This window comes from Duganella sp. CF402, assembly GCF_900109645.1.
Classification (GTDB): Bacteria; Pseudomonadota; Gammaproteobacteria; order Burkholderiales; family Burkholderiaceae_D; genus Rugamonas.
Window position 1 is genome coordinate 1,934,404 of the sequence record NZ_FOBG01000001.1, and the last position, 57,671, is coordinate 1,992,074.

Annotated in this window: 51 protein-coding genes (2 of these 51 only partly in view); 22 read left to right on the forward strand and 29 right to left on the reverse strand. The window is 61.5% G+C overall.

Going from position 1 to position 57,671, the window contains the following annotated elements; genetic code table 11:
* The 4 genes from BMZ70_RS08630 to BMZ70_RS08645 form a co-directional block, all read right to left on the reverse strand.
* Nucleotides 1-865, reverse strand: partial view of an efflux RND transporter permease subunit gene (locus BMZ70_RS08630; protein ID WP_092272441.1) — the 5' end (the start) only. It extends 2,198 nt beyond the left edge of the window; the window shows 865 of its 3,063 coding nt (coding positions 1-865); it begins with the start codon at nt 863-865; the stop codon falls past the left edge of the window.
* A gap of 11 nt (nt 866-876) precedes the next feature.
* Nucleotides 877-2,022, reverse strand: coding sequence for an efflux RND transporter periplasmic adaptor subunit (locus BMZ70_RS08635; RefSeq protein ID WP_092272444.1), 1,146 nt, complete (start codon nt 2,020-2,022; stop codon nt 877-879).
* 23 nt (nt 2,023-2,045) lie between these two features.
* The gene (locus BMZ70_RS08640) at nt 2,046-3,503 is read right to left on the reverse strand and encodes an efflux transporter outer membrane subunit (RefSeq protein ID WP_229205346.1); all 1,458 of its coding nucleotides are present in this window, start codon (nt 3,501-3,503) and stop codon (nt 2,046-2,048) included.
* Nucleotides 3,504-3,655: 152 nt separating this feature from the next.
* A complete protein-coding gene (locus tag BMZ70_RS08645) occupies nt 3,656-4,186 on the reverse strand; it encodes a hypothetical protein (RefSeq protein WP_229205347.1) in 531 nt (176 codons plus the stop codon).
* A gap of 392 nt (nt 4,187-4,578) precedes the next feature.
* On the opposite strand from BMZ70_RS08645, the gene BMZ70_RS08650 reads away from it, so the two are divergent.
* On the forward strand, nt 4,579-6,246 hold the full coding sequence (locus BMZ70_RS08650; RefSeq protein ID WP_092272449.1) for an alkaline phosphatase family protein: 1,668 nt from the start codon (nt 4,579-4,581) through the stop codon (nt 6,244-6,246).
* On the opposite strand, the gene BMZ70_RS08655 is transcribed toward BMZ70_RS08650, so the two are convergent.
* Together BMZ70_RS08655 and fos are read right to left on the reverse strand one after the other, a co-directional pair.
* Nucleotides 6,243-6,563 carry a hypothetical protein gene (locus BMZ70_RS08655; RefSeq protein WP_092272452.1) on the reverse strand — a complete coding sequence of 107 codons (321 nt, stop codon included), beginning with the start codon at nt 6,561-6,563 and terminating at the stop codon, nt 6,243-6,245. The genes BMZ70_RS08650 and BMZ70_RS08655 overlap by 4 nt on opposite strands.
* A gap of 42 nt (nt 6,564-6,605) precedes the next feature.
* Entirely contained in the window at nt 6,606-7,016 is a 411-nt protein-coding gene (fos, locus tag BMZ70_RS08660; RefSeq protein ID WP_092272455.1) for a fosfomycin resistance glutathione transferase, read from the reverse strand.
* Nucleotides 7,017-7,558: 542 nt separating this feature from the next.
* On the opposite strand from fos, the gene BMZ70_RS08665 reads away from it, so the two are divergent.
* From BMZ70_RS08665 to BMZ70_RS27955, 3 genes are all read left to right on the forward strand, one after another.
* On the forward strand, nt 7,559-7,867 hold the full coding sequence (locus BMZ70_RS08665; RefSeq protein ID WP_130300848.1) for a hypothetical protein: 309 nt from the start codon (nt 7,559-7,561) through the stop codon (nt 7,865-7,867).
* Between the two features lie 70 nt (nt 7,868-7,937).
* Nucleotides 7,938-8,378, forward strand: coding sequence for a YcxB family protein (locus BMZ70_RS27950; protein ID WP_130300846.1), 441 nt, complete (start codon nt 7,938-7,940; stop codon nt 8,376-8,378).
* A 42-nt stretch (nt 8,379-8,420) separates the two neighbouring features.
* Complete coding sequence (locus tag BMZ70_RS27955) at nt 8,421-8,804, forward strand: hypothetical protein (protein WP_130300844.1); 384 nt, start codon at nt 8,421-8,423, stop codon at nt 8,802-8,804.
* Nucleotides 8,805-8,906: 102 nt separating this feature from the next.
* On the opposite strand, the gene BMZ70_RS27960 is transcribed toward BMZ70_RS27955, so the two are convergent.
* The 4 genes from BMZ70_RS27960 to BMZ70_RS08680 form a co-directional block, all read right to left on the reverse strand.
* Nucleotides 8,907-9,575: a hypothetical protein gene (locus BMZ70_RS27960; RefSeq protein WP_130300842.1), complete on the reverse strand. Its 669-nt coding sequence runs from the start codon at nt 9,573-9,575 to the stop codon at nt 8,907-8,909.
* Nucleotides 9,572-9,814: a hypothetical protein gene (locus BMZ70_RS27965; RefSeq protein WP_130300840.1), complete on the reverse strand. Its 243-nt coding sequence runs from the start codon at nt 9,812-9,814 to the stop codon at nt 9,572-9,574. Before BMZ70_RS27965 ends, BMZ70_RS27960 begins: the two co-directional genes overlap by 4 nt.
* Before the next feature lie 102 nt (nt 9,815-9,916).
* On the reverse strand, nt 9,917-10,285 hold the full coding sequence (locus BMZ70_RS08675) for a response regulator (protein WP_092272464.1): 369 nt from the start codon (nt 10,283-10,285) through the stop codon (nt 9,917-9,919).
* Nucleotides 10,286-10,361: 76 nt separating this feature from the next.
* Nucleotides 10,362-10,844: a VOC family protein gene (locus BMZ70_RS08680; RefSeq protein ID WP_207231549.1), complete on the reverse strand. Its 483-nt coding sequence runs from the start codon at nt 10,842-10,844 to the stop codon at nt 10,362-10,364.
* Between the two features lie 98 nt (nt 10,845-10,942).
* Here BMZ70_RS08680 and BMZ70_RS08685 point away from each other — a divergent pair, with 98 nt between their 5' ends.
* Entirely contained in the window at nt 10,943-11,821 is an 879-nt protein-coding gene (locus BMZ70_RS08685) for an ABC transporter ATP-binding protein (protein ID WP_092272470.1), read from the forward strand.
* On the forward strand, nt 11,818-13,377 hold the full coding sequence (locus tag BMZ70_RS08690) for an ABC transporter permease (protein WP_092272473.1): 1,560 nt from the start codon (nt 11,818-11,820) through the stop codon (nt 13,375-13,377). The genes BMZ70_RS08685 and BMZ70_RS08690 overlap by 4 nt, the downstream gene beginning before the upstream one ends.
* Before the next feature lie 10 nt (nt 13,378-13,387).
* Here BMZ70_RS08690 and BMZ70_RS08695 read toward each other — a convergent pair whose 3' ends face one another.
* The 9 genes from BMZ70_RS08695 to BMZ70_RS08735 all read right to left on the reverse strand — a co-directional run bounded on the left by BMZ70_RS08695 (nt 13,388) and on the right by BMZ70_RS08735 (nt 25,646).
* Nucleotides 13,388-15,766: a glycoside hydrolase family 3 N-terminal domain-containing protein gene (locus BMZ70_RS08695; protein WP_092272476.1), complete on the reverse strand. Its 2,379-nt coding sequence runs from the start codon at nt 15,764-15,766 to the stop codon at nt 13,388-13,390.
* Between the two features lie 28 nt (nt 15,767-15,794).
* Entirely contained in the window at nt 15,795-16,934 is a 1,140-nt protein-coding gene (locus tag BMZ70_RS08700) for a sugar ABC transporter permease (RefSeq protein ID WP_092272479.1), read from the reverse strand.
* Nucleotides 16,935-16,948: 14 nt separating this feature from the next.
* A complete protein-coding gene (gene xylG / locus BMZ70_RS08705) occupies nt 16,949-18,475 on the reverse strand; it encodes a D-xylose ABC transporter ATP-binding protein (RefSeq protein WP_092272482.1) in 1,527 nt (508 codons plus the stop codon).
* An 8-nt stretch (nt 18,476-18,483) separates the two neighbouring features.
* Nucleotides 18,484-19,485: a D-xylose ABC transporter substrate-binding protein gene (gene xylF / locus BMZ70_RS08710; RefSeq protein WP_092272485.1), complete on the reverse strand. Its 1,002-nt coding sequence runs from the start codon at nt 19,483-19,485 to the stop codon at nt 18,484-18,486.
* A gap of 116 nt (nt 19,486-19,601) precedes the next feature.
* Nucleotides 19,602-21,377 (reverse strand): IlvD/Edd family dehydratase, encoded by a 1,776-nt coding sequence (locus BMZ70_RS08715; RefSeq protein ID WP_092272488.1) that lies wholly within the window; start codon nt 21,375-21,377, stop codon nt 19,602-19,604.
* A 7-nt stretch (nt 21,378-21,384) separates the two neighbouring features.
* Nucleotides 21,385-22,269 (reverse strand): SMP-30/gluconolactonase/LRE family protein, encoded by an 885-nt coding sequence (locus tag BMZ70_RS08720; RefSeq protein WP_092272491.1) that lies wholly within the window; start codon nt 22,267-22,269, stop codon nt 21,385-21,387.
* Complete coding sequence (locus BMZ70_RS08725) at nt 22,266-23,045, reverse strand: D-xylose 1-dehydrogenase (protein WP_304529071.1); 780 nt, start codon at nt 23,043-23,045, stop codon at nt 22,266-22,268. The genes BMZ70_RS08720 and BMZ70_RS08725 overlap by 4 nt, the downstream gene beginning before the upstream one ends.
* Nucleotides 23,046-23,073: 28 nt before the next feature.
* Entirely contained in the window at nt 23,074-24,261 is a 1,188-nt protein-coding gene (locus tag BMZ70_RS08730; RefSeq protein WP_092272493.1) for a fumarylacetoacetate hydrolase family protein, read from the reverse strand.
* Nucleotides 24,262-24,272: 11 nt separating this feature from the next.
* Complete coding sequence (locus BMZ70_RS08735) at nt 24,273-25,646, reverse strand: enolase C-terminal domain-like protein (RefSeq protein ID WP_092272496.1); 1,374 nt, start codon at nt 25,644-25,646, stop codon at nt 24,273-24,275.
* 93 nt (nt 25,647-25,739) lie between these two features.
* Between BMZ70_RS08735 and BMZ70_RS08740 the strand changes: the two genes are divergently transcribed.
* Genes BMZ70_RS08740 through BMZ70_RS08750 form a run of 3 tightly spaced genes read left to right on the forward strand, consistent with a single transcriptional unit; the run spans nt 25,740 to nt 31,444 of the window.
* On the forward strand, nt 25,740-26,939 hold the full coding sequence (locus BMZ70_RS08740) for an SGNH/GDSL hydrolase family protein (protein WP_229205348.1): 1,200 nt from the start codon (nt 25,740-25,742) through the stop codon (nt 26,937-26,939).
* Nucleotides 26,936-28,573: a glycoside hydrolase family 43 protein gene (locus tag BMZ70_RS08745; RefSeq protein WP_207231517.1), complete on the forward strand. Its 1,638-nt coding sequence runs from the start codon at nt 26,936-26,938 to the stop codon at nt 28,571-28,573. Before BMZ70_RS08740 ends, BMZ70_RS08745 begins: the two co-directional genes overlap by 4 nt.
* 6 nt (nt 28,574-28,579) lie before the next feature.
* The gene (locus BMZ70_RS08750) at nt 28,580-31,444 is read left to right on the forward strand and encodes a glycosyl hydrolase 115 family protein (RefSeq protein WP_092272502.1); all 2,865 of its coding nucleotides are present in this window, start codon (nt 28,580-28,582) and stop codon (nt 31,442-31,444) included.
* Here BMZ70_RS08750 and BMZ70_RS08755 read toward each other — a convergent pair whose 3' ends face one another.
* Nucleotides 31,445-32,551 carry an endo-1,4-beta-xylanase gene (locus BMZ70_RS08755; protein ID WP_092272505.1) on the reverse strand — a complete coding sequence of 369 codons (1,107 nt, stop codon included), beginning with the start codon at nt 32,549-32,551 and terminating at the stop codon, nt 31,445-31,447.
* Nucleotides 32,552-32,632: 81 nt separating this feature from the next.
* Here BMZ70_RS08755 and BMZ70_RS08760 point away from each other — a divergent pair, with 81 nt between their 5' ends.
* From BMZ70_RS08760 to BMZ70_RS08795, 8 genes are all read left to right on the forward strand, one after another.
* On the forward strand, nt 32,633-34,777 hold the full coding sequence (locus tag BMZ70_RS08760; protein WP_092272508.1) for an alpha-glucuronidase family glycosyl hydrolase: 2,145 nt from the start codon (nt 32,633-32,635) through the stop codon (nt 34,775-34,777).
* A gap of 114 nt (nt 34,778-34,891) precedes the next feature.
* A complete protein-coding gene (locus tag BMZ70_RS08765) occupies nt 34,892-35,977 on the forward strand; it encodes a LacI family DNA-binding transcriptional regulator (RefSeq protein ID WP_092272511.1) in 1,086 nt (361 codons plus the stop codon).
* 15 nt (nt 35,978-35,992) lie between these two features.
* Nucleotides 35,993-37,522, forward strand: a complete 1,530-nt coding sequence (locus BMZ70_RS08770) for a carboxylesterase/lipase family protein (RefSeq protein ID WP_092272514.1) — start codon at nt 35,993-35,995, stop codon at nt 37,520-37,522.
* An 85-nt stretch (nt 37,523-37,607) separates the two neighbouring features.
* On the forward strand, nt 37,608-39,953 hold the full coding sequence (locus BMZ70_RS08775; RefSeq protein ID WP_092272517.1) for a M1 family metallopeptidase: 2,346 nt from the start codon (nt 37,608-37,610) through the stop codon (nt 39,951-39,953).
* Nucleotides 39,950-40,444 (forward strand): DUF6702 family protein, encoded by a 495-nt coding sequence (locus BMZ70_RS08780; protein WP_092272520.1) that lies wholly within the window; start codon nt 39,950-39,952, stop codon nt 40,442-40,444. Before BMZ70_RS08775 ends, BMZ70_RS08780 begins: the two co-directional genes overlap by 4 nt.
* Complete coding sequence (locus BMZ70_RS08785) at nt 40,386-42,458, forward strand: TonB-dependent receptor (RefSeq protein WP_092272523.1); 2,073 nt, start codon at nt 40,386-40,388, stop codon at nt 42,456-42,458. Before BMZ70_RS08780 ends, BMZ70_RS08785 begins: the two co-directional genes overlap by 59 nt.
* A 63-nt stretch (nt 42,459-42,521) precedes the next feature.
* Nucleotides 42,522-42,845, forward strand: coding sequence for a hypothetical protein (locus BMZ70_RS08790; RefSeq protein WP_092272526.1), 324 nt, complete (start codon nt 42,522-42,524; stop codon nt 42,843-42,845).
* Entirely contained in the window at nt 42,842-43,489 is a 648-nt protein-coding gene (locus tag BMZ70_RS08795; protein ID WP_092272529.1) for a zeta toxin family protein, read from the forward strand. Before BMZ70_RS08790 ends, BMZ70_RS08795 begins: the two co-directional genes overlap by 4 nt.
* Here the strand turns inward: BMZ70_RS08795 and BMZ70_RS08800 are convergent.
* From BMZ70_RS08800 to BMZ70_RS08810, 3 genes are all read right to left on the reverse strand, one after another.
* Nucleotides 43,486-45,192, reverse strand: coding sequence for a methyl-accepting chemotaxis protein (locus BMZ70_RS08800; protein WP_092272532.1), 1,707 nt, complete (start codon nt 45,190-45,192; stop codon nt 43,486-43,488). The two genes, BMZ70_RS08795 and BMZ70_RS08800, sit on opposite strands and share 4 nt — an antisense overlap.
* An 87-nt stretch (nt 45,193-45,279) precedes the next feature.
* Nucleotides 45,280-46,074: a phosphate/phosphite/phosphonate ABC transporter substrate-binding protein gene (locus tag BMZ70_RS08805; protein ID WP_092272535.1), complete on the reverse strand. Its 795-nt coding sequence runs from the start codon at nt 46,072-46,074 to the stop codon at nt 45,280-45,282.
* The gene (locus BMZ70_RS08810; protein WP_092272537.1) at nt 46,071-47,015 is read right to left on the reverse strand and encodes a fatty acid desaturase; all 945 of its coding nucleotides are present in this window, start codon (nt 47,013-47,015) and stop codon (nt 46,071-46,073) included. The genes BMZ70_RS08805 and BMZ70_RS08810 overlap by 4 nt, the downstream gene beginning before the upstream one ends.
* Nucleotides 47,016-47,155: 140 nt before the next feature.
* Between BMZ70_RS08810 and BMZ70_RS08815 the strand changes: the two genes are divergently transcribed.
* Genes BMZ70_RS08815 through BMZ70_RS08835 form a run of 5 tightly spaced genes read left to right on the forward strand, consistent with a single transcriptional unit; the run spans nt 47,156 to nt 53,017 of the window.
* Nucleotides 47,156-48,772, forward strand: coding sequence for a carboxylesterase/lipase family protein (locus BMZ70_RS08815; RefSeq protein ID WP_092272540.1), 1,617 nt, complete (start codon nt 47,156-47,158; stop codon nt 48,770-48,772).
* Nucleotides 48,773-48,797: 25 nt separating this feature from the next.
* Nucleotides 48,798-50,105 carry an MFS transporter gene (locus BMZ70_RS08820; protein ID WP_092272542.1) on the forward strand — a complete coding sequence of 436 codons (1,308 nt, stop codon included), beginning with the start codon at nt 48,798-48,800 and terminating at the stop codon, nt 50,103-50,105.
* Between the two features lies 1 nt (nt 50,106).
* Nucleotides 50,107-50,541 carry a type II 3-dehydroquinate dehydratase gene (aroQ, locus tag BMZ70_RS08825; protein ID WP_092272544.1) on the forward strand — a complete coding sequence of 145 codons (435 nt, stop codon included), beginning with the start codon at nt 50,107-50,109 and terminating at the stop codon, nt 50,539-50,541.
* 50 nt (nt 50,542-50,591) lie between these two features.
* Nucleotides 50,592-52,046: an AAA family ATPase gene (locus BMZ70_RS08830; protein WP_092272546.1), complete on the forward strand. Its 1,455-nt coding sequence runs from the start codon at nt 50,592-50,594 to the stop codon at nt 52,044-52,046.
* Nucleotides 52,043-53,017, forward strand: coding sequence for a hypothetical protein (locus tag BMZ70_RS08835; protein WP_092272548.1), 975 nt, complete (start codon nt 52,043-52,045; stop codon nt 53,015-53,017). Before BMZ70_RS08830 ends, BMZ70_RS08835 begins: the two co-directional genes overlap by 4 nt.
* Here BMZ70_RS08835 and BMZ70_RS08840 read toward each other — a convergent pair whose 3' ends face one another.
* From BMZ70_RS08840 to BMZ70_RS08865, 6 genes are all read right to left on the reverse strand, one after another.
* Nucleotides 53,018-53,887 carry a sugar phosphate isomerase/epimerase family protein gene (locus BMZ70_RS08840; RefSeq protein ID WP_092272551.1) on the reverse strand — a complete coding sequence of 290 codons (870 nt, stop codon included), beginning with the start codon at nt 53,885-53,887 and terminating at the stop codon, nt 53,018-53,020.
* A complete protein-coding gene (locus BMZ70_RS08845) occupies nt 53,884-54,753 on the reverse strand; it encodes a VOC family protein (protein ID WP_092272554.1) in 870 nt (289 codons plus the stop codon). The genes BMZ70_RS08840 and BMZ70_RS08845 overlap by 4 nt, the downstream gene beginning before the upstream one ends.
* A complete protein-coding gene (locus BMZ70_RS08850) occupies nt 54,734-55,612 on the reverse strand; it encodes a shikimate dehydrogenase (protein ID WP_092272557.1) in 879 nt (292 codons plus the stop codon). Before BMZ70_RS08850 ends, BMZ70_RS08845 begins: the two co-directional genes overlap by 20 nt.
* 102 nt (nt 55,613-55,714) lie before the next feature.
* Nucleotides 55,715-56,389 carry a TetR/AcrR family transcriptional regulator gene (locus BMZ70_RS08855; RefSeq protein ID WP_092272561.1) on the reverse strand — a complete coding sequence of 225 codons (675 nt, stop codon included), beginning with the start codon at nt 56,387-56,389 and terminating at the stop codon, nt 55,715-55,717.
* A 47-nt stretch (nt 56,390-56,436) separates the two neighbouring features.
* Nucleotides 56,437-57,495 carry an alpha/beta hydrolase gene (locus BMZ70_RS08860; RefSeq protein ID WP_165403496.1) on the reverse strand — a complete coding sequence of 353 codons (1,059 nt, stop codon included), beginning with the start codon at nt 57,493-57,495 and terminating at the stop codon, nt 56,437-56,439.
* A gap of 14 nt (nt 57,496-57,509) precedes the next feature.
* A protein-coding gene (locus BMZ70_RS08865) for a TonB-dependent receptor domain-containing protein (protein ID WP_092272567.1) crosses the window boundary here: on the reverse strand, nt 57,510-57,671 show its end. Its footprint extends 2,775 nt past the window's final position; 162 of the gene's 2,937 nt are visible here — the last part of the coding sequence; its start codon lies beyond the right edge, outside the window; it ends in the stop codon at nt 57,510-57,512.

Sequence of the window (57,671 nt, forward strand, 5' to 3'; positions counted from 1 at the left end):
CCGGCGCCACCTTGATACCGATGAACACCGAGCGCACGCCGCTGAAGGCCACGTTGAAGTCATAGTTTTCCGATCCCAGCGTGACGGTGGCGATGTCCTCCAGCCGCACGATGGCGCCGCCAGCCTGCTTGACGGCCAGCTGCTTGAATTCGTCCACCGTGTGCAGGTCGGTGCCGGCGGTCAGCGGCACGGTCACCATCTGGCCCTTGGTCGAACCGAGGCCGGCGAGGTAGTTATTGGCCGCCAGCGCGGCGCTCACTTCGGCCGCAGTGACGCCGTGCGCCGCCATCTTGCCCGCATCCAGCCAGGCGCGCAGCGCGAACTGGCGTGCGCCCAGCAGCTCGGCGGTCTGCACGCCCTGGATCGAATCGAGCTTGGGCTTAACCACGCGCGACAGGAAGTCGGTCACGTTATTGGTCGGCAGCGTGTCGCTGTAGAAGCCCATGTACATGGCGTCCGTGGTCTGGCCGGTCTGCACCGTCAGCACCGGTTGCTGCGCCTGTTGCGGCAGCTGGTTCTTGACCGAGTTGACCTGGGTGGTGATCTCGGTCAGCGCGCGGTTGGAGTCATAGTTCAGGCGCAGCGTGGCGGTGATGGTCGACACGCCGCTGTTCGACGACGATGACAGATAGTCGATACCCTGCGCCTGCGCGATGGCCGATTCCAGCGGCTGCGTGATGAAGCCCGCCACCGTGGCAGCATCCGCGCCGTAGTAGGTGGTGGAGATGGTCACCACCGCGTTCTGCGTCTTCGGATACTGGTTGATCGGAAGGCTGAACAGCGAGCGCAGACCCAGCACCACGATCAGCAGGCTGATAACGCTGGCGAGGACCGGCCGCTTGATGAAGATGTCGGTAAAGTTCATGGCGCTGGTCCTCAGTGTTCCTGCGGCGTCGGATTCGGGCTGTTGGCCGGTATGACCTTGTTGTCGATCCGCGCCGGCGTGCCATTCTTCAGTTTCAGCTGGCCGGTGGTGACCACGGTCTGGCCTTCCTTCACACCGGTGAGAATGGCCACCTGATCGCCACGGGTCGCCCCCGTGGTGACAAACACCTGTTGCGCCACCAGGTAAGGCTGGCCCTTGTCATCCTTGAGCGCATCCTTGGCGTCGGCCGCCGGCTGCGCCAGCACGAACACGGTGGAGCCATACGGGTTGTAGGTGATGGCGGTCTGCGGCAAGGTCAGGTACTTCTTCATGTCGCCCTGGTCCAGCGCCACGCTGGCGAACATGCCCGGCAACAGCTGGCGCTTGGCGTTCGGCACGGTGGCCTGCACTTGCACATTGCGGGTGGCGGCATCGACTTTCGGGCTGATGGAAGTGACCTTGGCCGGGAAAGCCACGCCGGGATAGGCGTCGCTGGTCAGGTTCAGCTTCTGGCCAATGGACAGGCCGGCCAGCTGCTTTTGCGGCACGAAGAAATCGACGTACACGGTATCGATGGTTTGCAGCGTCACCAGCTTGTCGCCGGGATTGAGGTACTGGCCCGGATTGACGGCGGTGATCCCCAGCTTGCCAGCGAACGGCGCACGGATGGTCTTCTTGTCGACCGTTGCTTTCTGCTGCGCGACCAGCGCCTGCTTGCTCTTCAGGTCCGCCTCGTCGGCGTCGACCTGCGCCTGGCTGATGGCTTGCGCCGCCAGCTGCAGCTTGTCGCGCTTGAGGGTGGTGGCCGACAGGTCGGCGGACGCCTGCAGCGCGCGCAGTTGCGCCACGTCGGAATCGGCATTCAGCTCGAACAGCACCTGCCCTGCCTTCACCTCGTCGCCCGACTTGAAGCGCACCTCGCGCACCAGGCCCGCGATCTCGGTGGTCACGTCAACGCCGCGCACCGGCGCCAGCGTGCCGACGGCGCTGAGTTGCGGCTGCCATTCGGCCGCCTGCACCTTGACGGCAGTGACCACCTGGGCGCTCGGCTTGGGCGAGCTGGCAATCAGTTTTTTGATCTGCATATACTTCCCGAACGCCAGCACCGCGATCAGTAAAAGCACGCCTCCAACCATGATGAGCATACGCTTGGTCATGAAGTTTTCTCCTGCCGTTTTGATTATTGATTTTGACGATTCCACCAGCCGCCACCGAGCGCCTGGAACAGCGCCGCCGTGTCGGCATAGCGGGTTGCCTGCGCCTGTACCAGGCTGATATGGGTCTGCTGATAACTGCGCTGCGCATCAAGCAGGGCCAGATAGCTGATGCCACCCAGCTTGTACTGCTGCTCGGACAGCGTGAGCGTTTCGCGCGCCAGCGCTTCGGCCTCCGCCTGCGCCTTCAGCGCCGCCGCGTCGGCATCGAGCGCGCGCAGCGTGTCGGCCACGTTCTGGAATGCGGTCAGCACGGTGGCGCGGTACTGCGCGGCAGCGACATCGTAGGCCGCTTCCGCCGCGCGCCGCCGGGCGCTCAGGGCGCCGCCGTTAAAGATAGGCTGCGCGATGCCGGCCGCCAGGTTCCACACGCTGGTATCGGATTCAAACAGCTTGCCGAAGGTGGACGCCGACGAGCCGTAGCTGCCGCTCAGCGTGAACTGCGGATACTGGGCCGCCGTCGCCACGCCGATGGCGGCGCTGGCCTGGTGCAGCGCTTCCTCGCTGGCGCGGATGTCGGGCCGCTGGCGCACCAGCGCCGACGGCAGCGATACCGGCAGCTGCTCCGGCAAGGTCAGCGAATCCAGCACGAACTGCGGCATGCCCGCCTCGCCCGGCAGCTTGCCCGCCAGGACCGACAACTGGTGCTGCGCCGCCGCCAGCGCCTTTTCCAGCGGCGCCACCGTAGCCGCCACCTGCGCCACCTGGTTGCGCTGGCTGAGCACCGTCGCGCGCGGCACGGCGCCGTATTCGAACTGCTTTTCGATCACGCCGAGCTGGCGGTTCAGCGCATCCAGCACTTCGCGCGTGGCCTTCAGTTGCGCGCGCAGCGAGGCTTCCTGGATGGCGCCGGTGACCACGTTGGCGCTCAGCGCCAGATAGGTTGCCTCCAGCTGGAAGCGCTGGTAGTCGACCGCCGCCTGCGCGCCTTCCAGCGTGCGGCGCGTGGCGCCAAACACGTCCGGGGTGTAGGACACGTTGACCGAGGCGTTATACAGATTGAATACGCCAGCCGCGCCGCCGGCGGTGGCGGTGCTGGTCTTCTGGCGCGCCACGCCCAGCTGCGCATTCACCGATGGATAAACCAGGTTGCCCGCCTGGGCGTTGTAGTTCTCCTGCGCCTGCCGCAGCGCCGCTTCGGCCGCCGCCATGTTCGGATTTTGCGCCAGCGCGGCGCGGATCAGCTGGTCCAGCGCTTCTGATCGAAACAGCGCCCACCATTGCGCCGGGATCTCCTGCCCGAACGCGAACTGCTGGGCAGCGCCGCCGGTGCCGGGCGCGGAAACTGTCTTGGAAGGAAGCGGCGTCGGAGTATAACTATCGTTGGCGGCCGCCGGCGCCGCCGGTTGTTTAAAGTCGGGCCCGAGCGCACATCCGCTTAAGCCTGCTGCCAGTAAAGTTGCTGCGAAGATCCGTTTGTCCACTACAGTCTCCCCCACCGTGTTACTGATTAATATACATTATTTAACATGTTCGCATTTTTTCTGGCTCAAGTGTGGCTTTATTGCCGTGCGGCGACAAAAAAAAACGGGCTTTGCCATCGCTGGCAAAGCCCGTTTTCAGGATCAGGGTGTAGTCAGGCTGGTTCCGCAGTGGCCGCCGCGCCGACCGCACCGTAAGCGCGGTTGACTTCGGTCAGCGAGAAGGCGTTAGGACCATTGGTTTGCGCATCGGCGACTTCATCATGCGCCAGGCTGCGGTAGGTCAGCGGCGCTTCGTAGCGGATACGCTCGTCTTCGCTGATCTTGCCGTCGTGGTTAATGTCGGCCGACATTTCACCGTTAGGCGGCGGCACGCCCAGCAGGCCATCCTTGCCCACGCCCGGCAGCGGCTCAGGCGACGGCAGCGAGTCGTTCAGCGGGCTCGCGGCAGCGGCGGTATTGGCCGCCTCGGCATCGGCGCCGAAACGGGCCTGGAAGATTTGGGTCTCCGGACGCTGAGCCAGTTTTTTCAGGCCTTCGTCGAACTGTTGCAGCGCGGTTTTCAGCGACTCGTCTTCCGAGACGGCCTTGACCAGAGCGTTGGCCTGATCGCCAGTGTCGGTGGTAGAGCTGGTATCGATTTGCAGCGCGGTGGTGAAGCCGGGCAACGACAGATAAGCCGCCACCGAAGCACTCAGGTCCGCGTTGGTACTTTTATCCGTTTCTGCAACTTTTACAGGCGCGAGCGCCTTATCTGCAACCAAGGCTGCGGAAAGGGTAGCACCACCAATGTTGTTCACCATAATCATAATCGACTCCTGCAAGAAGATTCCTCACCCCTGCATTCTATCAGCGTTTTAGCAAGAGTTTTCATGTCGTGCGTTCTTCTCCTGCAAAAAAGTGCTCTTTTCCTTAAAAAATGCCTGATTGCAACACCGTCTTCATTATCGAAATTAATTGTCTTTATGTTTTGATAGTTTTACATGCATTTTATTGCCTGAAAGATCATACCGGTCATCGCCACGTCACAAGTATGGGCTACTATCACGTGTTATTTTCCTCACACTGGCGACGACCTATGACGAAAACCATGTCCTTGCGCGCCCTCGTTCTGGCCGCATCCTGCCTCGCCCTGTCCAGCTGCTACGCCGCGCCGGCGGCGAGCACCGCCTCCACCCTGCCCAAGCTCGTCGTCGTGCTGGTGGTGGACGGCCTGCCGAACGAGCAAGTGCAGCGCTACCGCGACCAGTTCGGCGAAGGCGGCTTGCGCCGCATGCTGGACCAGGGAGCGTCCTTCAGCAACGCCCACCAGGCGCACGGCGTGACCGTGACCGCCATCGGCCACAGCGCCGTGCTGACCGGCGCCTATCCTTATGTGCACGGCATCATCGGCAATAACTGGATCGATCCGCTGACCAAAAAATCCGTGTACTGCACCGAGGATAGCAACCACACCTACATCGGCGAAGAGACCAAGCCGTCCGACGGCACCTCGCCGGCCAAGCTGAAAGTCAACACGCTGGGCGATGAACTGCGCTACGCCACCGGCAGCCGCAGCAAAGTGATCACCGTGTCGGGCAAAGACCGGGGCGCCATCCTGCTGGCAGGTAAAACCGGCACGGCCTACATGTACATGGAAAAAACCGGCAACTTCGCCAGCAGCACCTACTACATGAAGCAGCATCCGGCATGGGCCACCAAGTACCTGGCGACCAAGCCGCAGGACCGCTACTACGGCAAGAGCTGGTCGGCGCTGCTGCCGGAAGCCGCCTACTCTGGCGATGCGCCAGAAGAGCTGAACGCGGTGAAAGCCGGCGCCCACAACCGCCTCCCGTACAGCTACTACAGTGAGAGCGGCGAAATCGATGCGGGCTACTACGCCAGCCTGCGCGTCGGCCCGTATCTGGATCAACTGACGCTGGACTTCGCGCGCGCGGCGGTCGAAGGCGAAAACCTCGGCCGCAATCCTGCTGGCGTGCCGGACCTGCTGGGCGTCAGCCTGTCTGCGCACGATTATGTGAACCATGCGTTTGGCCCGGAGAGCAAGCTGTCGCACGACCACCTGCAGCGCGTGGACCGTATGCTGGCGGACTTCTTCAACTATCTCGACAAGCGCATCGGCATGGACAATGTGCTGGTGGTGCTGACCGCCGACCACGGCTTCCCGAACACGCCGGAATTCGCGCAAACCCAGCACTACGACGCGCAGCGGATTGATGGCGACAAGCTGATGGGCGCGCTGGACAAGCACCTCGAAGCGAAGTTCGGCGTTGCGAAGCTGGTGCAGGCATGGTCGCTGCCGAACATCCATCTGGACTACGCGCTGGTGGAGCAGAACAAACTGAAACGCGAAGAAGTGGAAACCGCCGCCGCGCGCTACCTGCTGGCGCAGAACGGTATCGTCGACGCCTTCACGCGCACGCAGTTTGAAAGCGGCGCGGTGCAAGGCACGCACATCAACACCCTGATGCGTCGTGCATGGAACCGCGAATCGTCGGGCGACCTGATGGTCATCACCAAGCCGTTCTGGTACTTCGGCACCACCACCAGCGGCACCTCGCACGGCTCGCCGTACGCCTACGACACCAACGTGCCGCTGATGATCATGGGCAAACGCTGGATCAAGCCCGGTGCTTACGGCCAATACGCCGAAGTAGTCGACATCGCGCCGACCCTGGCCAACCTGCTGCACGTACGTCCACCAGCCGGCTCGGAAGGCCGCGTACTGACGGAAACACTGCGCTAAGGCTGAATGATGATAACCACGGGCGCAACCTGCGCCTGGGTTGTCTCGCCCTGAAGCAAAGCCGCCACGATCAAAGTATTGAGCACGACGCCTGCCAGCGCAGTGTTCACCAGCCACTTGATCAGGCGGCTTTCGAGTCGTGAAAACTTAGCATCAACTTCCTCGCTGAACGACTTAAAGCCAAGCTCCAAATTCTGGCGATGCGCATCCAGCAGGCCAACCACGATACATTCGTGCGCCTTCAACTCGCCAGCCAATCGCGCAAACGTCCCCTCAATTCTGGCGTCAACATAATCTTTGTCGATAGCGGAGTTCATGCCTTATCTTCTGCCTCGCTACAACCTCTGTCAACGCAGTTTTCAATCGAAAAATCTCATGCCCTTATAGGGCTTAGTTCTACACTCGGCCAGCCGCGAAGCGAGCGAGCCGACGTGGGCTTCCAACTGATGTCCGTCCGGATCGAGAAAATAAAACGAATCCCCTTCGCTACGATTTTCCTGCCAAGCGACCACCCTGCCCTCGATAAGCTTCTTCGTGAACCGATTGAAATCGGACTGCGAGATAGAAAACGCGTAGTGGGTGTAGGCCGGCGCCGGCTTGACGCCCGCCTCGCTACCCAAAGACAAACACAGCCACAGATCACCGAGCGCAAGGTACGCGCCGCGCTCCCAGATAGCCACCGGCTGAAACCCAAGAAGACGCGCGTAAAAATCAAAGCTACGCGACAAATCAGAAACGGCCAGCGTCAAGTGATTTAAACCAGTAAGCACAGAATACCTTGAGAAAAAAGGCCAGAAAATGCTATCTTATCAAATCCACAGCACTCTCCATCGGGGACTGCTTTCGGCCACTAGCAGACACTGGTGTTATCGACCTGATTTGAATATGCCGACTTACGTTAAAAGACACTGGAACGAGCTTCGAGATGATGAACATGACGCTTGGGGAACCTCTTGGTGGTACTTCGAAGTTGATAATGAAGGCGGGGTACTTCGTCAGATTGAGCAGTACGATTCCGGCGTTCGTTTATGTTATGGTGAACAGCATATAGAGGATGAGTTCGGCGGGCTTAGCCAAGTCCCACTGGATTTATCTGAGTCGGGGTACACCGCAATCTCATGACAAGATTTCGAGGCAGCCTGGAACTCCCCATAAATATGCGGCAACCGGCCAGCAGCGGACCTAGGCAACAGTACACCATTGGCAGTCTGAACACGGAAGTCTGAAAATGCTGAGATTCTTGAAGGCGGTTATTGTAGTGCTAATGTGTCTTTGGACGAGTGCTGAATCGAGTGAACTCAAAGATGTCTCGATGATCCAGCTCATTGCGAATCCGCAGCAGTATGACGGAAAGCCAATTCGCGTAATGGCCTTCCTGCACTTGGAGTTTGAAGGACACGCGCTTTACTTACACCGCGAAGACTTCGATAAATCCCTATTGTCTAACGCAGTTTGGATATCACTAGACGATCAGCAGATTCGTACGTCTAAAAAATTTAGCGGCGGATATGTACTGGTCGAAGGGGTTTTTAGTGCTAAGGATCGAGGACATTTAGGTATCTTTTCGGGATCGATTCAGCGGGTTACTCGATTGCAGAGTTGGGAACGCAAGAAGAAATGAGGCCGGGTTTGTAGTCATTCCGAGGCGGCCGTAGCCGGCCAAGAACAGACATAGAGATAGGAGCATCCTAGTGCAAGTAGCCGAATCTCCAATTGCTGCGTTACGCTTCCGCGTTAGCTACCAGCCTGGGGAATACCTGAGAATAGTTACAGCCCATGCTCTTGCTGAACTGGCACGCCGAAAAATTGAACAAGGAAAGAAGATAAGCCGACTAGATGTCGTCATTCTGCGGACCTGTTTGTTGCTATTTGTTCCGCCGATATTCCTATTTAAGGTATTGAAAGTTGGCACTTGTGACTTTCATTTTGATGATACAGGGATCGTCCGGCGTTCGAAGGGCGGAGAGTTGGTCGTCCCTTGGACCGAGATCGTCGCCATTCATACGTACCCAGCAGGTTATCTATTTGCGCAGATCGGCGGCGCAATGCCGGTTCCTTTTAGGGTACTGAGTGATGAGCAGCATGTTCTATTGAAGGGTTACATTGCTCGACATCAACCCGCCGTACGCTGACGGCCATTAGCAGTCAGTGATAACTTTTAAAGAATAGCTTTTATGAATTTTGACGGAGCATCCCCAGTAGTAATTTCATTGGCGAAGGAGTTCATCGCGGCGATGCGACGAATAAATCCTTTGTGGGAACGCGCCTATTGGCGATTCGTATGCGCAGATGCCCAATATGGCTCCAATGCCTCCTACAGCACTTCATCAGGCGTCACGTTGATTTCCACTCTCAATGAGGGCCAGCTATTCGACAATCTAAACGACTTAGGACGGCAACTTTGGAATTTTGAAAGCGACCTAAGCCGGAAATTTTGCGTTTGCCTTTTAGTCGTGAGCTCTGACTTCGATTACGAAATAAAATTTGAACAGCATGACCAGAATAAATGGCGTATCACAAAGCTCGATGGTAAGAGCGGAATACCAGAAGGCCTGTAAATTTCAATGACGACTGACGGCTTCGGGGCGATAGTTGCCGGTCGCCCTCGCTTGCTAAAAGGGCCTTAGCTGATCACAGTTAACACTAGCAAGATACTTGAATCACGCCCTCTGGCGGGGCGTCCGGCGATATGGCGGAACGCCTAGGCGATTCAGGCCCTGGAACGAATCTTTAATTGGCAGCTTGGGGTGGAAGTACCCAAGGATGCAATCGGCGTTGCGTACTGCGATTTGGATGTGCGATAAGCGCCTTATGGCAGAGGTTGGAAAGACCGGCTGGCCTTGTGCGAAGAGGCCGCGAACTGTGTCATAGGGCGGCTGTCCAAACTTTATCCGCTGACCATGTACGTGATTGATTACTGCGCGATCAAGATGATGCAGTATTCCTTCCAGATCATCAGGGCCAGCGGAGCGATTCCTGGGCAATTCGAAACCTGCAGGAAGGTCCTCTTCCAAGGCGGCATAAGCCAATTTAATCTCTTCAATGCCAGCTTGGGTCGTCAGATCGAGGCAGTTGCCAAGCTGGATCACCGCACCAATAGCGTAAGAACGCAAAATCGGACAAGCCGTCAGATTCAGATGCGGCGCCTCCGCGGCGGCTTCGGCAAACATCTTGGCACGCAAGCCATCTCCCTCGAAGAAGTAAATTCCTTCTCCGAGCCAGTCGTATGGATTTTTACTTGGCCTGAGGTGAGAGTAGTCATCACCTGTAAGCTGGATAGCCGTATCAAAATCGCAGCCGTGGTAGGCAACAACAATGTCACCGCTCATTTTTTATAGGAGGCGGTGAGCTTGCCGCTCTTTGTCCAGAGTCCAAAAGACCGGCCTATCTCGACAATTTCTTCCGGTGTCAGCCGTCGCCGCCCTTCGGCAGGAGCCTCTCTCAGCTTCTTGAAGTACTCGTTTTGCCGCTCCCACATCTTTTGATGTTCTGGCGACAAAGGGCTTGGCTGGGCTTTGGCTTTTTTGGCCCTCTTCGGTGCTGAGGCGGGCTTGGCTTTGGCGGGCATGGCTGGCTGAACAAACGCATATCGGGAGTGATCCAGTCTACTCCTCAAACACGCGTGCCGGCACACGCCACCTGTTGATCCATGTCTAAACGCGTGCGGCGCTCAAATCAAGCTACTCAGATAACGGTTCAGATGATCGAAATTGAGCGGCTTGGAAAAATGCTGGGTGAAGCCCGCCGCGACCGCCTTCTTGGCCGAATCGCGGTCGGCCGAGCCGGTCAGCGCGATAATCGGCACCGTCTGCGCGCCCGGCATGCGGCGGATCGCGCGCACCGCGCCGAAGCCGTCCATCCAAGGCATGCCAAGGTCCATGATGATGGCCTTCGGCATGCTATCGCGCACCCAGTCGCAAGCCTCGTAGCCGTTGTGCGCGGACGCAGTCTCATAGCCCTGACACTGCAACAGTGCCGACAACGATTCGACCATATCGGTGTTATCGTCCACCACCAGAACCTGTTTCGCGCTTGCCATGATATGCCTCACATTGAAAGAGTTTGTGAGGCTATCGTAGCAACGGCTGAGTTAGCCGTATGTTCGCCAGCGTACCTTAAGCCTCACCGCGCACGGCGGCTTCGATTTTGGCGACGTCGATTTTGCCCATCTCCATCATCGCGGCGAAGGCGCGCTGGGCCACTTCGCCGCCCTGGGCCATCGCGTCGGTCAGCACGCGCGGGGTGATTTGCCACGACAGGCCCCACTTGTCCTTGCACCAGCCGCACGCGCTTTCGGTGCCGCCGTTGCCGACGATGGCGTTCCAGTAGCGGTCGGTCTCGGCCTGGTCGTCGGTGGCGATCTGGAAGGAGAAGGCTTCGCTTTGCTTGAAGGTGGGGCCGCCGTTGAGGCCCATGCAGGGAATGCCGCAGACCGTGAAGTCCACCGTCAGCACCTGCCCGGCTTTGCCGCCGGGGAAGTCGGCCGGTGCACGATACACCGCGCCGACCGAACTGTCGGGGAAGGTGCGGGCGTAAAAGTTCGCGGCTTCTTCCGCGTCCTGGTCGTACCACAGGCAGATCGTATTCTTATTCGTCATCATCTCTCTCCTCTGTTGAGCTCCGGCGGGCAACGCCACCGAAGAGCAGTATAATCAATTGGGGCAAACGACGGCCCCATTTTCATTTCAGGAGTGCCATGCTCGAATTACGCAATGTAGTGAAAACCTATGGGAAGAACGTCCGCGCGGTCGATGACATCAGCCTGGAGCTGCCGGCTGGCGTGGTTGGCCTGATCGGCCACAATGGCGCCGGCAAGACCACGCTGATGCAGATGATCGCCACCATTTCCCGGCCCACCAGCGGGCAAATCATGTTCGATGGCGTGGACATCGTGAAGCAGCCGGACGCCATGCGAAAGCGGCTCGGCTTCCTGCCACAGGACTTCGGCGTCTATCCCAATCTGAGCGCACTGGAATTCATGCAGTACTTCGCCGCGCTGAAGGGCGTGCGCGATCCGGCGCGCATCAAGCACCTGCTGGAACTGGTCAATCTGCACGATCACGCGCACAAGCAGGCTGCCGGCTTCTCAGGCGGTATGCGCCGCCGGCTGGGGATCGCGCAGGCGCTGCTCAATGATCCGGACGTCCTGATCGTCGACGAGCCGACCGCCGGCCTCGATCCGGAAGAACGGCTGCGTTTCCGCCATCTGCTGTCCGAAATCGGCTTCCGCAAGCTGGTCATCATCTCGACGCACATCGTGTCCGACATCGAAAACATGGCGGGGCGGCTGGTGATCATGAACCAGGGCCGGCTTGTAGGCAGCGACACGCCCGACAACTTTGTCCAGCGCGCCCGCCCGCAAGTATGGTCGGCAACCGTGACGCCGCAAGAATATGAAACGCTGCGCGCGCAAGTCCAGGTCCTGCAGGCCCAGCGAAACGAGCATGGCATCACGCTGCGCATCGCCCACCCATCCTCACCGCACGCCGACGCGCGCCCGGCGGAACCTAGCCTGGAAGAGGCCTTGATGGCGCAACGCTATGCGGTGCGCGACCACGCCGGACTGGCGCCATGAACGCCGCCATCACAGCCCTGCTGCTGACCGAAGTCCGGCTGCGCATGCGCCGCCCCGGCACGCTGGTCGCGGTGCTGGCGCTGATCGTGCTGACCTGGCTGATGGTGGGCGATCCGGCCAAGGGCCACGCCATGATCGTCAGCGACAATGCCCGTGTCACCTACAACAGCAGTTGCCTGGCGATAGGCAGCGCGGCGCTGACCGGCCTGTTTTTCGGCCTGATCGGCTTCTACCTCACGCGCGGCCGCATGAACGAAGATATCCGCACCGGTGTGGGCGCCGTGCTGGCCGCCACGCCATCCGGATCCGGCGTGTTCGTTTTCGGACGTTGGCTGGGAAACGTGGCCTACCTATGCGGGCTGCTGCTCATTTTTTTAGTGACCATGCTGGTGCTGCATCTGCTACGCGGCGAAGGGCCGATGCAACTGGCGGTCTATCTGCAAACCTATGCGCTGGTGCTGCTGCCGCTGGTGTTCTTCACCGCCAGCATCGTGCTGTTGTTCGAGTCCTGGCCGCCGCTCATGGGAAAAGGCGGCGATGTGCTCTACTTCGTGCTATGGACCATGCAGCTGAGCGCCGGCGCGATTGCGACAGCGAATCACAAAAGCTGGTCTCCCGCGTTATTGCTGGATTTCTCCGGCATAGGCATCGTCATTGCGCAGGTATCGGCGGTTCTGCCGTCTAGCGGACTGGTGATAGGCGGTGGTGACTTCGACGCGTCCCTTGCGCCGAGGACGCTGCCGAACTTGCTGTGGACCGCGCCCATCGTCTGGACACGCATCGCTTCCGCCCTGATCGCCCTGCTGCCGTTACTGCCAGCCCTGCTCCTGTTCCACCGCTTCTCGCCAGACCGCGTCAAGGTCCGCGCCGGGCAAGGCGGCTGGTCGCCGCTGGCTTTGCTCAACCGCGTCCTGCGCCCCTGCGCGCGTATCGCCCGGCCGCTGCTGCCGCTGGCGGCGCGCTTGCCAGGTGTTGGGGGCCATGTGCTGGCGCTATTGGCGCTGGTGCTGCTGACCAATCCGGCCGCGATTGTGGCCGCACTGGCACTGCTGGTACTTGGCTGCGCGATCGACGGCCCGCAGCTTGGCGCGGTAGTCATCGGCGCCATTGTGGTATGGGGTATTCTGATCAGCGAAATCAGCGTGCGCGATGCACAATATGATGTTGACGCCATGACCGCCGCCCTGCCCGGCGGGCGACTTCGCAGCTACGCCGCGCAATGGCTGGCTTCCTGTCTGCTGGCCTTGTTGCTGACCGCTCCGGTCCTGCTGCGCTGGCTGGCCCACGCGCCGCTGCGCGCAGCGGCCTTGCTGTGCGGCGTGGCAGCCTTGTCGGCCGCCGCTGGCGTGCTGGGAGGATTGAGCCGGACAGCGCGAACCTTCCTCGCGCTGTTCTTGTTCGGTATGTATGTGGCGACGCAGGCCGTCACCATCCCGGCGCTGGACGTCGCCGGATTCAATGGCGCCGCCACCATTGCTTCGGTCACTGGGTACCTGGTGGCGGCCGGCCTGTTGCTGCTACTCGGGCGGCTTCTGGCGCTGCGCCAGAGCCGCTAGCTGGTAATCGTCAACCAACCATCAGCTTGACCGACTTGAGGTTCACGCTATCCGGGCCGGCGTGGATGGTGAAGCTGCCCGGCTCCACCACGCGCTTCATCTCGGTGTTGTAGAACCACAGGTCCGACGGCTTGATGTCAAAGCTCAGCGTGCGCTTCTCGCCCGGCTGCAGCGTGACGCGCTTGAACGCCTTCAGCTCCAGCACCGGCCGCGTCACCGAACTAACATCGTCGCGAATGTAGATCTGCACCACTTCGTCGCCCGCGCGCTTGCCGGTATTGGTCACATCCACTTCGACCTTGGTCGACTCACCGACCCCGATAGTAGCTTTGGTCAGTCGCGGCGCCGAAATCGCAAACGTGGTGTAGCTCAAGCCGAAGCCGAATGGATACAGCGGCTTGGTCGAGCCATCGATGTAGCCACGGCGCGCCGACGGTTTGTGGTTGTAGAAGATCGGCAGCTGGCCCACGCCGCGCGCGATCGACACCGGCAGCTTGCCGCCTGGGTTGGCGCGGCCGAACAGCAGGTCGGCCGCCGCGTTGCCGGTCTCCTGGCCCATGTACCAGCCTTCGATAATCGCATCGGCCTTCTCGGCCAGGTAATTGATCGACAGCGGACGGCCGTTCAACAAGAACACCACGGTCGGTTTGCCCAGCGCGAAGATGGCGCGCGCAAGGTCATTCTGCTGGCCCATCAGGTCCAGCGATTCGCGGTCGCCGAGGTGAGTATCGGCCCACGCTTCGCGGCTGGTCTGCTCGTTATCGCCCAACACCATGATGATGGTGTCGGCCGACCTGGCCGCTTCCACTGCATCGGCGATCAGCTTCGCGTTGACCGCCGGATCGGTGAACTTGATTTCGTCCTTGCCCCAGATACGGCTTTCGGTGATGCGTACACCTTCGGAATACGCCAGCGCGAAGCCCTGCGCCTTGGCCTCGGCTTCCAGGCCTTCATGGATCGACACCACGTGGCGCGGAATATCCGAGTAGCCGCCGATCGGCGTGTCCTTGGCATGGGTACCGATCAGCAGCACCTTGCCAACCTTCTTGCCGTCCAGTGGCAGCAGGCCCTTGTCGTTCTTCAGCAGAACCGGAGTGCGCGTCGCTGCCACGCGTGCCAGTGCGACGGCGTCCTTGGTGGCGGTCAGGCTCTCTGCTGCCTTGGCGTCCACGTAAGGATTTTCAAACAGGCCGGCTTCGAACTTCATGGTCAGCACACGGCGCACCACGGCGTCGATTTCGCTCACGCTGATGCGCCCTTCCTTCACCAGCTGGCCCAGCTCCTTGAAGCCGGCGCCGTCCGGCGTCTCGATATCGACGCCGGCCTTGAAGGCGCGATAACCGGCCTCCTTGGCCGAATCCACCAACTTGTGGCGCGACACCAGTTCGATCACGGCCATGTAGTCCGACACGGTCAGGCCCTTGAAGCCCCACTCCTCGCGCAGCACCTTGGTCAGCAGCCAGTGATTGGCGTGCGACGGCACGCCGCCGATCTCGTTATACGACGGCATCACGGCGCCAACGTTGGACTCCTTGATCGCGCGCTCGAACGGCGGGAAGAACTCCTCGCGCAAGGTACGTTCGGTGACTTCGGCCGGTCCGGTGTTGGTGCCGTTTTCCGGCTGGCCGTGGCCCGTCATATGCTTGAGCGTAACGAACACCTTGTCCTTGGCCAACTTGGGATCAGTACCCGCAAAGCCGAGAATGGCCGCCTTGCCGATCTCGCCGCAGACGTAAGGATCTTCGCCGAAGGTTTCCTCGATGCGTCCCCAGCGCGGTTCGCGTGCCACGTCCACCACCGGCGCCAGCGCCAGGTTGGCGCCGCGTACACGCATTTCGCGCGCCGCCACGCTGAAAATCTTCGTGGTCAGATCGGTGTCGAAGGAAGATGCGATGCCAATCGCCTGCGGGAAGCAGGTTGCGTGGCGCGCCACATAGCCGTGCAGCGCTTCTTCGTGCATGAACATCGGGATGCCGAGGCGAGTCTGCTCCATCGCCCACTTCTGCGCCGCGTTGACGTAGTTGGCGGTTTCCAGCGCGGTGCGGTTCAGCACCTGGCCGTCATCGCCGGCGGCGCCAGCGCCCTGCCCCAGGCGGCGGTCCGACGGACGCGCCAGCATGCCCATACCATGCGGGAATTCCTGCTGTGCCTTGGCGGCGACGAACTCACCCTTCTCGTCCTGGATTTTGACCTTGGTCAGCCAGGTGCAATGCAGCTGCATGATTTTTTCTTCCAGCGTCATGCGGCCGATCAGATCATCGACGCGCTTTTCAACCGGCAGCGAGACGTCCTTGTAAGGCGCCTTGGCTGGCGCGGCGATCGCCGGCAGCACGGTGAGACCGGCCAGCCCGGTCATGGAGGTAAGGAACTGCCTGCGGTTATTGGTCATGCGTTGTCTCCGTTATTGGATATATTTTTTATCGCTTGCCGGCGCGAGTGCTGACGTCCACCCAAACTGCCAGCGTCAGGATCGCGCCTTTGACGATCATCTGCCAGTAGGTGTCCACGTCCAGCATCGACATGCCGTTGTCCAGCGAGGCCATGACCAGCGCACCAATCAGCGCGCCGTGCACGGTACCGGAGCCGCCGCGCATCGAGGTGCCGCCGATGAAGCAGGCCGCAATGGCATCCAGCTCGCCCGAGGTACCGGCCGACGGCGAGCCCGCAGCCAGGCGCGCGGTGTTCACCAGGCCAGCCAGTGCGCACATCAGGCCCATGATCCCGAAGATCCACAGCTTGATCGATTTGACGTTGATGCCCGACAGGCGGGTCGCTTCCATGTTCGAGCCGACCGAGTACACGCGGCGGCCAAACACGGTCTGCGTGGTGACGTAGCTGAAGATGCCCAGCAACGCCAGCAACAGCAGCACCGGCAGCGGAATGCCTTCATACGAATTGAAGGTGATGACAAAGGCCGCCAGCACCACACCCAGGCCAGCCAGCTTGGCGGCATCGCGCCACACCGGCGCCACGTCCAGCGCGTGCGCGGCGCGGCTGCGGCGCTGCGCGAAGATCAGGTAGATGGCCACCGCAAACAGCAGGAAGCCCAGCGCGATGCCCAGCGTCGGCGACAGGTAGGCCTGGCCGATGTAGACCATGTCGTCAGACACCGGCGCAATGGTGGTGCCGCCGGTGACGCCCAGCACGATGCCGCGATACGCCAGCATGCCGCCCAAACCAACGATGAACGAAGGGATGCCCAGATAAGCCGTCAGGTAGCCGTTGAACAGGCCAATCACCAGGCCCACCACCAGCACCACGACCAGCGTGAGCGGCAGCGGCAGGTGGTGCGTCACATCCAGCACCGCCGCCACGCCGCCCAGCAGGCCAAGCAGCGAACCGACCGACAGATCGATCTCACCGGCGATAATCACCAGCGACATGCCGCAAGCGACGATGCCGGTAATCGCCATCTGGCGCATCAGGTTGGAGAGATTACGCGGGGTGACGAAACCGCCCTCGGTGTGATAGCTGAAGAATGCCCAGATCAATGCCACCGCAATCAACAGGGCCAGCATTTTGTACTGCGTGAACAGCTGTTTCAAATTGAATTTCATTGGTAGTCCTAATGTCAGTGCGCCTGATCCAGCGCTGCTGCCAGCACGGTTTCCTGGCTCAGGTTATCGTTGACGAAATCGCCGCGCAGCTTGCCCTCGCCGATCACCAGCACGCGGTCCGAGATGCCCAGCACTTCGGCCAGTTCCGACGACACCATGATGATGGACATGCCCTCTTTCGCCAGATTGAAGATCAACTGATAGATCTCGAACTTGGCGCCGACGTCGACGCCGCGCGTCGGTTCATCGAGGATGAGGATTTTCGGTTTGGTCAGCAGCATCTTGGACAGCACCGCTTTTTGCTGGTTGCCGCCCGAGAGGCCGGTAATCGGCAGGAACGGGCTGGAAGTCTTCAGCTTGACGCTCTTGATCTCCTGGCGGATGGTCGCCAGTTCAGCTTCCTGGTCAATGCGGCTGGCGCGTGCAAAATCCTTCAGCACCGCAAGCGTCATGTTGTGGCCAACACCGAGGTCCGGCACGATGCCGTGATGCTTGCGGTCTTCCGGCACCATCGCCAGGCCGTTGCGGATGGCTTTCACCGGCGTGCTGGTATCGAGCTTGACACCATTGAGATACACCTCGGCCTCGCTCGGTCCCGGATAGGCGCCAAAGATGGCCGACACCAGCTCGGTGCGGCCCGCGCCCACCAGGCCGGCGATGCCCAGCACTTCGCCCTTGCGCAGCTTGAACGAGATATCGTCCACGCGCTTGCGTTCGGGGTTGTCGGCGTCGTAGCAGGTGACGTTGCGGGCTTCGAAAATCACTTCTCCCGGCGTGTGTTCACGCTGCGGATAGAGCTGCGTCATTTCGCGGCCCACCATCTGCGCAATGATGCGGTCGATATTCATCTCCGACATCGGCGTGGTGGCGATATGCTGGCCGTCGCGGATGGTGACGATGGTGTCGCAAATGTCCGCCACTTCATCCAGCTTGTGCGAGATGTAGACGCAGGTGACGCCCTTGGCTTTGAGCGAATGGATAATATTCAGCAGCACCTTGATCTCGGACGCCGTCAGCGAGGACGACGGCTCGTCGAGAATCAACAGGCGCGCGTTCTTGTTGAGCGCCTTGGCGATTTCGATCAGCTGCTGGTGGCCACCGCCGTACTGCTTCACCGGCAGCACCACGTTCACGTCATTGATGTTCAGTTCTTTGAGCAGTTCCTCGGCGCGGCGGTTCATGGCCGCATAGTCCATGCGACCGCCCGGCAGTGTGATCTCATTGCCGAGGAAGATATTCTCCGCCACCGACAGCTCGGGCACCAGCATCAGCTCCTGGTGGATGATGACAATACCGGCCGCCTCGGTCTCGCGGATCGATTGCGCCTGCAGCGGTTTGCCATCCCAGATAATCTCGCCGTCCCAGGTGCCGTGCGGGTACACGGCGGACAGCACTTTCATTAACGTCGATTTGCCGGCGCCGTTCTCGCCACACAAGCCCGCGCATTCGCCGGCCTTGAGCTTGATGTCGATGCCGTTCAGGGCGCGCACACCGCCAAATTCCTTGACGATGTTGCGCATTTCCAGAAGATATTCGGCCATGCTGCTCCTTAGTTGGTCAGCTGGGCCTTGGTGTAAAAGCCGTCGTCGGTCAGCACGTTGACGTTAGCCTTGGTCAGCGCGGTCGGCGCCAGCAGCAGCGTGCTCACGTTCTTCATGCCGTTGTTGTAGCTGGCATTGAAGGCCGGCGCTTCATTGCGCACCAGCTTGACCGACAGGCGCGCCGCTTCGGTGGCGATCACTTTCAGCGGTTTGTAGACGGTCATGGCCTGGGTGCCGGCGATCACGCGCTTGACGGCGGCGAGATCGGCATCCTGGCCGGAGACTGGGACTTTGCCGGACAGCTTTTGCGCGGCCAGTGCCTGGATCGCGCCGCCAGCGGTGGCGTCGTTGGAGGCCACCACGGCGTCGATCTTGTTGCCGTTGGCGGTCAGCGCGTTTTCCACGATGGACAGCGCTTCGGACGCGCTCCAGTCCTTGACCCACTGCTTGCCGACCACTTTGATGTCGCCCTTGTCGATCAGCGGCTGCAGGACTTTCAGCTGGCCTTCGCGCAGCACCTTGGCATTGTTGTCGGTCGGCGCGCCGCCCAGCAGGTAGTAGTTACCCTTTGGTTTGATGGCCACCAGGCTGCTGGCTTGCAGCTCGCCGACCTTGGCGTTGTCGAAGGAGATGTAGGCGTCGATATCGGCGTTGAGGATCAGGCGGTCGTAGGAGACCACCTTGATCTTGGCCTTCTTCGCTTCACGCACGGCGTTGTTCAGCACCGTGGCGTTGTACGGAACGATGACCAGCACGTCCACGCCGCGCGAGATCAGGTTTTCGATCTGCGAAATCTGGCGCTGCTCGCTGGCGTCGGCCGATTGCACGTAGACCTTGGCGCCCAGCTTTTCAGCTTCGGCGGTGAAGTATTCACGGTCGCGCGCCCAACGCTCGAGGCGCAGGTCGTCGATCGAGAAACCGATCTTCGGGTTCTTGGCGTCGGCCATTGCGCTGCCGGCGCCCAGTGCCATCATCGCGCCGAGTACGGCGCTCGCTACAATCTTCTTCATCTAATCGTCTCCGTTAGTTATTCTTGCCACCGTCGTCCCGGCGCAGGCCGGGACCCAATGAAAGCGCGCTGCGACGCACACTCAGCTTGGATTCCGGCCTTCGCCGGAATGACGGGCTAGTGGTTATGGCGGGCCAGATTGTCGCCCACGCCTTGGTACTTGAGCGCCAGTTCCATGCAGGCGCCGGTATCCATCTGACCCACGGTGGAGCGGTACAGTTCCTGCCAAGGCGTCTGGCTCGGCGGCACCGGCGGGATCCCTTCCGTCTTGCGCTTGGCCAGTTCCTCGTCGCTGATCAGCATATTGCAACTGCCTTCGTTCAGATCCACGCGCACGGTGTCGCCGGTACGGATGTAAGCCAGGCCACCGCCCACCGCGCTTTCCGGCGCCGCGTTCAGGATCGACGGGCTGTCCGAGGTACCGGACTGGCGGCCGTCACCCAGCGTTGGCAACCAGTTGATACCGCGCTTGATCAGGGCATCAGGCGGTTGCATGTTCACGACTTCCGCCGAACCTGGCCAGCCGATCGGGCCTGCGCCGCGAATCACCAGGATGCAGTTCTCATCGATGTTCAGCGACGGATCGTTGATACGGTTGTGGTAATCGCCAGAACCATCGAACACGATGGCGCGCGATTCGAACACATTCTCCTGGCCTGGAATGCTCAGGTAGCGCTGACGGAATTCCGGCGAAATCACGCTGGTCTTCATGATGGCGAAGTCGAACAGATTGCCCTTCAGGACGAAGAAGCCTGCGTCTTCCTTCAGCGGCGCGTTGAACGGGTAGATCACTTCGCGGTCGTTGGTTTCGCGGCCGACCAGGTTTTCCTTCATGGTCTTGCCGGTGACGGTGAGTCGGTCGGAGCGCAGCTTGCCCTGCTGTTCCAGTTCCCACATCACGGCCGGCACGCCACCCGCGCGGTGGAAACGCTCGCCGAGGAATTTACCGGACGGCTGCATGTTCAGCAGCAGCGGCACTTTGTGGCCGTATTCCATCCAGTCGGTGGACTTCAGTTCCACGCCGGCGTGGCGCGCCATCGCAACGATGTGCTGCTGGGCGTTGGTGGAACCGCCGATGGCGGCATTGACCACAATCGCGTCGAGGAAGGCTTCGCGGTTCAGGATCTGCGACGGACGCAGGTCCTGCTTGGCCATTTCAACGATGCGCTTACCGGTTTCGTAGGCCATCTGGCCACGTTCGCGGTATGGCGCAGGAATCGCCGAGCAGCCGGTCAGCGACATGCCCAGCGCTTCGGCGATGGCGTTCATGGTCGACGCGGTGCCCATCGTGTTGCAGTGGCCCGCCGACGGCGCCGAGGCGGCGGCGATTTCCAGGAACTTCTCGTTGTCGATCTTGCCGGCTGCCAGCTGCTTGCGGCCCTTCCAGATCGCCGAGCCGGAACCTACCAGTTCACCATCGAGCCAGCCGTCCAGCATCGGACCGCCGGACAGCACGATGGCAGGAATGTCGATGGTGGCCGCAGCCATCAGCTGCGACGGCGTGGTCTTGTCGCAGCCGGTGGTCAGCACCACAGCGTCGATCGGATAGCCGTGCAGGATTTCGACCAGGCCCATATACGCCAGGTTGCGGTCGATAGCGGCGGTCGGGCGGCGGCAGTTCTCGAAGATCGGATGCAGCGGGAATTCCATCGCAATGCCGCCAGCATCGCGGATGCCGTCGCGCACGCGCTTGGCCAGCTCCAGGTGGATGCGGTTGCACGGGCTGATATCGCTGCCCGATTGGGCGATGCCGATGATCGGGCGGCCGGAACGCAGCTCTTCAGGCGTGATGCCGTAGTTCATAAAGCGCTCGAGATACAGCGCGGTCATATCGATGTGGTCCGGATTATCGAACCAGTCCTGCGAACGGTAGCGACGCGATTGGGTGCTCATAAAGTGCCTATTCTGGTAAGTACAGGTGTTGCAGTTGTCCTGGGGTAGCCACGCGGAAGCTGAATACGCCTCCTGCCAGCGGCTCGCGGCTCAATTGTTCGTCGGTCAGTCCCTTGCGGGCGGTGGTCACAAACACGGTGCGCAAATCCTCGCCACCGAATGCCACCTTGGTGATATTCGAACACGGCATGGCGATGCTGTCCAGTAGTTCGCCCGATGCGGCGTAGCGCTCGATGCGGGCGCCCGCGAACAGACCTACCCACAGCGCGCCGTCGGCGTCCACCGCCGTGCCGTCCGGGTAACCGCTGCCCTCGATGCGCACGAACACGCGCTTGTTGGACAGGTTGCCCTTCTCATCGAGATCGAACGCGTAGATGATTTTTTCCAGCGTGTCGGTGTGATAGAAGGTGCGGCCGTCCGGGCTGACGCACGGACCATTGGTGATGACGTAGCCGCCGTCCATGCGCAGCATGCGCTGGGCGCCGCCCACCTGGCTCAGGCGATACAGCGCGCCGCTGGGCGCCGTTTCAGCGTTGTCCATCGAACCAAACCACAGCGCGCCGTGGCGGTCGATATAGCCGTCGTTGAGGCGATTGCCCGGCAGGTCCGACTCCAGCTCGAGGAGCGTGGTCAGCGCGCCGGTCTCGAACGAGAAGCGCTCGATGCGGCCCGGCAGTCCGCACACGAAATCGCCGCCGTGCATCGGCAAGGCGAAGCCCACTTCGGCCGGCACCGTCCAGCTTTGACGGCGGCTGCCGTCTTCGGCGCAACGGTGGATGGCGCGCTGTTTGATGTCGACGAAGTACAGCGCCTTGTCCTCCGGGTGCCATACCGGGCCTTCACCCAGGGTCGCGCCCAGCGACCAGATGCACTCAGGCTGATAGAGGTTCATGCTCCATACCATCCGGCGTCTACGAAGTAATCGCGGCCCGAGCAGCGGCGCGCATTGTCGGAGGACAGGAACAGCACCATCGCGGCGATGTCTTCGGTTTCCACGGTCTGCGGCAGCACCTGCGACGCGAGGATAGCCTGGCTGCCTTCTTCGTCATGCCACAGCGCCTTCTGTTTCGGGGTCAGCACCGAGCCTGGGACCACGCAGTTGACGCGGATGCCGTCTTTGCCGAGATCACGCGCCAGGCCACGGGTCAGGCCTTCGATGGCCGCCTTGGCGGTCATGTACAGGGTCAGGTCCGGCAAGGCCAGGTGCCACGAGATCGAACCAAAGTTCAGGATCACGCCGCCGCCGGCCTTCTTCATGCCAGGCGCCACGGCCTGCGCGCAGAAGAACTGGTGACGCAGGTTGACGGCCAGGCTGTCATCCCAATATTTCTCGGTGACGTCCTGCACCTGATGGCGATGGTCGTTGGCCGCGTTGTTGATCAGGACTTCAATCGCACCGTAGTCCTTTTCAATTTGCGCGATCACGCTGGACAGCGCTTTCAGGTCGGTCAAGTCGCAGTGGTAGAACACCGGTGCGTGCTTGCCGCCTTTCAGGCTTTCGGCCAGTTCTTTCGATGCTTCGGCCGCGATGTCGATGAAGAACACTTGCGCACCCTGCTTGACGAAGGCATCCACGATGCCTGCACCGATGCCGGTGCCGCCGCCGGTGATCAGGACTCGCTTGTCGGCGAGGTCCGGGTAGCTTGCGTAGACCAATGGTTGGCCCATATATTCTCTCCTGGGATTTATTATGGTTTTAGTTAAGCAGGCCGCGTTGGGCCAGATTGCGATACAGCGCGCGCACGCCAAAGGTCCACGGAGTGACTTCGTCGCTGCGATAAACGTGGTTCACCAGCATGCCCAACGAAGCGCTGCTGATGCTGACGCGGTCGCCCAGCTTGTGGGTGAAGCCGGCGCCCTGCGCGCCACGGTCTTTGATCGGCGAGAACATGGTGCCGAGGAAGAGCATGAAGCCGTCCGGATACTGGTGGTGCGCGCCGGAGGTCTGCGACACCAGATCCAGCGGATCACGGCTGATCTGGCGCATGTGGCTCTCGCCGTCCAGGTGGAAGCCGTCTTCCGCGCCTTCGATCGCCAGGCGCAGTTCCGCATTGCGCACGGTGTCGATGGTGAAGCGCTCGTCGAACAGGCGGATGAACGGCCCAATGCCGCAGGAAGCGTTGTTGTCCTTGGCTTTACCCAGCAGCAGCGCGCTACGGCCTTCGATATCACGCAGGTTGACGTCGTTGCCCAGCGTGGCGCCGACAACTTGCGCGCGGCTGTTCACTGCCAGCACGATTTCCGGCTCAGGATTGTTCCATTTCGATTCAGGGTGCAGGCCGACATCCGCGCCGAAGCCCACCGCCGACATAGGCTGCGACTTGGAGAACACTTCGGCGTAAGGGCCGATGCCCACTTCCATGTACTGCGACCAGGCGCCGCGCGCGATGAATTGCTGCTTCAGCTTTTCCGCTTCCGGCGAGCCCGGTTTGATGGCCGACAGGTCGGCGCCGATATCCTTCAGCAGCGAAGCGCGCAGCTCGTCGGCCTTGGCCGGATTGCCGCCGGCCTGCTCTTCAATCACGCGCTCCAGCAGGCTGACCGCGAAGGTCACGCCGCAAGCCTTGATGGCTTGCAGGTCGTTTGGCGCCAGCAGGCGCACCGGCGCATCCTGCGCACCGCTCAAGGCGGTTTCGATCAGCGCTTCCACGCGGCCCAGCGACTGGCCTTGCGCCGAGTGGACAAAGGCCACCAGGTCGTCGCGTTCCAGCAGGTCCGACACGGTCGGCGCCAGCGCGGTGATATCGAATACTTCGCCATTGCGCACGACCACGACGCTCGGGCCGTTGACATCGTTACGCCATACGCGGCCAACCAGCAATGCATCCGGCAGGTCCACCGGCAGGTGCGCCGCAACCGGCGCGTGTTTCAGTGTGTTTTTCACAGGGTCTCCTTTTAACGTCCCAAGCTTGGTTTTTTAGGTGAGTAGGTCCAGCCAGGCACCAGGTAGCGCATCGCCATCGCGTCGTCGCGCGCCGTGGTGGCGACTTTGTTGTACAGCGCATGCGCCGCCTCGATGCGGTCCATGTCCGGTTCAATACCGAGCCCCGGCGCTTGTGGCACCTTGACTTCTCCGCCGATGATTTGCAGCGGTTCGCGCGTCAGGCGCTCCTGGCCTTCCTGCCAGATCCAGTGGGTATCGATGGCGGTGATCTTGCCCGGCGCCGCTGCGGCGGCGTGGGTGAACATGGCCAGCGATACATCGAAATGGTTGTTTGAGTGCGAGCCCCAGGTCAGGCCCCAGTCATCGCACAGCTGGGCGAGGCGCACGGAACCCTGCATGGTCCAGAAGTGCGGATCGGCCAGCGGGATATCGACTGCGCCCAGCAGGTGCGAGTGCGCCATCTGGCGCCAGTCGGTGGCGATCATGTTGGTGGCGGTCGGGATGCCGGTGGCGCGACGGAATTCCGCCATGATCTCGCGTCCCGAGTAGCCGTCTTCCGGACCGCACGGGTCTTCGGCGTAGGCCATGATGTGGCCTTGGCCACGGCAAATGTCGATCGCTTCGCGCAGCGACCATGCGCCGTTCGGGTCCAGCGTCACGCGCGACTCGGGGAAGCGGGCCTTGATGGCGGCGATGGCTTCCATTTCTTCTGCGCCGCGCATCACGCCGCCCTTCAACTTGAAGTCGCGGAAACCGTATTTCTCCACCGTGGCTTCGGCCAGTTCAACGATGGCGGCCGGCGTCATCGCGGCCTGGTTGCGGCGGTGGTACCAATCGGCGGCACCCTCGCCGCTCAGGTAAGGCAGATCGGTACGATTGCGGTCGCCGATGTAAAACAGGTAGGCCAGCATCGGCACGCTGTCGCGCTGCTGGCCGGCGCCCAGCAATTCGCACACCGGCACATTCAGGTGCTGGCCGAGCAGGTCGAGCAGCGCCGCTTCAACGGCGGTGACCACGTTCTCGAGACGCAGGTTGATTTCGTGCGGCTGTTTCAATACTTCGGCTTCGGCGGCATCGGTCACCTGATGCTGCCCGTTGATGGAAGCGCGAATGCTATTCAGCGTGCGGTTGTAGCGGGCGATTTGCGTACCCACAACCAGCGGCACGGCGTTTTGCAGCGCGCGCAGGATGCCTGCGCCGCCCGGCACCTCGCCCATGCCGGTGCGACCGGCGCTATCCTTCAGCAGTACCAGGTTACGGGTGAAATACGGCGCATGCGCACCGCAAAGATTAAGCAGCATGCAGTCGCGACCTGCCACGGGAATGACGCGCATCTCCGTGATAACCGGACCACCTGCTTCCGGCGTCTTTGTTGCATGTACCATCTCTTTACCCTAAAATGAATAGCGCTAACATTTTATGAGTGTGAAGGATTTATGCGACCAAGTCAACTTGCTTTACGCAGCTGTTTAGGCGCCGTGGTCACGGCTTTCATGGTGTCCGGCCCTGCCTTCGCTGCGCAGCCGTCCTCGCATTGGGTGGCAAGTTGGGGTGCAGCGCAGCAAATCCCAGAGCCGGCCAACGAACTGGCGGCCGAAAACTGGCGCGACGCGAGTATCCGGCAAGTGCTCCATCTCACTCTGGGCGGCAAGCAGTTCCGGATCCGCATCAGCAATGCATACGGCACTGCACCATTAATGGTGGAAGCGGCCAGCGTGGCACTGGCAGGAAGCGACAAAATCCGCGCCCTCACCTTCGACGGGCGCACCGCCGTCATGATCCCGGCCGGCGCGGAATACTACAGCGACGCGGTCGACATGGCGCTGAAACCAGCCGCCGACCTGGCGGTTTCGCTGTATTTCAAGGAGGCGCCGGCTCGCCAGACCGGCCATCCGGGCGCGCGCGCCACCACGTTCCTCGCCAAGGGCAACCGCGTGAATGACTTGGCATGGGACGACGCCACCAAGGTCACGCGCTGGTATGCCCTCAGCGATGTTGAAGTACAAGCGCCGCGCAATGTGGGCGCGCTGGTGGCCATCGGCGACTCCATCACCGACGGCTATGGCGTCCCTCCGGACACCAACACCCGTTGGCCGGACGTGCTGGCGGCGCGTCTGCGCGATAACAATATGACACTGGGCGTGGTCAATGCCGGCATCGGCGGCGGCCGCATGCTGCGCGACGGCCTTGGCCCCAATCTGGTGGCGCGCTTCGAGCGCGATGTGCTGGGCCGCGCGGGCGTCACCCACGCGCTGGTGCTGATCGGCGTGAATGATCTGGGCGGGCAGCATCGCAATACGCCGGACACACCGGCCGACCGCCAGCAACTGCTGGCCGACCTGAAACTGGCCCACCGCCAGCTGGCAGAACGTGCACGCGCACATGGCATTTGCCTGATCGGCGCCACCATGACGCCGTATGTCGGCAGCGACTACTATCATCCGGAAGCTGAAAACGAGGCGGATCGCCAAGAACTGAACCAGTGGATCCGCAGCTCCGGCGTGTTTGACGCCGTGGCCGATTTCGACGCGGCGCTGCGCGACCCGGCCAAGCCGGACCGCCTGAAACCGGTGTACGACTCCGGCGACCACCTGCATCCGTCGCTGGCCGGCTATCGCGCGCTGGCGGAAACCGTGCCGCTGGCGGCGCTGCGCAAACAATGCGGAGGTGCGAAATGATGTCCCTGCAGACTGCGCTGCGCGCCCCCGACCTGCCGGCACGTAAAACGCTGTCAGCACTACTGGCGGCTATCTCGCTGGCCGCTCCCGCCATCACCATCGCTGCGCCGGCGGCCACCTACACCAATCCAATATTGAGCGGCTTCCACGCCGATCCCAGCGTGTGCCGAGTCGGCAGCGACTACTACCTGGCCACCAGCAGCTTCGAATACTTCCCCGGTGTACCGATCTACCATAGCAAGGACCTGGTCCACTGGCGCCAGATCGGCCACGCGCTCACCCGTTCCAGCCAGCTGAATCTGGCCAAGACCCGCAGCTCGCAAGGCATCTACGCGCCGACGCTACGCTGCCACGAGGGCGTGTTCTACATGGTCACCACCAATATGGAGGGCGGCGGCGCCTTCTACGTCCATACCAAAGACCCGGCCGGCGAATGGTCGGAACCGGTGTGGCTGAACGACCCAAGCTTCGCGATGGATCCATCGCTGTTCTTCGACGACGACGGCAAGGTCTATTACACGCGCCACGGCGGCGGCGAGCATGGCGGCGTCTATCAGGCCGAGATCGACCTCAAGGCGGGCAAACTGCTGGAGCCACCGCGCCTGATCTGGTCAGGCACCGGCGGCGTATGGCCGGAAGGTCCGCACCTGTATAAACATGACGGTCAGTACTACCTGATGATCTCCGAAGGCGGCACCTCGTATAACCACAGCCTGACGATGGCGCGTTCGCCGTCGCCGTGGGGCCCCTTCACCGCCAACCCGGCCAATCCGATTCTCACGCATCGCGGCCACCCGGAGCTGCCGCTGCAAGCCACCGGCCACGGCGACCTGGTACAAACGCCTGAAGGCAAATGGTGGGTGCCGATGCTTGGCATCCGCCCGATCGCCGAACAGCACCACCTTGGCCGCGAGACCTTGCTCGCACCGGCCGCATGGAACGACCAGGGCTGGCTGACCGTGAACAACGGCCGTCCGCTGTCGATGGAGATGCCAGCCGACGGCTTGCCGCCATCCGCGCCTTGGCCTGCCGAACCGGTACGTGATGATTTCAACCTACCCAAACTCGGGCTGCAGTGGTCGCAACTGCGCGGCCCCGGCGACGGCAGGTGGTCGCTGGCCGAACGTCCCGGCTACCTGCGCCTGAAAGGCAGCAGCGTCACCATGAACGACATCGCGCAGCCGGCCTTCATCGCCCGCCGCCAGGAGCATATGCGCATGCGCGCCGCCACGCAGCTGGAATTCGAGCCGGCCGCCGCCACTCACGCGGCGGGACTGGTGCTGCGCCAGAACGAGAACAACTACGACGAGCTGCGCATCACCGGCGCACCGCAGCGCAAGCTGGAACTGCTGGCGCGCACCAAGGGCGTCACCTCGCTGAAGTCCACCACCCCGCTGCCGCCCGGCCCCGTCGTGCTGCAAGTGGAGTCGTGGGCCGACCGCTATGAATTCAGCTACAGCGCGGGCGGCATGCCGCTCAAGCAGGTCGGCTCGCTGCCGACCGGTGCGCTGTCGTCGGAAGCGGCAGGCGGATTTACCGGTGTCTTTATCGGCATGTATGCCGAAGGCGCCCGGCAGCAGACCATGCCTGCCGCAGATTTTGCATGGTTCGACTACCACCCACTGGAAAAATAAAACGATATGAGACAACGTGTTATTGCCGCCGGGGCCATGTTATTGGCCCTGCTTGCGCACGCCCTGCCCGCGCATGCGCTGGGCCAGAAAAAACTGGCGTGGTTTGACGCGCCGCCCGCCGATGCGGTGGCGCTGGCCCGCAACGGCCAGGCCGCCAGGCTGTTTGTGGATGCATCCGACTATCCGGGCGTGGTGCGCGCGGCAGGCGACCTGCAGGCGGACATCGCCCGCGTCAGCGCGGCGCGCCCTGCGCTCAACACCAACGGCAAGCCGGCCGGCGCCGACGTAGTCATCATCGGCACCGTCGGCAAGAGCGCCTTGATTGACCAGCTGGTGGCCGAGGGCAAGCTGGATGTATCGGCCATCAAGGGCAAGTGGGAAGGCTGGCAGGTACAAACCCTACGCAAGCCGCTGCCCGGTGTGGAACGTGCGCTGGTGATCGCTGGCAGCGACAAACGCGGCACCATTTACGGCATCTACGAGATGTCGGAGCAGATCGGCGTCTCGCCCTGGAACTGGTGGGCCGACGTGCCGGCGGCGAAGCACGCGAACGTCTACGCCTCGGCCGAAGCGGCGGTCAGCGACGCCCCGGTGGTGCAATATCGCGGCATTTTCCTGAATGACGAAGCTCCGGCGTTGACTGGCTGGGTCAAGCAGCATTACGGCGACTTCAATCACAAGTTCTATTCGAAGGTGTTTGAACTGATCCTGCGCCTGCGCGGCAACTACCTGTGGCCGGCCATGTGGGGCGAAGCTTTCTACGATGACGATAAGCTGAACGGCAAGACCGCCGACGATTACGGCGTGGTTATCGGCACCTCGCACCACGAGCCGATGATGCGCGCGCATGATGAATGGCGGCGCTACGGCGGCGGCCAGCACTGGGATTACAACCGCAGCGGCGACAAGCTGCGCGAATTCTGGACGCAGGGCCTGCGCGTAACGCAAGGCCAGGAAAAGCTGATCACGCTGGGCATGCGCGGCGACGGCGATGAACCGATGTCGCGCGACGCCAACGTGTCGCTGCTGGAGAACATCGTCAGCGACCAGCGCAGCATCATCGCGAAAGAGATCAACCCGGACGTGACCAAGGTGCCGCAGGTATGGGCGCTGTACAAGGAAGTACAGGATTACTACGAAAAAGGCATGCGCGTGCCGGACGACGTGATGCTGCTGTGGTGCGATGATAACTGGGGCAACATCCGACGCCTGCCGACGCAGGAAGAGCGCAAACGTGCCGGCGGCGCGGGCGTCTACTACCACTTCGATTACGTCGGTGGCCCGCGCTCGTACAAGTGGATCAACGTGACGCCGCTGCCGAAGGTGTGGGAGCAGATGCACCTGGCCTGGCAATACCAGGCCAACCGCATGTGGATCGTCAACGTCGGCGATCTGAAACCGATGGAGGTGCCGATTGAGTTCTTCCTGACCTACGCGTGGAATCCCGCCGCATGGCCGGCGGAGCGCTTGCCGGATTACCTGAAGCTGTGGGCCACGCGCGAGTTCGGACCGGAATATGCGGACGACATCGCGGACATCGTCGCCAAGTACGCCAAGTACAACGGCCGCCGCAAGCCGGAGCAGCTGGAGCCAAACACCTACAGTCTGGTGAACTACAACGAAGCGGCCCGTATCGTCGACGAGTACAAGACGATTGCGGCGCGTGCAGAGAAGATTTCGGCGGCGCTGTCGGCGACCAAGCGGGATGCCTTCTACCAGCTGGTGCTGTATCCGGTGAAGGCCAGCGCGGTGGTGAATGAGCTGTACGTAACGGCTGGCATGAATCGCCTGTATGGCTTGCAGGGACGCGCTGCCACCAATGACCTAGCGACCAAGACCCGCGCGCTGTTCGCGCAGGATGCGGAGTTGGTGCGCAAGTATCACGAGGATATCAGCGGCGGCAAGTGGAATCACATGATGTCGCAGACGCACCTGGGCTACACCTACTGGAACCAGCCGCCGCGCAACGTGATGCCGCCGGTGACCGAGATGCAGGTACCGAAAGCAGCTGACATGGGCGTGGCGGTGGAAGGCAGCGAGCAGGTTTGGCCGGGACCGGGTGGAGACGCCCTCGCCGTGCCGGCGCTGGATGTGTTTGAGCAGCGCGCGCGCTTCATCGACATTTTCAATCGCGGCCAGCAGCCGTTTGATTACAAGGTCACGGCGAGCGAGCCGTGGATTACGCTGGACAAGCCGTCCGGCAAGGTCGCGCGTGAGCAGCGCGTGGCGGTGAATGTGCGCTGGGCCGAAGTACCGGACGGTGTGCGCACGGCGACACTTGTCATCAGTGGCGCAGGCGGCAAGACTACGGTGAAAGTCCCGGTACGCAAGCCGGAAGGCGCGGCGGCGATGACGGGCTTTATCGAAACCGGCGGCGTGGTGGCGATGGAGGCGGAGCATTACACGCGTGCTGTGGCGGCTGGCCAGCGTACGTGGCTGAAGGTGCCGGATCATGGCCGCACCCTGTCCGGCATGACGGTGCTGCCGGTGGATGCGCCGGCGGATGCCGCACCGGCGATGCGGCTGGAGTATGACATGCAGCTGTTCGGCGCAGGCACGTTCGAAGTGCAAGCCACGCTGGCGCCGACGCAGAAATTCCAGCCGGGCCAGGGCCTGCGCTATGCGGTGTCGTTTGACGACGAAGCGCCGCAGATCGTCAACGTGCATGCGGACAGCAGCGAAAAAGCTTGGGAAAAGACCGTGTCCGATGGCGCGACGGTACTGGTGTCACGCCATCAGGTGGCCCAACCCGGCAAGCACACCCTCAAATTCTGGGCGCTGGATTCGGGGCTGGTGCTGCAAAAGCTGGTGGTGAACACCGGCGGCCAGAAACCGAGCTACCTCGGACCGCCGGAAAGCCCTCGCAAATAATCAGGTTCGATTCGGCGCGGCGATGATTGCGGCTGCAATCGCGTCGCGCAGCGGCTTGGCGCGAAGCTGATCGTCGAACGGAGTCGGGCGCGTCTTCTGCCCATCCGTGCGCGGCGCCTCGTGCCAGGTCTGCAACCAGCTGGTGTGATCCGCCATGCCCCACATCAGGAAATCGCGGCACTGGCGATAACTGAGCGTCACATCCAGATAATCCTTGGCCATTGCCGCCACACCCGCATCACGCACCTTCACATCGGCCGGCAGCTTGCGGTCGTTCACATCGAACTCCGTAATCAGCAGATCCAGTCCCATGCCGGTCACCTCATCGAGGAACTTGCGCCATTCCTGCTGGCCGTTCGCATTGCTGCTCTCATCCCACGAGCCGATATGGCTCTGCAAACCCAGCGCATGCACCGGCGTACCGCGCGATTTCAACTCATGCAGCAGCTTCAGCACACCGGCGCGATGCTTGGCGCTACCGGCGTCTTCGCGCATGTAATCGTTGTAGACCAGCTGCGCTTTCGGCGCGCGCTCAGAGGCCAGCCGGAACGACAGATCGATCTGCTCCACCGCTCCCATACGCTCGGTGAATACATTCGAACGCAGGCCTCCGGTCTTCGGGTCCACCGCCTCATTCACCACGTCATAGCTGTGAATCGCATCACCGAAATGGTCGCACACGGCGATGATATGCTTGCGCAGCAGCGCTTCCGCCGCCTTGGCCGGCTGCGCACCGAAGTCATACCCATTGACCCACTTCGGCAGCCACTTGGCCTCCTGCCAGACCAGATTATGGCCGCGCACCAGCATGCCCTGCTCCTTCGCCCATGCATACATCGCATCAGCCGGGCCGAAGTTGTACTGCCCCTGGCGCGGCTCCAATCCCTGCCACTTCCCTTCATTCTCCGCCACCAGCATATTGCACTCGCGCGCCATCAACGCCTTGTACGCAGGGTCACGGAAGTAGCGGCCGCCGATAGCGTTGCCAATATTGATACCTTTACGTTTGCCCAGTACCTTCAAGGGTTCCGGCATTTCTGCGGCGTGCAGCGGCGCTGCGCCGGTGGCGGCCATCATGGCGATAAAACTGCGGCGGGATATTTTCATATTGTCTGTCTCCTTATTTGGAATTGTTCACTAACATCGTGGCATAATGAAATGGTTACGCTAACATAATCTGGAGACACCATGCGTTTTTTCTTGCCAGCGGCCCTGACGGCGCTGCTGCTGTCGCTCACCGCGACAGCTTTTGGAGCTGACGAAGACGGCTACGATTTGTGGCTGCGCTATCGCCCGCTGGAACGCGCCGCACAGCAGCGCGTGCAGGCGCAGGCCCGCAGCATCGTGCTGCCCGGCGCGCCCTCGCCAACCACTGACGCCGCGCTGGCGGAACTGAACAAAGGCTTGTCCGGCATGCTGGGACGAGCTCCATCCAATGCTACCGACGCGGCACGCATCGCCGACGGCGCCCTGCTGCTCGCCACGCCAACTCGCCTGCCATCATTGACCGCCAACGACGCCGCGCTGCGCGCCGACCTGACTGCGCTGGGCAACGAAGGCTACCTGCTGCGCGCCACCCGCGTGCAAGGCCATCCGGTCACGCTGATCGCCGCCAACACCGACATCGGCCTGCTGTACGGCGCCTTCGCCTGGCTGCGCGAAGCAGCCATCGGCAGCACGCTTAACGCATCCTCCGCACCCAAGCTGCAACTGCGCCTGCTTAACCACTGGGACAATCTGGATCGCACCGTGGAACGCGGCTACTCCGGCCAGTCGATCTGGGACTGGTGGGCGCTGCCTGACATCAAAGACCAGCGCTACACCGACTATGCCCGCGCCAACGCCTCGCTGGGCATCAACGGCACGGTGCTCAACAACGTCAACTCCAAGCCGGAAATCCTGACCGCGCCATTCATCGCCAAAGCCGCCGCCGTGGCCGACGTGCTGCGCCCCTACGGCATCAAGGTCTACCTGTCGGCCCGCTGGTCCACGCCGCTGGAACTGCACGAAACCAGCACCGCCGATCCGCTGGCGCCAGAAGTACAGCAATGGTGGAACAAAAAGGCCGATGAGATCTACAAAGCCATCCCCGACTTCGGCGGCTTCCTCGTCAAAGCCAACTCCGAAGGCCAGCCAGGCCCGCAGGACTACCACCGCAACCACGCCGACGGCGCCAACATGCTGGCCGCAGCCGTCGCGCCGCACAAAGGCATCGTCATGTGGCGCGCCTTCGTATACGCGCCAAAAGGCGCGCATCTCGCCGACGACCGCGCCAAGCAGGCTTACGAAGAATTCAAGCCGCTGGACGGCGCCTTCGCCGCCAACGTGCTGGTGCAAGTGAAGAACGGCGCCATCGACTTCCAGCCGCGCGAGCCCTTCCATCCGCTGTTCGGCGCCATGCCGAAAACCCCGTTGATGATGGAATTCCAGATCACCAAAGAGTATCTCGGCTACGCCACCGACATGGCCTATCTCGGCACCATGTTTGAAGAAACGCTGGAAGCCGACACCCGCACTGGCAAGACCGTGGCGCAAACCCTGAGCGGCATGGCCGGCGTAGCCAACATCGGCAGCGATCGTAACTGGGCCGGCTCGCACTTCGACCAGGCCAACTGGTACGCCTACGGCAAACTGGCCTGGAATCCGAGCGCCAAGGCGCGCGACATCGCCGCCGAATGGGCAGCCCTCACATTCAGCCCGGATCAGCGCGTGGCCGCGGCAATCACCGACATGCTGATGATGTCGCGCGAAACCGTGGTCAATTACATGACCCCACTCGGCCTGCATCACATCATGGGCACCAGCCACCATCACGGCCCGGCGCCGTGGGTCGACGACCTCGAACGTCCGGACTGGAACCCGGTCTACTACCACCGCGCGGACCGCAACGGCATCGGCTTTAACCGCACCGCCAGCGGCAGCAACGCGCTCGAACAATATGCGCCGGAGGTCGCGCGCCAGTATGCAGACCCGCGCACCACGCCTGAACAACTGCTATTGTGGTTCCACCATCTGCCGTGGGATTACGCCATGCCATCCGGCCGTACCTTATGGGCCGAACTGCTGGCCCGCTACGACAAAGGCGTAGCTGACACAAAACAGCTGCACGCGCGCTGGCAGGCACTCAAGCCGCTGATCGACGCGCGCCGCTACACCGAGACCGAACAACGCCTCAAGCGCCAGATCGACAACGCCATCCTGTGGCGCGACGCCTGCATCGCCTACTTCCAGTCGGTCTCCGGCCTGCCGCTGCCTCCGGGCGTGGCAGCACCCGCCCATCCGCTTTCGTACTACAAGGCGCTGCGTTACCCGTACTCGCCGGGGCGCGGATAAGGCAATCTGGTTGCGCTACCACGGTGGCCGCAATCCCTGCCCCGGCAGGCGGTCGCTTGTGGTAAAGTCTGAAGCTGAACATAGCTTCATTTAAAAACTAGATTACCAAGGCAGATGACAAAGAATAAGGTTAAACCGGCGCCAGTACCGGCCGCGCAGAACCGCTCGCAGGCGCCCACGATGGCCGATGTGGCCAAACTGGCGGGCGTGTCCCCGATGACGGTGTCTCGCGTGATGAACGGCGATACCAACGTTCGCGAAAAAACCCGCAACCGCGTCGATGCGGCCGTTGCTGCCCTCAATTACGTTCCCAATCAGGCCGCGCGCCGCCTCGCCGGATCACGCCCGATCCGCGTCGGCTTCCTGTACTCCAATCCGAGCGCGGGCTACCTGAGCGAATTCCTGGTCGGCTTGCTGAATCAGGCCAGCCCTAACAACGTGCAGCTGGTGGTGGAAAAGTGCGAGGCCGATGAACACGGCGTCGAACAGGCGCGCCGTCTGATCGCCAATGGCGTGGACGGCATCATCCTGCCGCCGCCACTGTGCGACACGCGCAAGCTGATCGACCTGATCGCCGCTTCCGGCACCCCGGCCATCACGGTGGCCTGCGGCCAGCCGGATCAGCGCATGGCCGGCGTCAGCATCGACGACTATCAAGCTGCATACGCCATGACCTGTCACCTGATCGCGCTGGGCCACCAGCGTATCGGCTTCGTCATCGGCCATCCGAACCAAAGCGCCAGTGCGCGCCGCCTGGCCGGCTTCAAGGCCGCCATCGCGGAGAAGAATGCGCAAAGCGCCAAAGAGCTGATCGTGCAAGGCCTGTTCACCTACCGCTCCGGCCTCGATGCGGCCGAGCAGTTGCTGGGACTTGAGCAGCGTCCGACCGCCATCTTCGCCAGCAATGACGACATGGCCGCCGCCGTGGTGGCGATCGCGCACCGCCTCGGCCTCGACGTGCCGGGCGACCTGACCGTGGCCGGCTTCGATGACACCGCACTTGCAACCACCATCTGGCCCGAGCTGACCACCGTGCGCCAGCCGATTACCGACATGGCGGAAGCCGCCGTGCAGTCGCTGGTGCGCCTGATCCGCGCCCAGCGCAACGGCACGCCGGAAGCGCCGGAACATGTCGTCATGGAGCACGCACTGATACGCCGCCAGTCCGATGCTGCCCCTCGTTTGCGGCCCAAACATTAAAACCATATCGAGACAATGAACAAACTCCGTGTGTTGTTGATCGCCGCTAGTGTAATTTCCTCTTCCACCTACGCCGCAGACAGCAGCACACCGCGCGCAACCACCGCCGCAGGCGCGGTGAGCGGCGTGCAGGAGGCGTCCGGCGTCAAGTCGTTCAAGGGCATTCCTTACGCGGCGGCACCGGTCGGCAAGCTGCGCTGGGCTGCGCCGCAAGCGGCGGCCAAGTGGAAAGGCGTACGCAAGGCCGATCACTTCGCGGCGCGCTGCATGCAGCTGCCGCTGTTCAGCGACATGGTGTTCCGTTCCGACGGCGTGAGCGAGGACTGCCTGTACCTCAACGTCTGGACTCCGGCCAAATCCGCGAAAGAAAAGCTGCCAGTGCTGGTGTACTTCTACGGCGGCGGCTTCGCGGCGGGCGACGGCTCCGAGCCGCGCTACGACGGCGAGAGCATGGCCGCCAAGGGCATCGTCACGCTGACGGTCAACTACCGCCTGAACGTGTTCGGCTTCATGGCACATCCTGAACTGACCAGGGAATCGCCGCACCACGCTTCCGGCAATTACGGCCTGATGGACCAGGCAGCGGCGCTGCAGTGGGTCCGCAAGAATATCGCGGCCTTCGGCGGCGATCCGGCGCGTGTGACCATTGCCGGCGAATCAGCCGGTTCGTTCTCGGTCAGCGCGCAGATGATCAATCCGCAGGCCAAAGGCCTGATCGCCGGCGCCATCGGCGAAAGCGGCTCGCTGCTTGGCCTGATGGCTCCTGCCCCTCTGGCGGCCGCCGAGCAGATGGGCGCCGCCTTCGCACAAGGAGCAGGCGCGCCAACGCTGAAAGAACTGCGCGCCCTGCCGGCCCAGCAGCTGCTGGATGCGACAAAAAAGCCGGGCGCATGGTTCTTTGCCATCCAGGACGGGTATGTGATTCCTCGCTCGCCGGTCGCCATCTATGCGGCAGGCGAACAAGCCAAAGTGCCTTTGCTGGCTGGCTGGAATTCGTATGAAGGCCATTATAAGCAAATCCTCGCCGATGCAGAGCCGACGCCTGAGAACTTCGCGGCTGCGCTGCAAAAGCTGTACGGCGACCAGGCCGCAGCAGCGCAGCAAGCCTATAGCGGCGACGTGAAGCAGGCCGCTACCGAACTGGCGAGTGACCGCTTCATCGGCTACGGCACCTGGAAGTGGATCGACTCCCACGCGCGCACCAGCGGCAAGCCGACCTACCGTTATTACTACACCCGTCCGCGTCCCGGTCAGGAAGGCGCAGGCCACTCGGTGGAGATCGAGTACGCGATGGGCAACCTGGCAGGGAATAAAGTCTATGCATGGACCGACGACGACCGCGCGCTGTCGGCGCAGATGCAGGACTACTTCGCCAACTTCATCAAGACCGGCAATCCTAACGGCGCCGGCTTGCCGGAATGGCCGCAAGCCAGCGCCGGCAAGGGCTCGCGTCTGATGAAGCTCGACGTGCCATCGGCCGCCATCACCGCCACCGACGACGCGCACCAGCAGTTCCAGGAGACGCAAGTTAAGAAAGTTGAATAAGTGGTTTGTATATTTTTGTATCAGCAGGTAATCGACTGAAAACCTGCTATACAATTTATCCTCTTATCCAGAGGAACAAACCCACATGCGCAAGAAAATTGGCTTCCTGGCCCTTTGCCTGACGGTGTCCGCCTACGCGGCGGAACCGTACGACGACAAGTTCCGTCAACTCGACGAAATCCTGCCGACTCCTAACGTCTACCGCACCGCTTCCGGTGCGCCGGGCCATGCCTACTGGCAGCAGCGCGCCGACTACACCATCAGCGCCACGCTGGACGAAGCCAAGCGCGCCCTCACCGGCAGCGAACAAATCACCTACCACAACAACTCGCCCGACACGCTGAGCTACCTCTGGGTGCAGCTGGACCAGAACATCTACAAAAAGGATTCCGACGCCCGCATGATGCTCACCCAGCCTTCGCGCGAGGCGTGGGCCAAGTCGTCCTCGCCGGACGACGGCTACAAGTTCGAAGGCATGCGCGGCATCCTGGCCGGAGGTGAATTCGACGGCGGCTTCAAGATCAAGAACGTGGGCGCGGACGGCAAGCCGCTCAAATACGTCATCAATCGCACCATGATGCGCATCGACCTGCCGACGCCTTTGAAGCCGGGCCAGAAGTTCGCCTTCAATATCGACTGGTCCTACAACATCAACGAACAGCTGGTACTGGGCGGCCGTTCGGGCTTCGAGCACTTCGAGGAAGATAAGAACGACCTGTTCGAAATCGCCCAGTGGTTCCCGCGCATGGCGGCCTACTACGACGTGTATGGCTGGCAGCACAAGCAGTTCCTTGGCACCGGCGAGTTCACGCTGGAATTCGGCGACTACGATGTGCAGCTGACCGTGCCGGCCGACCACGTGGTGGCCTCCACCGGCGAACTGCAAAACCCGAACGATGTGCTGAGCGCCGTACAGCGCGAGCGTCTGGCCAAGGCGAAAACCGCAACCGCACCTGTCGTCATCGTCACGCAAGAAGAAGCCGCCAAGGCCGAGAAGTCGCACAGCAGCGCGACCAAGACCTGGCATTTCAAGGCGGCCAACGTGCGCGATTTCGCGTGGGCCTCGAGCCGCAAGTTCATCTGGGATGCGCAAGGCTACAAGAAGGATTCCACCGACGTGATGGCGATGTCCTACTATCCGAAGGAAGGCAATCCACTGTGGGGCAAGTACAGCACCCAGGCCATCATCCACACCATCGACAAGTACAACAAGTACAGCTTCGACTACCCGTATCCAACCGCGATTTCGGTGAACGGCCCGGTGGGCGGCATGGAGTACCCGATGATCTCCTTTAACGGCCCGCGTCCAACCAAGGACAAGAAGACCGGTGAGCTGACCTGGTCGCAGCAGACCAAGTATGGTCTGATCGGCGTCATCATCCACGAGGTAGGCCACAACTACTACCCGATGATCATCAACTCGGACGAGCGCCAGTGGACCTGGATGGATGAAGGCCTGAACACCTTCGTGCAATACCTCGCCGAGCAGGAATGGGAAGACAAGTACCCGTCGCGCCGTGGCGAGCCGCGCAACATCGTCGACTACATGCGCAGCCAGAACCAGGTGCCGATCATGACCAACTCGGAGTCGCTGGTGCAGGTAGGCCCTAACGCCTACGCCAAGCCGGCCACCGGTTTGAACATCCTGCGCGAGACGATTCTCGGCCGCGAACTGTTCGATTACGCCTTCCGCGAATACGCGCAGCGCTGGAAGTTCAAGCGCCCTACCCCGGCCGATTTCTTCCGCACGATGGAAGACGCTTCCGGCACGGACCTCGACTGGTTCTGGCGCGGCTGGTTCTACACCACCGAGCCGGTGGACATCAGCATCGACGGCATCAGCGAATACGGTGTGAACACCAAGGATCCGGTCAAGGAAAAGGCCTGGAAGAAAGCGCAGAAAGACGCGCAGCCGATCTCCGTTTCCGAGCAGCGCAACAAGGCCCTGCCGAAGCGCCTGGACGACCATCCGGAGCTGAAGGACTTCTACAACGACCATGACGAGTTCACCGTCACCAACAAGGACCGCAACACCTACGCCGAAGCGATCGAAAAGCTGGAGCCGTGGGAGAAGAAGCTGCTGGATCAGGGCAAGCACCTGTACCTGGTGGACTTCTCCAACCTGGGCGGCATGGTGATGCCGCTGATCCTGGAGATTGAACTCAAGAGCGGTAAGAAGTACATCGAGCGCATTCCGGCCGAAGTATGGCGCTACAACTCGAAGAAGATCACCAAGTTGATCGTCACCGACGAACCGATGGTAGGCCTGACCCAGGACCCGTACTGGGAGACCGCCGATATCGACACGTCCAACAACGCGTGGCCGCGCAAGGTAACGCAGTCGCGTCTTGAACTGTTCAAGACCGAGCGTGACAAGAATAACCTGATGCGCGACTTCAATACGCCGTTGAAGAAGGACGAGAAGAAGTGATTGCACGCCGCTTGCGCCTCGTTGTCGCTACCTTGCTGACTTTGGTCGGCATAGCCTCCCATGCCCACAACTTCCACACGGGCATAGCGGACATCAGCTACAACGAGCGCACCGGCAGCACCGAGATCGTGCACACCTACACCGCGCACGATCTCGCCACGCTGCTGACCAATCTATACGGCCGCCAGTTCGACCTTGGCCGCGCCGACAGCGAAGCGCCGCTGCGGCGCTACGTCGAGAAGCAATTCACCATCGCCGACAAGGATGGCAAGCGCCTGCCGCTGCAATGGGTGGGCGTGACGGTGGATGCCGACAGCGTCGTCATCTTCCAGGAACTGCCAGGTGTAAAACTGACAAAAGGAAGCCGTATCCACAACGCTTTGCTGATAGACTTTCTGCCGTCGCAAAAAAATACCGTGAACCTGCAAACCGATGGCGCCACCAAAACCTTCTTCTTCGATCAAAGCAGCATCGATCAAATCGCCCCTTAAATACCTGCTGTTGCTGGCCTTCGGCGCCGCCCACGCCGACGACCAGATCCTGCAAAAAATCCTGATCGACGGTTCGCGCACCAACCAGCTGGGCGTGGCCGATGCGGCCAGCGCCGGCACCGTCACGCAGGAAGAGCTGGCGGCGCGCACCGTGTATCGTCCCGGCGAGATGCTGGAAGCGGTGCCGGGGCTGGTGGTCAGCCAGCATAGCGGCGAGGGCAAGGCCAACCAGTTCTACCTGCGCGGCTTCAATCTCGATCACGGCACCGACTTGCGCACCACCGTGGACGGCATGCCGGTCAACCAGCGCAGCCATGCACATGGACAGGGTTGGACCGATCTGAATTTCCTGATTCCTGAATTGGCGGTGCGGCTCGACTACAAGAAAGGCCCCTACTCTGCCGAAGAAGGCGACTTTGCTTCGGCGGGCGCTGCGTCCGTGGTGTATGCGAACCGCTTGACGCAAGGTGTGGCCAGCGTGTCGGCAGGCCAGAACGGCTACGGCCGGGCGCTGGTCGCCAACTCGGTGGACGCCGGCAACGGCAGCCTGCTGTACGCCATCGAAGCGATGCACAACGACGGCCCGTTCACGCGCGGCGACGATTACCAGAAACTGAACGCAGTGCTGCGCTACAGCGAAGGTTACGCCAACAACGGTTTCAATGTCAGCCTGATGGCGTACAAGGGCGACTGGAATTCCACCGACCAGATTCCGCTGCGCGCGGTGCTGGACGGACAGCTCGGCCGCTACGACGCCATCGACAACACGGATGGCGGCAAGGCGCATCGTTACAGCCTGTCCGGTGGATGGCGCCGCACGGCCGAGGACAGCTCGTCCAAGGTCAACGCCTACATCATCGCCAACCAGCTGGACCTGTGGTCCAACTTCACCTACTTCATGGAAGATCCGGTGCATGGCGACCAGTTCGCCCAGCCGGACAAACGTGTAACCAGCGGGCTGAATGCGGCGCACAGCTGGCACCATCATACCGACACTGGCAACAGCGAAACCACGGTCGGCGTGCAGCTCCAGAACGACAACATCTTCAACGGCTTGTACAACACGCAGGCGCGCAAGACGTTGTCGGTGACGCGGCAGGATCACATCGTCGAATCGAGCGCAGGTTTGTACGTCGAGAACAACACGCGCTGGAATGCAGCCTTCCGCACCGTGGTTGGCGCGCGCGTGGACAGCTACCGCTTCGACGTGCAGAGCGACCTCGCGGCCAATGCCGGCAAGGCCAAAGACCATCTGGTGAGCCCGAGCTTAAGCCTGATCTACGGGCCTTGGCAGACAGCCGAGGTGTACGCCAACATCGGCAGCGGCTTCCACAGCAACGACGCGCGCGGCACGACCATCACCATCGATCCCAAGACCGGACTGGCGGCGGACAAAGTGACGCCGCTGGTGCGTTCGCGCGGCATGGAGCTGGGCGCGCGCACCGCGTGGCTGCCTGGATTGCAAACCTCGCTGTCGGTGTACCGTCTGGATTTCGATTCGGAGCTGGTCTACATCGGCGACGCCGGCGCGACCGAGGCAGGTCCGCCGAGCCGCCGTTACGGCGTGGAGTTCTCCAACTACTACAAGCCTTTGAAGTGGCTGTCGGTCGACCTTGACCTGGCCTACGCGCGCGCACGTTCGCGCGGCTATGTGGAAGAAGGCAGCTACATTCCCGGCGCGATTGAAGGCACCGGCCAGCTCGCGGTGACGGTGGACGATGGTGGCCCGTATTCGGCCTCGCTCAAGCTGCGCTACTTCGGCCCGCGTCCGCTCATTGAAGACAACAGCGTGCGCTCGAAAGCCAGCATGACCTTGAACGGCCGCTTCGGCTGGAAGATCCGCAACGACCTGGCGCTGGAACTGGAAGCCTTCAACATCACCAACCGCCGCGACTCGGCCATCGACTACTACTATGAATCGCAGCTGAAGGGCGAAGCGGCGGCCGTCGCCGACATCCACTTCCACCCAATCGAATCCCGCTCCCTGCGCGCCACGCTGATCAAGAACTTCTAGCAGGCAAAGGAAAAACGCACCAGTCATGGTCGTGATACGATGCTTGCAGCTGGAGGATCTATCATGAACACCAAGCGCAAACCACCAACAGTCGAGCTGGTTATCAAGGAAGACGGACCGTCGCTCAGGACCGTCAAGTTCGGTTCGGTCACCGTCACCGCCCCTGCGCCAAGCGAGGCGGAAGTGGAGCGTAATGTCCTCGAGGGCCAGAAAGCGCTTGGCCGCGCACTCCGCAGGATGCTCAAGCCCGGCGTGGACATCCCGCAACCTCCGGATATCCCCTTCTTTCACGCGGACCCAGACATTCCCGGCAGGATCATCCGCAAGCTCAACGGCGTAACCGAATCGGGCACCATCGTGCGCGGAAAATTCCGCCCCGCAAAATGACTACACTGAAGACAGCGCTTGCAGCGGTGCACGGTGCCCAGCGCACATCCGGCGGGCCGCTGGCTGTCATCATGGCCGGTCACAACGGCTCAGGCAAATCGACCATGTGGAACACCTACGTCGCGCCTCAGTTCAAAATCCCCCTCATTAATGCAGACCGCATGATGATGTCCATCCTGCCCGAGACAGATCAGGCTGGAATGATTCCACGGTGGGCCACAAAGCTGCGGGACTTCGATGAGAACTGGATGAAGGTCGCGCAAAAAGGCGTGCAGTCCTTTGTCGGCCAAGCGCTGATCCGCAAGGCGTCATTTGGCGTGGAGACTGTCTTTTCGCACTGGCGCGATCTGGGTGGCGGCATGGTCGAATCAAAGATCGACCTTATCGAAGAAATGCAGGCGGCCGGATATTTTGTGCTGCTGGTCTTCGTCGGTTTGAGCAATGCGCCGCTTTCGATTGCGCGCGTGGCCACACGTGCGGCGCGGGGCGGGCATTCGGTCAGCACATCCAAGCTGCTTAGCCGCACGTTATGCCGTGTGCAGATTAAAGAGGATGAGGTGTATGACCGCCGCGACCAGCGCGGGACTATGCCCGCGCCGATTGCCGAATGGATGAATCGCGTTAGTCCACGTGAGGCGGCTTAGAACTCTTCCCACTCGTCGCCGGAGGATGCAGCTTTCACTTTCGGTGCTGCTGGTTTGGCGGCAGGTTGGACGGCCGGCTTGGCGCGTGCAGTCTTCGGCAGAGCCGTAACGGTTGCGCGGCGTGGCGCTGCCGGTGCTGCAGGCGCGTAGGCGGCACGCGAAGCGTTGATTTTGAAGGCGCTCACTACTTGATCCAGCTTGTCCGCCTGATCGCGCAGCGTGGTCGCGGCGGCGGCGGTCTGCTCCACCAGCGAGGAGTTCTGCTGCGTGGTTTGGTCCATCTCGGTGACCGCGCGGTGCACTTGGGCGATGCCGTCGTTCTGTTCCTGCGTCGCCGCGCTGATTTCGCCCACGATGTCGGTCACCTGCTTGATGCTCGACACCACTTCGTGCATGGTGCTGCCAGCCTGCTCCACCAGCTTGGTGCCCGAACCGACCTTCTCCACCGAGTCGTCGATCAGTGCCTTGATTTCCTTGGCCGCCGCCGCCGAACGCTGCGCGAGGTTGCGCACTTCGGTCGCCACTACCGCAAAACCGCGTCCCTGCTCGCCGGCGCGTGCCGCTTCAACCGCCGCATTCAACGCCAGGATGTTGGTCTGGAAGGCGATGCCGTCGATGACCGAAATGATGTCCACGATCTTGCGCGACGATTCGTTGATGGAGCCCATCGTCACCACCACCTGCTCGACCACCGAACCACCCTGCGTCGCCACTTCGGAAGCCGAACGCGCCAGCTGGTTGGCCTGGCGCGCGTTGTCGGCGTTCTGGCCGACGGTGGAAGTCAGCTGCTCCATGCTGGCCGCAGTCTGCTCCAGCGCCGCCGCTTGCGACGACGTGCGCTGCGACAGGTCTCCAGTACCGGCCGCGATCTGCTGTGAAGCCGCACCGACTGCGCTGGTCGAAGCGCGCACGGTTTCGATCACGCCCGCGATCTGTTCCAGCAGCTTGTTGAACGCCACCGCCGTGTGGCCGATTTCGTCCATGCGCTCCACCTTGATCTGGTGCGTGAGATCCAGCGACTGACTCACGTCTTCCAGCGTGCCACGGATCGATGCCAGGCTGCTCTTGATAGTGGTGTACAGCTGCCATGCCAGCACACCGGTCACCAGCACCGCCAGCACGATCACCGTCACCAGCAAGCGGAAGGCAAAGTTGTACGCTGCAAGGCTCTCGGTGCGGATGTCGTCGCTCAGCTTATTGTTGTAGGCGATATGATCGTCAAAGGCTTTTTTAACGCCAGCCGCCGACGTGGCCAGCGGCGTACCGGCTTGCAGCGTGGCGCGTACCGCGTCCATGTCGCCGGCATGTGCGCCGGCCAGGAACGGCACCAGCGCCTGGCGATATGCAGCCATCGCCGCCTTGTCGGCTTCCAGCATCTTGCGATCGGTGTCGTCGAAGATGCTTTCCTTCTCGTAGCGTGCGACCACTTCATCGAACTTGGCATGCGCGTCGTTGTAGGCTTTATCCAACGCGGTCTTGTCAGCCAGATTGGAGAACACCGACAGGCGATAGCCAGCAAGGCGACTATCAGCCAGATAGCCCTTCGCCATATTCAGGCCGGCGATACTCGGCACCAGATTGTTCTGCACCAGGTCCAGTCGCTGCTGCGCGCGAGAGAGCTGGGTGAGGCCGGCCGCGCCGACAAAGATCAGCGCCAGCAGCGCTAACGACAACGTTAAAATCAGTCGCTTCGTAATAGTCATTGGTGACTTTTCTCAAGTAAGTAGAAGGATTCCGGCCGTCTGCGCAGCCTGAAACCAGTATAACGCATGAGAGCAGTCAACGATATGCTAAGCCAGCGCCGCGTAGCCCAAAGCGACAGCTTCGGCTTCAAGCCGCTGGATGCGATTGTAGTCGGCGTCCGGCCGATGCTCGAATGCCTTGATATGCAGCGCCGCCATGTGCGCGCGGAGTTGCGCGCCCGGTGACAGCAAGGCCGCACGCAAGCGCCCTTGCAACGCTGCGGGGACGCTGTGTGCTGTCACCAGCGGCAGGCCCGGTGAGGATACGGAGTATTGCAGCACGTTGATTCCTTGCACGCTGTCCGGCGACTCCTGCTTCAGGTAGCCGAAAGTCACGCAATCGATGGCGGCAATGTCCGCCTCCCCTTCGCGCACCGCGCGCAGGCTGGCCACGTGCGCGCCAGTCCATTTCACCTTGCCGAAGAACCGGCCATCGCGCGCCAACGGAGCGACGGCATGACGCAGCACGTTCATGCCGCTGTTGGAGTCCAGCGAGTTGGCGGCGGCGGTGAGCCCGCGCGCTTCGGCCAGCGAATTGACGCCATCGATGGAACGGGTGACGATCACGCTGGAATAGTCGCTACCTTCGCAGCCGGCGAAATCGAAGCACGGCGTCGCTAGCAAAGAAGCCACGCCGCGCAAGGCCGTCACGTAGGGATAGCCGCAGGTCTGGCCAATCAGAAGATCGGGGCGATGCCACACGGCCGGAAGCTGCGGCTCCTGCAGCAGCTGCACCTGTTCGCTGACACCAGCATCGGCCAGCACACAGGCCAGCAATGCATCATACTCGCGCTGCAAGCGCGGCGAGACGTTATACATCGGCAGGGAGACGGTCCAGTTCATGGCATGCGCGGGTGGACGGGTGCATCGATAGGACGGAAACCAAAGCGGCGCATCAGCTCTCCATAGCCGTTGATATGAAAACCGCCGCTGCGCTCATTATAGGCTTCGCGCCGCGCCGCATACACGCGCGGCAGCAAGTACCACGGCAGCGAAGGCAGGTCATGGTGCACCAGGTGCAGATTATTGTTCAGGAAAAGGATGCGAAACACCAGCCCCGCATCATTCAGCACGATACGCTGCTTGTGGTCTTCCGCCGGGCGATGTTCGTAGTACGAGCGGATCATCGTCAGCGACTGCGCCGGATACGAAATCGCCAGCACATACCAGACGGCCGATACGCCAAACGTCGCGTCGATCCACCACAGCAGCACGGCCAGCAGCAGGAAGTGGCGCAGCCAAACACCGGCGTCGCGCAAGTCCCCGCTCAGCATGCGGCGTGCAGCGCCGCCCCAGGTGGACGCAATCGACAGCGCCGGGCCGACCGCAAGCCGTCCCCAGAAAGTCTTGTTCAGCCAAAGCAGCGCGCGCAGCGGACGGCTCATGGCTTCCCACTCGGCCGGCGACACATAAGTGCTCTCGGCGTCGAGCTCCGGCAGCGTGAGATCGAAATCATTGTGATGGCGCAGATGGCTCTCGCGGTAAATCTCGTACGGATACCACACCGCCAGCGGCAGGTAGCCGAACACACGGTTCAACCACGGCCAGCGCGTGGGATGACCGTGTATCAGCTCGTGCTGCAGGGACATGTACCATGCGCACCACCAGATCATCAGCAAGGTCGCTGGCGCCGTGCCCAGCACCGGCCAATACGCCAGCGTGGCCAGCCAGCCGCCGTAAATCACCACGATCAGCAGCCAGGTCGGCCACTCGCCGCGCCATGCGGCGCGCTTGCGTTCTTTCGTTACTTCGTCCCGTTGTGCGCTATCGATCCAAGCTTGCATATACAAATCTCCTGCGGCTGAGTATATGAAGGGCCAACGCAGGCGGGAACGAATTAAAACGAGCATTCTTATGCGGATTCTGTGGAATTAACTAAATAGTTAGTGTATTCTGTTTTGAAAACCCATAGAGGAGACAAGCGATGAACTATCTGGCGATCGCCGGCACGGCGACGATATTGGCAACCGCAGGCATGGCGTCCGCGCAAACCATGATCAGCATCGACAGCGGCAAGATCGACGGCATTGCCCTGCCTTCCGGCGTGCGCGCGTGGCTGGGTGTGCCCTTTGCCGCGCCGCCGGTGCGCGAACTGCGCTGGCGTGCGCCGCAAGCCGTGGCGCCGTGGCGCGGCGTGTATCACGCGGACCGCAAGGGACCGGAATGCATTCAGCTGTTGCGCCGCAAAGACATCAATCACTACTTCGGCGAGGAGGCCACCAGCGAGGATTGCCTGTACCTGAACGTCTGGTCGCCCGCCAAGGCTGGTCCCAAGGCGCGGCTGCCGGTGATTGTGTTCATCCACGGCGGCGGCTTCACGGTCGGCTCCAGCGGCATGGCGCTGTACGGCGGCGAGAACGTGGCCGCGCGCGGCGACGCTGTCTTCGTCAACATGAACTACCGGCTCGGCATCCTCGGCTACATGGCGCATCCCGAGTTGACCGCCGAATCGGCGCAGCACGCATCGGGCAATTACGGCTTTCTCGACCAGATCGCGGCGCTGCAGTGGGTTCAAAAGAACATCGCCCGTTTCGGCGGTGATCCGTCACGCGTCACCATCTCCGGCCAGTCCGCCGGCGCGGCGTCGGTCGGCACCCTGCTCGCGAGTCCGCTGGCGAAAGGCTTGTTCCAGCGCGCAGTGCTGATGAGCGGCGCTGGCGTCAGTAATAACGCGCCATCGCTGGCGGAGTCGGAGCAGACCGGCCTTGAGGTACAAAAAGCCGTAGGCGCGACCTCGCTCGACGAGATGCGCAAGCTGCCGGCTGATAAGGTCTTCGCCGCGCAGCGGGACTTCCAGTTCGGTGTATCCGGCTCGGTTACGGTCAAGCCGAATATCGACGGCTACGTCCTGCCGGACACCATCCCCAACATCTACGCCGCCGGCAAGCAGAATGACGTGCCGGTGATGGCCGGCTTTACCGCCGACGATATCAGTTTTAGCCCGCTGCGCGGCGTCGCCACGCTGGCGCAGTTCCGCACTATCGCCGCCAGCATGTACGGCGACCGCGCGCAGCAATTCCTCGACCTCTATCCTGCTGCCAGCGATGCCGATGCGGCGCGTATGAGTCGCGTGTACAGCCGCCAGGCGATGATCGAGAAAGGCACGCGAGCACTGGCGCTGGCGCAGCAATCGACCGGCAAGGCACCCTTCTACATGTTCCTGTTCTCGCATGTGCAGCCGTTTAATCCGGTGGTACAGATCAAGGACAATCCGCAAGGCGCTTATCACACCTCGGACGTACCCTACTGGTTCCAGACGCAGGATGCGTTGAACATGTTCCGCGCCACCCGCAACTGGCAGCCCTATGACCGCGCACTGTCCAAGCGCATGATGGACAGCTTGCTGGCCTTTGCCCGAAGCGGCAATCCAGCAACACCGGCCACACCGTGGCCACAATGGAGGCCGGACAGTGCACAATACCTGGAATTCGGAGATGACGTGACCGTGCAATCAGAAGACGCGGCACAAATGGAATTCCAGAACCAGCCGGTCAACATCGCGCCGGGCGCTTCGCCGCTGCCGCGCGGGACGCGCGATTAAATAAAAGAACTACGGAGATAGCAGCATGAATCACACCACGGCGACCTACGCGGGCAATCCTGCCGCTCGCACCCGCACGCGCTTCACCATGCTCGCCCTGCTGGCGGTAGGCACCATCATCAACTACATGGACCGCACGGTACTCGGCATCGCCGCACCGCTGATGACGCAAGACCTGCAAATCAACGCCGCCTTAATGGGACTGGTGTTCTCGGCCTTTTCATGGACCTATGCGCTGGCGCAGATACCGGGGGGGATCTTCCTCGACCGCTTCGGCAGCAAGCTGACTTACTTTTTGGCGCTGACCTTCTGGTCCATTTTCACCGGCCTGCAAGGCGCAGCGGTGGGCCTGAAGTCACTGCTGCTGGTGCGCTTCGGCCTTGGCGTCAGCGAAGCGCCCTGCTTCCCCGTCAACAGCCGCGTGGTGGCGACCTGGTTCCCGCAGCATGAACGAGCGCGCGCCACCGGCATCTACACCGTGGGCGAGTATCTCGGCCTGGCGTGCTTTGCGCCCAGCCTGTTCTGGCTGATGCATAACTTTGGCTGGCGCGCGCTGTTCGTGGTGGTGGGCGCGGTGGGCGTGCTGTTTGCGCTGGTATGGTGGCGCGTGTACCGTGAACCGAAGGACTCCACTACCGTCAACCAGGCCGAACTCGATTACATCGCAGCAGGCGGTGGGCTGGAAGACGCCAAAACTGAAAAGACCAAGTTCGCGTGGGGCGACGTGGTAAAGCTGCTGCGCGTGCGCCAGATCTGGGGGGCCAGCCTTGGCCAGTTCGCAGGCAATACCACGCTGGTGTTCTTCCTGACGTGGTTCCCGACGTATCTTGCGACCGAGCGGCAGATGGGATGGATCAAGGTCGGCTTTTTTGCGGTTATGCCGTTCCTTGCCGCTGCCGTCGGCGTGATGTTCGGCGGCTGGGTATCGGACTGGCTGCTCAAACGCACCGGCTCGGCCAACGTGGCGCGCAAGCTTCCCATCATCTGCGGCTTGATCGGCGCGGCCAGCATCATCGGCGCGAATTATGTCGACAGCGACGTCGCCGTGATCGCCATCCTGTCGTTCGCCTTCTTTGGCCAGGGCATGGTGGGCCTGGGCTGGACGCTGATTTCGGACGTAGCGCCGAAGCACCTGATGGGACTCACCGGCGGCATCTTCAACACCTGCTCCAACCTGGCCGGTATCGTGACGCCGCTGGTGATCGGCTTCATCATCAGCGCCACCGGCTCATTCTTCTATGCACTGGTGTATGTGTGCGCCGCCGCCATTGCAGGCTTGCTGGCTTACGTATTCGTTGTCGGCGACGTTCGCCGCGTTCAAATCGAGGAATAAGATGAAAATACTGGTGCTACACGGGATCAACCTGAATATGTTCGGCAAGCGCGATCCCGCGCAGTACGGCACTGTCACGCTGGCCGAAATCGACCAGCGCGTGCAGGCGCTGGGAAAGGAACTGGGCGCGGAAGTAGAATGCTTCCAAACCAATTTTGAAGGCGAGATGTGCGAGCGCATCCACCGCGCCCATGAAGAAGGCTTTGACGCCGTGATGATCAACGCCGGCGCCTGGACCCACTACAGCTACGGCATCCGCGACGCGCTGGCAATCCTGAAAGCGCCGATCGTGGAACTCCACATGTCCAACGTCCACGCGCGCGAGCCATTCCGCCACGTTTCAGTATTCGCGGATATCGTCAAAGGCCAGATCTGCGGCTTCGGCGCGGACAGCTACCTGCTGGCGTTGCGTGCAGCGGTATCGGTAGCTGGATAATTCGTCGCGGGGGCGTTATATTATGAGAACCTTAACCTCAGAATTTTCTCATGATCGAGCACGTCACCTTCGGCTCAACGCAGCTTAATTTCGGCACTTCGCAAGTACATTATTTCTCCAGAATCTTCAACGTCGAATCATTTAACCTTTTGATCGGGTCGAACGGTTCCGGCAAGACCAGCGGACTATTGAAAGCTGCCTCACTGGTGGCTGGCACTTGGTCGGAAGGCGAGTCAGGCAGTGTTCGCACAACGCGCAACTCTCGCGTCGCATCGACCTCAGGTCCCGATGCTTCGTATGGCGTAATTTACTATACAGCTTTACCGTACCGAAAAAAATTTAAACAAACCGCACAGCTGGTCGATGCGTCCCCAAAATGGAGCGAGAAACGCGAGATCCAGTCAATAGAACGCTTCCGCGAGATTGCGGAAAACCTCAACAGTCCAACACGTCTCCAGGCGACTATCGGCTACGATTACGAAGAAGTTGCAGAGTTATTTATTCCTTTTTTGTTCGCGCTCCCCATTGAATTGAATGACAAGAGCCTGCGCGATGATCTCGCGCTTCTACGAGAAAACTATGATGGTCCTTTTCGCAGCGAGCCAATTCGCCAACTGGGTGAGATCCCCGCATTAGACAAGTTTTACGATCGCTTTTTTAGAACGCTATCGGACGCCCTGGATAAGAAATCCCTATTCGGCCAACAAATAGCACTGGCAACGCTATTAAAATTGGTGGATGAAGAGTACTTCGTCGACGATCTACTGTACGGCATCCTCGACGATTTGCACATGATCCGGGACGAGCATTCAGAGCATAGAGAAATGGGGGAGTATGCGCGGATGACTAAAGCAACCCTGCACTACCTGGTACACCAAAATGCTGACATGGAGGGTTCCATTGAGCAGAGTGGTACGCGTCTTCGCTTTGAAATTACCTCTCATCGCACATATCAGGACATCGTAGGGTCAGATTTGCCCATCGAGCTCCGATGGGAAAACCTAAGTTCCGGCATGCTGTCGCTGGTCGACCAGTTCACTCATATCGATAGCGCGGCTCAGCAGCTGTGGGATCGGCGGATATTCAATCTTGTCATCCTTATAGACGAAGGTGACGCGTTCCTGCATCTGGAGTGGCAGCGACGGTACATCGCCCTGCTCACCGACTTTCTTGCCAGTCTGCGCGAAAAGTTCCCGTTCCATTGCATGCAAATCATGCTAGCCTCGCACTCTCCCATTCTTGCTGGCGACGTTCCGTCCTGCCTGGTTCAGAATCTGGACATTATGAAAATCAGCGCAAAGACCTTCGGCGCAGAATTGGACGATATTATTCTGCGCTCTTTCAAGTCCAGCTCAATTGGCGAGCATGCGGCAAAGCACATCCGCCGCCTACATGCGCTAGCAAAAGAAGGGGTTCTCTCGCCGTTTGACAGGGCTCTCATCGGAGAGATTGGCGACCAATCGATCCGTAAGGCCATTCTCGCAGCAGACGCAAGCAAGTCATGATTATTAATATCTCAGGCATGTGGAACGATGCGGTCTGCGCGCATGTAAGCTATATCAATGACTGTATGGATAGCTTTATCGCGGAGTACCAAAATGAGCCAAAATTATCGCACAGCACTCACGGGAAGAAAGTATGGAACTTCATTACGCAACATCGAAACTCGATCGCAGATCCATTTCAAACTGACTTTTCGCCCCTTATCACTATCTTTGAAAACGAATTTCCGAAAAACTCGAACTTACGCAAGAAAGCCCTGACGCTATTCCAGTCGATCTTCAAATATGCGAAATTTGCTGATCGCGATACGAAGGGTTGGAGCGCATATAGTTTGTGTAAAAAAATGAAGTGGAAAGTCTGTCCCTACTGCCATGTCCACAGTACAAGAACCGCTATCCCGGACAAAAAGGAAAAACGCGGCTTCAGGCCTCAGCTCGATCACTACTACTCGCAGGCGGACTATCCATTCCTTGCACTATCGTTAGGCAATCTGATTCCTTGCTGCGCCCAATGCAACGGGCCCGGATTCAAGCACACCAAGAATTTTTATGTTACGCCCCATCCTCACCCCAATACCGACGCCGAAAATATACGCTTCTCATTGACCGCCAAGGATCCTAAATCGAAAAACGACTTGGTACTAGAGATGCTACGTGAGCCCGAAGATGAGTATGAAATTTCCTTGGAAAGCTACTCCGAATGTGAAAAGACCGAAAACGCAATCAGTACTTTTCAGCTATTCGAAAGATATCAGGCGCATGTCGCCGAAGCTCACCGGATAGCGCGTGCGGTGAAAGAAAAATCGAACGAGGGTGCCAGTAGCCGCGATCAGATGTGCAAACAGGAAGACCTTCCAAGGAAGAGCTCCACCATTCTCAATTTCGATCCCTACGACGATGACCATTACAAGTGCCGTACACTCGGAAAAATGTCTCGTGATATCTACTTTGCTTCGCTGGCCAAGTGGCCCTAGTCACAAAGCAGCACCACGGATTTGCAGGCTGCGGCGCAGCACCTGGTCAGTCACCCACTTAGCGGAGCGGCGGGCACGTTGGGCGACCAGTTCAGGCGCCATTTGCAGGTAATCGTCGTTGAAGACTTCAAAGCTGTAGTCGCCGCGATAGCCGGCGCGGTCCAGCCGGCGCACCAGGTCCGAGAGTTCCGCCGAGTGCTCACCTTCGCCGGGGAAGACGCGCAGGTGGCGTGCGGTTTCAAGCCGCTCTTCCGAGGAACGGATCTCGCGCCACATGAAGTCCGACAGCTGCACCATCGCGATTTTGCTCCACGGGATAAGGTCGACCGTGTCGTAGACCGCGCCGTTGGCCAGCATGTGGAAGGAGTCGATCACCACGCCCAGGTTTGCGTGGTCGGCACGCTCCACCGCTTCCCACGCCACCTCATATTCGCTCACATTACGGCCCCACGACAAGGCCTCGAAGCCGACCCGCACGCCCAGCGGTACTGCCAGCGTGGCCAGCTTGGCGAGGTCGCGCGCGATCTTATCCAGATCACCGCTGGCGTGCTTGGAAGTCGACGAGCACACCATCAGCAACGGCGAGCCGACCGCCTGGCAAATCCTCAGCATGCTCTTGGCGATATCGACTTTGTATTCGTGCAGCGTGCCGCTCAGTCCCTCGTAGTCGCGCATCACCTGGATGCCGGTAACGCGAATGCCGCTGTCGCGCACCAGTTTTACCGCCGCATCCAGCCCGCCCGGATAATTGACCAGGTCCTTCGCCCACAGCATCAACTGCGAAAAGCCGGCGCTGCGCGAAGCTTCCAGCTTCATCTCCAGCGTGCCGGCCAGCGTGATGGTGTCCATGCCAAAGTTACCCAGGTTCATACGACCTCGCTGTGGACCAGTTCAAAACTGACGCTGCCTTTGAACAGCTGCGTCAACGCGCCCTTCTCGCACGGCTGCACCGGCGGCCGGTCGACAAAGGTCACGCCGCGCTCCTGCAGCACCCGCACCGCGCCCATCACGTCGCGCGTGCCGAAGCCGACGCGGATCAATTCCTCGTCCCAGTGGCCGTCATCGCTACAAGCCGGTGGTTCGATCAGCTGCAGGTAGAAGCGCTTGCACGGGCTTTCCAGCAGCGTCCCGGTAGGCAGCACGCCCTGCACCACGCCCTGCGGCACCACGCGGAAGTTCATCAGGTGTTGATAGAAATCGATCCACTCCGCCGTACGGTCGCGGCGTATCGACTGCACCACGCCGAAGAAGGCCATGTCCTCCACCACAGGCTTGGGCAGCGGCGCGTCGCTGATCTTGAAGTCGACGTCGTAGATCGAGAAGTCCTGGTAGCGGTCGACGAAGTACAGCACCGAATCGCCCGCGCCATGCACACCGGGGATGTTCAGTTCCATCGCGCCGGCGCGGGTCGGAATTGCCCACGCGCCGCGTTCCAGCGCATGCTGGTAGGCGGCGCCGGCGTCGCGCACGCGGAAGGCGATGGCGGACAAGGTGGTGCTGCCGCGCTCCGCATCGGCCACCGCCCACGCCACAGGATCGGCATTGACCACCACATTCATGCCGCCCTGCCGGTACAGCACCACTTCGCGCGAACGGTGGCGGCCTACCTGCACGAAGCCCATCTTGTTCAGCACCGCGCCCAACGCCAATGGCTCGGAGGTCGCGTACTCGACAAACTCTATGCCGTCCAGCCCAAGTGGATTGGTCGGCAGCGGATTATTTTCTTGCGTCTTCATTTGCTTGCAGCTCCTTGAAGTGCTGTTGCATGCGTGAGGCGTCAGGCTGCACGCCGGTGAACAGTTCAAATGCTTTCACGGCCTGGAACACGGCCATGCCGCCGCCCGTCATGGTGCGGCAGCCCTTGGCCTGCGCCGCTTCCAGCAACGCGGTTTGCAACGGGAAGTAGACGATTTCCGACACCCACTGGCCGGGCCGCAGCAGTTCGGCCGGCAGCGGCAGGCCGGGATGCTTGGCCATGCCGGTCGGCGTGGCGTGGATCAGGCCATCGGCCACGCGCATGGCCGCTTCCAGTTCGGTGCAGGCGACCGCGCGGCCTTCGCCGAAGCGGGCGTTGAGCGATTGCGCCAGTTGTTCGGCGCGACTCTTGTCTGCGTCGACCAGGCGCAGCGTGCGGGTTCCCATCATCAGCGCGGCGTGTGCGGTGGCGGCGCCGGCACCTCCGGCGCCCAGTTGCACCACTTCGCCCATCGTCACATCCGGCAGGCTGGCCTTGAAGCTTTCAGCGAAGCCCCACCAGTCGGTGTTGTAGCCGATCCGCTTGCCGTCCTTGAAGACGACGGTGTTGACCGCGCCGATGGCGCGCGCGTCGTCGCACAGTTCGTCCAGCAGCGGGATGATGTGCTGCTTGGCGGGATAGGTCACGTTCACGCCGGAGAAGCCAAGCAGTTCGGCGGCATCCAGCAATTCCGGCAATTGTTCGACGGTGAGGCCAAGGCGATCGATGTCCAGCAACTGGTACAGGCAGTTCATGCCGTTGGCGGCGGCCTCGCGTTCGTGCATGGCCGGCGTCAGCGAGCGGCCGATACCGGCTCCGATCAGGCCTAGCAGAATGCGGCGTGGTGCAGTAAGGGACATAGTGTGATTCCGGTCAGGTCAGGTTTAAATCGATACTACACTAACCAGTTAGTTAATATCAAGCGAAAAACAGCCTTGTTTCGGCTGTTTTGCGACATCTTTTCAGGAGGCGCGCACGTAGCGCAGGATCATGTCGACCACCGCCTCGCGGCGCTTGGTGTGGACATCGGCCGCCTTGAGGTCGCGGCCGAAAATGAAACTGAAGGTATGCTGGTTGGAGACGTTGTAGAACGACAGGGCGCTGATCGACATGTGCAGGTCGACCGGGTCCACGTCCGGCCGGAACACGCCTTCCGCAACACCGCGTGCGCACAAGCCTTCCAGCAGGCCGATGGCCGGCTTGTTGATGGCTTTCAGCGTCGGGATCTTGCGGATGTATTCGCCGTTATGGATATTCTCGGTCATCACCATGCGGATGAATTCCGGGTGCGCGGCGTGATAGTCGAAGGTCGAGCCGACCAGCGCGCGCAGCGCCGGTATCGGCGGCAGGTCGTCCAGATGGAAGCCATGCTCGATCTGGCGGAACCGCGTGTAGCTCTCTTCCAGCGCCGCCACGTACAACCCTTCCTTGTTGCCGAAGTAGTAGTAGATCATGCCCTTGTTGGAGCCCGTCTCCGCCGCGATCTCGTCGATCCGCGCGCCGCTCAGGCCCAGGCGCGAAAACTCCTGGATGGCGACATTGAGGATGCGGCTGCGCGTGCCGTCTTCTTCCGCCGGCACAGGCGCCGCCTTCTTGCGCGGCGCCTTGGCTGCAGGTTTGGTTATTTTTGCTGTCATGGCATTATTCTAACCGAACCTAAAGCCCATGCCACACCAGCTGCACCTCATCGGCCGAGATACCTGTCATAGAACCTGGCGGTGATTTCGTACAGGTCGCGCGCCTCCGGATAGTCCGGATTGGTCATGAAGCCGTGGCCCAAGCCGTCGTAGATCAGCAGCTCGGACGCCACACCCGCCTTGAGCAGGCGCCGGTGCCCGTAGGCGGCGGAGCTCATGGCGAAATCGCGCGTGCCGGTGGCGAAGATCGTCGGCGGAAATTTGGCCAGCACTGTCAGGTCGTTGGCCGGCGTAACCGCAGGATCGTCGACACTGACGTTGTCCAGGTAGGAAGGCCCCGGCGGCATGGCGATCTTCGCACCGGTCGCCAATCCCGCGAACACCGCCGAATCGCCCTCCATGAATCGCGCGCCCAGACCGGCGCAATAGACGCCGATCACGCCCGGCGCCGGTAGGCCGGCTTTCTGGAACGAGGCCACGCTCTGCGCCACCAGCGCGCCGCCGGCCGAGCAGCCCACCAGCCCGATGTTGGCCGGCTTGTAGTCCTTCAGCACGGCCTGATAGACCTTGGTGAAGTCCTCGGTGGCCGCCGGGAAGCGGTACTCGGGGCCTTGCCGGTACAGCAGCGAGATCACCTTGAAGCGCCCTACCGCCGATACCGGAATGCTGATCAGCAGACCGTTGGCGCGGATGCCGGTACGGAAGCCGCCACCGGGCGCATTGATCATGATGCGGTTGCGGTTCGCTTCCGGCACACCGCCCTTGGGCGTGATGATAGCGACCGAAATGCCGTTCAGCGTGGTCTCTTCCACGTCGACCGGATACAGGTCGCGCATATGCTGCACGTTGGGCTGCAAAGCCGCGTTCATGGCCTTGCGCAGTTCGGCCATGTCGGTGGTCTCGCGCGGCTTGGCGGCGCCCGGACCCTCGGTCGGTCGGCTACGACGGATGATCTCCTGCGAAGCCGGGCTAAGAACGTTGGACAGCTCGATGGTGGCCTCGCGCAAATGTGCCGTGCCCAAGGCGTCCACCGTGACCTGCTGCTGCGCCAGCGCAGGCAGCAGAGTGCAGGCGGCCAGCAGCGCCGCCAGTTTGTGTAATTTCATCGTCGCTCCCATGATCAGAACTTGGTCCGCACGCCGAGGTAGTAGGAACGGCCGATGATGTCGTAGGTCGATGCCAGCGTCAGATTCTGGTTACCCGGCACATACGCAGGATCGCGGTTGAACAGGTTGTTGATACCTGCGCGCAGCGTCACGCTCTTGGTCAGCGAGTAGCGCAC

Excerpts from the sequence above, each read along its gene's own strand:
- BMZ70_RS08665 (WP_130300848.1), top strand. The coding sequence starts at position 7,559 with ATGATCCAGCTCATTGCGAATCCGCAGCAGTATGACGGAAAGCCAATT.
- BMZ70_RS08770 (WP_092272514.1), top strand. The coding sequence starts at position 35,993 with ATGAACAAACTCCGTGTGTTGTTGATCGCCGCTAGTGTAATTTCCTCT.
- BMZ70_RS08695 (WP_092272476.1), bottom strand. The coding sequence starts at position 15,766 with ATGACCAATAACCGCAGGCAGTTCCTTACCTCCATGACCGGGCTGGCC.
- BMZ70_RS08850 (WP_092272557.1), bottom strand. The coding sequence starts at position 55,612 with ATGTCCCTTACTGCACCACGCCGCATTCTGCTAGGCCTGATCGGAGCC.
- BMZ70_RS08855 (WP_092272561.1), bottom strand. The coding sequence starts at position 56,389 with ATGACAGCAAAAATAACCAAACCTGCAGCCAAGGCGCCGCGCAAGAAG.
- BMZ70_RS08725 (WP_304529071.1), bottom strand. The coding sequence starts at position 23,045 with ATGGGCCAACCATTGGTCTACGCAAGCTACCCGGACCTCGCCGACAAG.
- BMZ70_RS08845 (WP_092272554.1), bottom strand. The coding sequence starts at position 54,753 with ATGAAGACGCAAGAAAATAATCCGCTGCCGACCAATCCACTTGGGCTG.
- BMZ70_RS08735 (WP_092272496.1), bottom strand. The coding sequence starts at position 25,646 with ATGGTACATGCAACAAAGACGCCGGAAGCAGGTGGTCCGGTTATCACG.
- BMZ70_RS27965 (WP_130300840.1), bottom strand. The coding sequence starts at position 9,814 with ATGCCCGCCAAAGCCAAGCCCGCCTCAGCACCGAAGAGGGCCAAAAAA.
- BMZ70_RS08650 (WP_092272449.1), top strand. The coding sequence starts at position 4,579 with ATGACGAAAACCATGTCCTTGCGCGCCCTCGTTCTGGCCGCATCCTGC.
- BMZ70_RS08700 (WP_092272479.1), bottom strand. The coding sequence starts at position 16,934 with ATGAAATTCAATTTGAAACAGCTGTTCACGCAGTACAAAATGCTGGCC.
- BMZ70_RS08805 (WP_092272535.1), bottom strand. The coding sequence starts at position 46,074 with ATGAACTGGACCGTCTCCCTGCCGATGTATAACGTCTCGCCGCGCTTG.
- xylF (WP_092272485.1), bottom strand. The coding sequence starts at position 19,485 with ATGAAGAAGATTGTAGCGAGCGCCGTACTCGGCGCGATGATGGCACTG.
- BMZ70_RS08690 (WP_092272473.1), top strand. The coding sequence starts at position 11,818 with ATGAACGCCGCCATCACAGCCCTGCTGCTGACCGAAGTCCGGCTGCGC.
- BMZ70_RS08800 (WP_092272532.1), bottom strand. The coding sequence starts at position 45,192 with ATGACTATTACGAAGCGACTGATTTTAACGTTGTCGTTAGCGCTGCTG.
- BMZ70_RS08675 (WP_092272464.1), bottom strand. The coding sequence starts at position 10,285 with ATGGCAAGCGCGAAACAGGTTCTGGTGGTGGACGATAACACCGATATG.
- BMZ70_RS27960 (WP_130300842.1), bottom strand. The coding sequence starts at position 9,575 with ATGAGCGGTGACATTGTTGTTGCCTACCACGGCTGCGATTTTGATACG.
- BMZ70_RS08680 (WP_207231549.1), bottom strand. The coding sequence starts at position 10,844 with ATGACGAATAAGAATACGATCTGCCTGTGGTACGACCAGGACGCGGAA.
- BMZ70_RS08810 (WP_092272537.1), bottom strand. The coding sequence starts at position 47,015 with ATGCAAGCTTGGATCGATAGCGCACAACGGGACGAAGTAACGAAAGAA.
- BMZ70_RS08835 (WP_092272548.1), top strand. The coding sequence starts at position 52,043 with ATGATTATTAATATCTCAGGCATGTGGAACGATGCGGTCTGCGCGCAT.
- BMZ70_RS08840 (WP_092272551.1), bottom strand. The coding sequence starts at position 53,887 with ATGAACCTGGGTAACTTTGGCATGGACACCATCACGCTGGCCGGCACG.
- BMZ70_RS08790 (WP_092272526.1), top strand. The coding sequence starts at position 42,522 with ATGAACACCAAGCGCAAACCACCAACAGTCGAGCTGGTTATCAAGGAA.
- BMZ70_RS08760 (WP_092272508.1), top strand. The coding sequence starts at position 32,633 with ATGCGTTTTTTCTTGCCAGCGGCCCTGACGGCGCTGCTGCTGTCGCTC.
- BMZ70_RS08635 (WP_092272444.1), bottom strand. The coding sequence starts at position 2,022 with ATGACCAAGCGTATGCTCATCATGGTTGGAGGCGTGCTTTTACTGATC.
- BMZ70_RS08795 (WP_092272529.1), top strand. The coding sequence starts at position 42,842 with ATGACTACACTGAAGACAGCGCTTGCAGCGGTGCACGGTGCCCAGCGC.
- aroQ (WP_092272544.1), top strand. The coding sequence starts at position 50,107 with ATGAAAATACTGGTGCTACACGGGATCAACCTGAATATGTTCGGCAAG.
- BMZ70_RS27955 (WP_130300844.1), top strand. The coding sequence starts at position 8,421 with ATGAATTTTGACGGAGCATCCCCAGTAGTAATTTCATTGGCGAAGGAG.
- BMZ70_RS08820 (WP_092272542.1), top strand. The coding sequence starts at position 48,798 with ATGAATCACACCACGGCGACCTACGCGGGCAATCCTGCCGCTCGCACC.
- BMZ70_RS08765 (WP_092272511.1), top strand. The coding sequence starts at position 34,892 with ATGACAAAGAATAAGGTTAAACCGGCGCCAGTACCGGCCGCGCAGAAC.
- BMZ70_RS08785 (WP_092272523.1), top strand. The coding sequence starts at position 40,386 with ATGGCGCCACCAAAACCTTCTTCTTCGATCAAAGCAGCATCGATCAAA.
- BMZ70_RS08685 (WP_092272470.1), top strand. The coding sequence starts at position 10,943 with ATGCTCGAATTACGCAATGTAGTGAAAACCTATGGGAAGAACGTCCGC.
- BMZ70_RS08815 (WP_092272540.1), top strand. The coding sequence starts at position 47,156 with ATGAACTATCTGGCGATCGCCGGCACGGCGACGATATTGGCAACCGCA.
- BMZ70_RS08860 (WP_165403496.1), bottom strand. The coding sequence starts at position 57,495 with ATGAAATTACACAAACTGGCGGCGCTGCTGGCCGCCTGCACTCTGCTG.
- BMZ70_RS08830 (WP_092272546.1), top strand. The coding sequence starts at position 50,592 with ATGATCGAGCACGTCACCTTCGGCTCAACGCAGCTTAATTTCGGCACT.
- BMZ70_RS08715 (WP_092272488.1), bottom strand. The coding sequence starts at position 21,377 with ATGAGCACCCAATCGCGTCGCTACCGTTCGCAGGACTGGTTCGATAAT.
- BMZ70_RS08755 (WP_092272505.1), bottom strand. The coding sequence starts at position 32,551 with ATGAAAATATCCCGCCGCAGTTTTATCGCCATGATGGCCGCCACCGGC.
- BMZ70_RS08720 (WP_092272491.1), bottom strand. The coding sequence starts at position 22,269 with ATGAACCTCTATCAGCCTGAGTGCATCTGGTCGCTGGGCGCGACCCTG.
- BMZ70_RS08745 (WP_207231517.1), top strand. The coding sequence starts at position 26,936 with ATGATGTCCCTGCAGACTGCGCTGCGCGCCCCCGACCTGCCGGCACGT.
- xylG (WP_092272482.1), bottom strand. The coding sequence starts at position 18,475 with ATGGCCGAATATCTTCTGGAAATGCGCAACATCGTCAAGGAATTTGGC.
- BMZ70_RS08775 (WP_092272517.1), top strand. The coding sequence starts at position 37,608 with ATGCGCAAGAAAATTGGCTTCCTGGCCCTTTGCCTGACGGTGTCCGCC.
- BMZ70_RS08750 (WP_092272502.1), top strand. The coding sequence starts at position 28,580 with ATGAGACAACGTGTTATTGCCGCCGGGGCCATGTTATTGGCCCTGCTT.
- BMZ70_RS08655 (WP_092272452.1), bottom strand. The coding sequence starts at position 6,563 with ATGAACTCCGCTATCGACAAAGATTATGTTGACGCCAGAATTGAGGGG.